This is a genomic window from Chlamydia gallinacea 08-1274/3, from assembly GCF_000471025.2.
GTDB lineage: Bacteria > Chlamydiota > Chlamydiia > Chlamydiales > Chlamydiaceae > Chlamydia > Chlamydia gallinacea.
This window is the reverse complement of sequence record NZ_CP015840.1, coordinates 980,412-1,038,082: the sequence shown is the minus strand read 5'-3', so window position 1 is coordinate 1,038,082 and position 57,671 is coordinate 980,412. Positions and strand designations below refer to the sequence as shown.

Below are 57,671 nucleotides of genomic sequence, written 5' to 3'. Positions count from 1 at the left end.
CAGTTAATGTCTTAAAAAGGCATATTCCTTGTACAAAAATACGAGTTATGTTAGATTTCGTTTCTTATCGCGGGATAGAGTAGAGGTTATCTCGTTGGGCTCATAACCCAAAGATCGGAGGTTCGAATCCTTCTCCCGCTATTTTTTCTTTTGCCATCTTGTTGCACGGCGGTATAGCTCAGGTGGTTAGAGCGGCAGAATCATAATCTGCGTGTCGTTGGTTCAAGTCCGACTACCGCTATTTTTTTGTTTTTCTTTTCATAATCATCTTTAGAGAAGCGAGTTTCACAGCTTTCGAAGATGTGTGTACTTTATTTCTTTGCTTCCCACAGCAGGGTTAATGGGCGTTGGTCAATGGTTTGTTCTTCGCTGAAGTACTGTAAAGGTCCTGGAAAGCGATAATGGTCTTCCATGAGATGCGCGTCCCCGTGGTTTAATAAGTGTTGTACAGCGGGAGCATTAGGATTTACAAAATTCGCTTTGATTACGGGGGTTGGTGTCCCACAGCGATCTTCAAGCTGCATCATTTTATATAAAGGAATACCTCCGCCGACCCAGTTGCTATAGGGTTGGGCTAGGTTATTGATTGTGATCATGTACCCTGTTTTTTTCCGTACAAGGAAAAGAGCAGACATGATGCCTAGAGCGATTCCATAATTAGAATCAAAGTTCGAAGGAAATCCTGCTCGGGATTCATATCCAAAGAAGTGATTTACAGTTTGAAAGTCCATATTGGGTTCAATTTTATGGATTTCTCTTTTTATTAATACGGCAAGGAGTTCTTCAGTAGCAATTTTCGATACGCGGACATTACCATAAGAATCCCTAGCAATTAGCAATTGTTGGGCAATTTCTGTGGGAAAGGAAGAGAAAGTTTTTAGAGATTCAGGGGAAAGATATTGATCGATATTTTCTAAAGTCAGATTGTTTTCTAAAAGGAGAATATTGAGTTCTTGAATGAGTTTTTTTGTGTCCGTAATATGTTCAATTAACCCCTCAGGGATGAGGATAGTACTATAATTTTTCCCCGATCGGTATCGATTGACTAAGCCGATAGCCATATGCTTGCATAGATTTTGCAGGGATATCTTGCGCATGGCAATATGTTCACTTATGAGGGTAATATTAGGTAGAGTTTGTAAGCCGCATTCTAAAGTTGTATGGGAAGATTGTTTTCCCATAAGCCTAACAAAGTGGTGGTATTTCTTAATAGATAGGGTATCCTTTTCTAAATTGCCGATCATTTCTGTATACGTACGACATGAGGAGTGGAAACCTAAGGGAATTTCTACCCAGGAGTTTTTAAGATCACCGTCGATAGTTTTGGGTACCCCAATAATAGGAATATGGCAATTATGTTGTAGGAAGTATTCGGCGAGCATGGCTGTATCGGTATTAGAATCATTACCTCCAATAATGAGTAGACCATCTAAGTGAAGTTTTTTTGCATTTGCTAGGATAGTACTTTTCTGCTCTTTCGTTTTGATTTTTTCTTGGCTTGAAGAGAGCATATCAAATCCCCCGACATTGTAATAATCGTAAATCACAGAAATATCGAGATCTTTATATAACCCCCGGGTAAGTCCTAAAGGACCTTGAATAAAACCAAAAAGTTTCGTTTTTGGATTAAAGGCGCGTAATCCTTCAAAAAGTCCAATAACAACATTATGTCCTCCAGGGGCTTGGCCTCCAGAGAGTAAGACACCGATTTGTAGAGCTGGAGAAGATACAGACTCTCTTTTCTTGATACAAACTTCAGGGATAGCACATAGGTGAGGCAGGTGTTCTTGAAGCCCAGAGGGGATTTGTAGAGTTTCTTCAGACTCACAAATATGTAAGGAGGTAATTTCCTTTAAAAAATTTAAGGTTTCGGGACGATAATGTAATCGCTGTAACTCGAAATAGCTTTTATTGACAGAGAGGAGTTCCATAGAGCCTATCTAAGGGAGAAGTTGTTGTTTTAACCATTCTACAAGTTCCATAATTATGGGACCAGAGTGGGGGAAAGTATGGTTGACTTGGGGATACGAGCGGATATCACATGGATGAGACGCCTGATGCATAGCTTCTTTGAATATTTTTTGATGATGAGGGGAAACAATTGTATCTTCCATTCCCTGCATATGTAGTAGAGGAAGAGATAGGGGGAATGCGGAGATTTCTTTTGTGATGTCTATTTCAATAAATTGTGTGCAGAAGATCTTACTTATAGGTAAGCCGGCGTAGAGAATATCTTCTGAAGATGAAGAATGTGTGAATAGATTGTTGTTAGAGGCGTTCATAGCTTCTTGTAGCCATAAACGCCCTTGAATTGTCGGTGCCCAAACAGCAAGGCTGTGGATAGAGGAAATATAGGGTGCTGAGAGTAAAGCCAATGTTCCTCCTAGAGAGGAACCGAAAATAGAGATTTTATTGATATCAATATTATTCAGACTATGACTGTAGGCAATAATATCTTTAACACTGGTAAGATAATCATAAAACGAAAAGTCTGTCAGAGAACCTTCAGCGTCTCCATGTCCGGGAAGATCCACACGCAAGGCTGCAATCCCGCATAATGAAAGTTTTTCTGCAAGTTCGACATGAGAACGATGAGATCCGACTTTATTAGAAGCTAATCCATGAAGGATAATGACTAGAGGATAAGGGGAGGCAGTATGTCTAGGAGTATGAAGAATTCCAAAAGTAGATACTGTGTTGAGGACATAAAGTTGTATACTTTGTCGTTGTTCATGCGTTGGGCAGGTCGTGCTCATGAAAATATGTTTCTCCTAAATTTGTTTCTTGTCTCTGAATGACTTTCACTTTTGTGTTGTACACGAGGTCCCGATTTTTAGATGAGAGCTTTTAGAGATCGAGGGAAAAATTAATAATTACAGTCAGGAATTTCCATACATATCGAACACTTTTTTTGCCATTCACTATGATTCAGTAATAACGTCAGGGGAGGGAAGTGGTCTGCATGTGTTTCTGGGGGAGTATGAATTTGTAATGGCCCTAGAAAACGGTAGGAATCTTCAAGAGCCCAGATTTTTCTGTAAAGTTTGAATTTACGGAATGCAGGGCTTCCAATATCGATTAAGCGTTTTTTGATTCGTGGCTGTAGGGTACCATCGGGTTTTTTTTGCATTGTGAACATTTTCACAATAGGGATGGCACGTAACCGCCATTTATCTACAATGTTGATAAGTGATTCTATAGCAGCAAGATATCCATTACAGCGATTATACACTAAGACTCCTGCCCCAAATCCTAGGGCATAACTATAGGTATTGTCAAATTTGGTTGGTACACAGGATCGTCCTTCATAGCCTAAAAAATGAGAAATTGCATTGAAAGGAACGTTTTTAAAATGTTTTTGCAAGTGATTGGAGATCAGATGAATCAAGAGTTTATCTACATGAATTTTCGATACGTAAACATTTCCATGGGCATCACGATCATGAAGTAATTGGTGAACAATTTCTTGAGGGAAGCTATTGAGTAACAGCTGAGATTCTTTTGATAATTGAGAAAATTTGTCTTTCCCTTCGGGAATATTTTCGATTTCTTTTACTAGATTATTGATTTCTGGAATGAATTCAATGACTCCTTCAGGAATGAGAACAACACCATAGTATTTCCCCATAGCGGCTCTATCAGCAATGATGGAGCACATTTTATGAATGATCGTTTTTAAAGGGATATTCTTTTCAGCAATTTCCTCACTGATTAGGGTGATATTGGGATGTGTTTGTAGCGTGCATTCTAAGGCGATATGTGATGCGGATCTTCCCATGAGTTTAATGAAGTGGTAATGGGCTTTGCCTGATAGAGCATCTCGAGAAATATTACTGATAATGGACGAGTAAAATTTTGTTGCTGAGTCAAATCCAAAAGTGACGTCTAAGAAGAGATGTTGCAGATCACCATCAATAGTTTTAGGCACACCCACAATACAGGTTTTGGGATATTGCTGAGAAAAGTACTCTGCAAGAATTGCAGTTGCTGTATTTGATCCATCACCACCGATGATGACGAGACCATCAAGATTTAAGTTTTTTACAGTTGCAAGAACAGCAGATTTATTTTCTTCAGTAATGATATTTGTTCTTCCTGTTCCTATGCAGTGGAATCCTCCGGAATTTCTGAAGGCTTCCATGAATTTCTCGTTGATTTCTATGGTATGGTTTTGGATTAACCCTTGGCCGTCATTAATAAATCCGATTAAAGAGCTGTCGGGATGGATTTTTTTCAGGCTATGCAGCAATCCCCAAATAACATTGTGTCCTCCAGGAGCAGGCCCTCCAGAAAGCATAACTCCTACTTTGATAGGTTTCGGAGAGGGAGGTTCTCCTGAAATAAATTTCAAGTAGGGCGTATTATAGGTATGAGGAAATAGTTGAGCTACTTTAGGATCGAATTGTGAAGAAAATCGGGAATCCTGAGCAGGGAGTAGCGCAGGGAATTTTTGTAACTCTCTAGGTAGGGGAGGTGGGTTGGGAATAACTATGCTGTCAAGGTTGCCAGGATCTAGTTGCATAGGCTCGAGGGGTCAAGTTCTTGTTTTATCATTTCTCCATGTTTTTCTTTTTTTGATAAAGAAAATATTTTAAGAAAACATGTGTGTATTAAATGAGTCCGATGAGTTTCCACCATAAACTACCCAAACCTATCCAAGTGATGATGTTAAAGACGCTCAGTATAAAACCGGATTTCCACCATTCCTTAATGGTAACAAGTTTGGAACCAAAGTAAAGGGGGGCAGGTCCGGAGCCATAGTGAGTAAGACCTCCAAACAAATTACTAGAAAAGGCAAGGGATAAAACAGCAAAAATAGGGTTTGTTCCTAAAGAAATTGCCACGGCAAGAAACACGGGATACATGGCGCCAATATGTGCTGTATTGCTGGCAAATAGGTAATGGGAATAAAAATAAATCAGGAATAAAATAGGGAAACCCATTTTCCAAGATAATCCTGCTACAGCAGTTGCGGCAGACGTTCCAATGAGGGGGATAAATCCTAGCTTATTGAGTAGTGAAGCCATCATAATGAGTGCTCCGAACCAGATAAACGTTTCCCAGGCAGTTGTATTCGCAATAACATCTTTCTGCCAATCTAAGATATTGGTAAGAATGAGTAAGGATAGTCCAATAAGAGCTGCTGTTGTTGCCGATATTCTTAAAAAATCCCCAAAGGTCCATAGAATGACAAGTAGGCTAAAAATCATAAGAATGATTTTTTCACTTTGTTTTAGGGGACCCATTTCTTTTAAACGTAGTTTTGCCGTACGAATGGCTTCCTCACAAGAACTAATTGTTGGGGGATAGAGCCTGTATAAAATAATAGGCATAAAGATAAGGCTGAGTAATCCTGGAAGAATAGCTGCTTTTGCCCATATCGACCATGTGAGAGTCACATGAATATGGCTAGCAAGGGAAGCAATTAGAGGATTCCCTGCCATAGCAGTAAGAAACATAGCACTCGTAATCACGGAACTTTGGTAGGCTACTTTAATGAGAAAGGATCCAATGAGGCTTTCTGTACCTTTTTCTGCTGTGCTTCCGAAAGATTCAGATAGTGCCATAACCACGGGGTACAGAATCCCTCCAGAACGTGCTGTGACACTAGGAATCGCAGGAGCTAATAAACAGTCCGTGATGACTAAGCCATAACTAAGCCCTAAAGGATTTTTTCCCAATACGCTGACGAAGAAATAAGCAACGCGTTCTCCTAATCCTGTTTTGATGATTCCTTTGGCTATGGAAAAGGAAAGGAAAACGAGCCAGGCTATAGGATCATGAAATCCCGATAATCCCTGTTCTAGTGTGAGTGTTTGTGTTAGAAGGAGCGTAGAAATGCCAATAATGACAATTGCCCCCATAGGAACAGGCTGTAAGATAATGCCAAGAATGGTTGTTGTAAATACGGCGAAGAGATGCCAGGCATTGGAGTTAATGGTTCCCGGATGAGGGCAAAACCATATGCCTAAAAGGACTAAAGTGAGGAATAAAAGAGATAGAAAACGTTTATGTTTGTTCACTGGACACCTGTGGGGGTTTAGGGAAGTCTTCTAACCATTTTTCCATTTCTTCTAGAGTATCATTGATAAGTTCTGGAGAGGATAATAGCTCTTGCATACAGGAGTCAATGGTTTCTTCCTGTATAACGTTCGTCACATCTTCCATACTTATAAACGTTTCATCTATGAGTCCTGCTTGAAAAGCTTTGCTAATAGGATAAAAGAGTTCCCCAGGATATAAAGCACATATTGCAGCTATTAAACTGTCCCAGGCAAAGGACGGATTTTTTTCTAATCTATAGTTTAACAATTCTCCAAAGTAATGAATCGTTGTCTCTCTTGAGATTTTTTGAGCTCCTACAAGGTGAACTAGGCTTGAGATTCCTGCTGCTTTTACATAGGGATTAATTCCTGGGGATTCGATAAGGTTTTTGATTAGAGACTCATCCTCACATACACTAGCAAGAATTCGCGATAAGTCTTCAGTAAGCACATCACCTGCAATGGCGTGGGGAGTATCATCAGTAAAGGAAAATAGCTTAATAATGAGAGGCAAAGCACGGCTTTCTCGAAATTGAGCTAATAGGTACATAGCATAGAGATGACCTTGATAACTACCGTCATTAATTAGTTCGGGAATACGCTCACTAGCTTCTTCAAGAATGTGTAATAAATAGGGAGTGATTTGTTTGTGCTTCACAATGGCCGCTTCAATAGCTTCTCTAGGAAGAATTCCTTCATCATAAGCAAGGTCTTCCAAGATATGAGAAATTTCCATCATGAATGGTGCTCCATGGCAACGGCTGTTATTTTGAGTCGTAGCACGCTCTATTTCTTCTGTCAACGATTTAACATCGCGATTGATATATTCCGTGTTTCGATGTGTTTCGAAGACAAGATATTAAATTTAGCGTAAACTGCGTATCGCTTAGTTGTATTCTTAGCATAATGCGAGGAATCTACTGCTAGTATACCTACCGCTTACAATACTACAAAGAACTTTAGGTATTAAAGTGTTTCTCTTGGGGATTTCTTTTATACTAGCACGTGGCTTGTTGCTAAATTTTCCTGGAAGTCCATAGTGTATTCTAGAGAGAATCTTGGGATCGCATCTAATAGTTCTTGAGTTTTTTTATGTTCGGGGGTTTGAAAGATTTTTTTTGTAGGAGCATATTCTACAAGCATTCCCTGGTGCATCACAGCAATGGTATCAGCTAAGTAATACGTAGCGGACATATCATGGGTAATAAAGAGTAGGGTGCTTTTACACTCTTGTTTTATTGTTTGAAATCGCTCTAGAATGAGTGAGCGGTTGAGGGTGTCTAGGGCAGACAAGGGTTCGTCACAAATGAGAAGATTAGGTTCACAGATTAATGCCTTAGCAATAGCGACACATTGCTTTTGACCTCCACTGAGTTGATGCGGCTTTAGGGGGAGGAGAGATCGGGGAAGATGCACTAAATCGAGTACTTGATAGAGCCTTTCTTTTGATCGGATTCCTAGGATATTGAGGGGTTCGAGAATCAGTTCTTCTACACACATGGTGGGGTTTAAACTAGAGGAAATGTCTTGCCAGACCATTTGCACAATCTTAGCTTTTGGCATTTTGGGATGGACATGGAAGGTGATCGTACCTGTATTAGGTTTCAGTAATCCTAAAATTGTTAAGGCTAATGATGATTTTCCTGATCCACTGGATCCTACAATAGCTAAGCATTCTCCCTTATTTAACTGAAGACAAATGTCTTTAAGAAGGACGTGTTTTCTCATGGTTAGGGAGAGATGTTCAATAGTTACTAAATGTGTCATAGGTTCGATGTGATTCCGGTGGTTAAGGATAGGACTTTTTCTTTCAAGATTGGGGATGAGGTAGCTGTTATAGGGATTTTCGCTATAGAATGGAGAAGGCGTTGGGTATAGGGATGTTGGGGTGAGGAAAAGACTTCATCTACACTTCCTGTTTCTATGAGTTGGCCATTTTTAATAATGGCCACATCATCACAAAGTTCTGTAACGAGAGCTAGATTATGTGTGACGAGTAGCATGGTGGTATTTTTTTCTTTATTTACTTTATGCAATATGCGTAATACTTGCGCTTGAGATATAGAGTCTAGAGCTGTTGTAGGTTCATCAGCAAGAATCAATTGTGGAGAACTTGCTAGGGCAATGGCAATGACAATCCGTTGTCGCATGCCTCCACTTAGTTGGAATGGATAGAGATATAAGCATTGTTTCGGGTGGGAAATGTGTACGTTAGCTAGGAGATCCAGGGCTTTGTCATATGCTTCCTGACGTGTAATTTTCTCGTGATAGAGTAGAGTTTCAATAATTTGTTCTCCAATTTGCATAGAAGGAGTGAGTGCTCCCATAGCATTTTGTAGTATAACGGCAATCTTTTTCCCACGGATTTTTTGCCTATCCTTGTGAGACAATGTGATGAGATCTTGTTTTTCAAAAAAGATATTTCCCTGAGTTATAGTACAAGTATCAGGAAGAAATCCTAAAATAGCTTTAATCAGAGTCGTTTTTCCTGAGCCATTTTCTCCAACCAAAGCTAAACTACGTTGTTGTTGAATTTTTAATGATAAGGAGTGAATCAGCTTGCGGCAGGGATGCTTTGACATGATGGTTAATTTATTAATGTGTAGTAGGGAATTAGGCATGGGAATTTTCCTCAATAAACAGGGCCTTGGCTCCCTCTCCAATCAAGTTAAAGCTTATGGAAAGGGCGATCATAAAAGCTGAAGGAATGAAAAATAACCAGGGATAGTAGTCAATAGCGCTGATTCCTTCCTTTACTAGAGTTCCTAGACTTGCTTGGGGAGGTTGGATGCCTAGCCCTAAAAAACTGATAAAGGCTTCGGTATAGATAGCTCCGGGGATAGTGAAAATTAATGTGGAAATTATAGGGGCAAAGGTATTAGGAAGCAGGTGGTTTTTCAGAATGTGCCATGTCGAGGCATTCATTGCTTTTGCAGATAAGACGAATTCTTTATTTTCTAAGAGTAAGAACTGTCCATAAATAATTTTTGCTATAGGGATCCATCCGGTTAGGGTCATAGCTAAGATCAAGGGAAAGAATCCGTGATTAAAGATCACTAGTAGAAGAATAATTACAGGAATTTTCGGAATCGAAAATAGAATTTCTGTAATGCGCATCATGAGAAAAGCCATTTTTTTTCCTGTAGCTAGGGCAAGAGTTGACCATAGGAGGCCTATGCAGACGTCAATGCATGTCGCCGTAATGGCAATGAGTAGGGATAAACGTAATCCTTGAATTGTTCTCGCTAACATACAGCGACCTAACGCATCTGTCCCAAAAGGGAAAAGTTTTGTAGGAGGAGTGAGAGTATGTTCTAGAGATGTTTTTTCGTAATTTGGGTAGAGCCAGGGTAGAAGAGTAGCACTGAGGATTAGGACTCCCAGTAGGGAGGCGCCTAGTAGGAACATGGAGTTGTTTTTTCTACGTTTCTTTAAGAAGAATGAGTTAGAAGGAATATCCATGGATTGTTTTTCTGTATCTGAGTTTTATTGTTATACTTGTGGGTTTTCTTGGGTAGGTTTTCTTTTTCTCTCTATTTTCTTATAGGTATGGCGGAGTTGAGGATCGATCATTGCTTGTAAAAGATCAAATAGTAGAGAAGATAGCATAAAAAAAGCTCCATAAAACACAGAAAGTCCTAAAGTTACAGGATAATCACGTTGTTTTATACTACAGACAAACCATTTACCTAGCCCAGGGATACAGAAGATATTTTCTATAGCAAATGTCCCTGTCATTACTGTAGTCACAAGAAAAGCAGCGTAAGAGATTGTAGGAAAGATAGCATAGGGAAGGATATGTTTTAGAATCACCTCTATAGAAGGTAAACCTTTAGCGTAGGCAAGCAAAGCGTAGTCCTTATTCAATACGGAAGATACGGAAGAACAGGTTAATTGCGTAATAAATGCCATGGGAGGAATTGCCAAAGCGAGTGAGGGGAGAATGGTATGGCTAAAACTTCCCCAGCAAGCTATGGGGAGAATCGGAATTTTTACAGCAAATAGATATTGTAACAGAGTGGCTAATACAAAAGTAGGCACTGATATTTGGAAGATTGAGGAGAGAAGGATGTAATGGCCTTGTTTTTTTTTTCGCATAGCGGCTAGGGTTCCTAAGAAAATACCTCCAAAAATGGATAGCACGAGACTTTCAATTCCTAGGATTGCCGATGCAGGGAAAGCTGTAGTAATGATACTGATCACACTACGGTCTTTATAAACTAAAGAGTTACCAAAATTTAGAGTGACTAAAGATTTTAGATAGTAAAGATATTGTTGGTATAGGGGTTGATTTAATCCGTATTGCGTTTTTAGGATGTGAAGAGTTTCTTGTGATAGAGCATTACTATTTTCATCATTAAAAGGATCCCCTGGGATGGACTTCATCACTAAAAATGTGAGGGTAAGGATTACCCACAGAGAAAGTAAATTAAATAATAGACGCTTACTTATGTAACGGAGCATAGCTTACCCTAGTGCTTTGATATGGCACGTATTCCCCAACAAAGAACCTTTATATTTTGCATAGTATATTCTTGTTGCCCCCTAGCTTCAATAGAAAATCATTCATGGATTTTTCATGAGGAATTATACCTACTTTTTTAAGTTTAAGTCACCAGATGATGTAAAGTAAATAATAAGGAGAAATTTTAAAAATTATTTTGTGATTACTAATTCTTTAATGTCCACATGTCCTAAAGGAGAGCAGTATGCTTGATGGATTTTGGGATTTGCTGCGTATACGTATTCAAAATGATATAAAGGAATTAGAGGTAGGTCTTCTTTAATGAGATTTTCTGCAGTATACTGATCGTTTTCGTTAGGGTGGGAGTGCAGTCGATTTACGATAGTGTTGTACTGTGGGTTTTCCCAGTGAGTGAGTGATGTTGTGGATACACTGGGCGTGGGGTTGCCAAGAATCGCCAAGAAAGAGGAGGGGCGGGGGTAGTTGGCAACCCACTTCCCCGTAGCAAGAGAGAAGTCTCCCCGATTGCGTTTATCTAAAAACGAGTGGTATTCCATACCTTGAATTGTAATGGAGATTCCTAGGACATGTTTAATTTGTTGTTGGATCTCTTGCACAATAGCATTTAAAGATGCAGATTCTAGGGGATAGATAATGGAGAGTTCAGAAAGTTGTTTTTGGGAAAGTTCTTGCTGAGCTTTTTTAAAATACTCTCGGGCAATACTTTCCCTCTGTTCTTGGGGCATGGCGCCTTGTATTGGTAGCGTCGATAAGGAAGGAGGAAGAAAATTTTCTGCAACTTGCCCAGAGTTAATAAACTGGAGCAAAGATGGTTTATCAATAGCATAGCTTAAGGCCTGGCGTAGGGATTTATTTTTTATCAGAGTGTTGTTGAGGTTGCAGATGAGCGCTGTAGTTCCCAATACAGGATATTTGTATAGCTTTTCTTGTGGGATACGATTTTGATCTTCTTTGGTAATAGGGGCGCTCCAAGGAGAACCCATCCAATCAATAAGTTTTTTTTGCAATAATTGCATCGCTGTATGTGTTTCAGGAACAACTTGAAAGGTAATAGTTTCTAATTGGACCGCGCTATGTTCATGGTAGCGAGAATTTTTTTTCATGATAAGTTGATTTTGTGGATGGTATGTATGAAGAACAAAGGGACCATTGGAAATATGAGGAAAAGGAGTGCCACGCGTTTTATAATAATTTCTTAAAGATATGTGTACAGGGAAAAAAAGAGGATAGGAGATGAGCTCTAGAAAATGAGGGATGGGCTGTTCTAAGGTAATCTCCAAGGTTAGATCATTAATCGCACGGATACCTAAGGCGTCGACAGGAAGTTGGTGCTTAGTAATGGCTTGAGCATTTTTAATTACTCCCATAAGAAAAACCGAGGAACCCGCTACTTCACATTGATATAGCTGTTTTATGGATTCCTCAAAATCATAAGCAGTAACAGGATCGCCATTACTCCATTGGGAAGGCTTTAAATAAAATGTATAAATAGTTTGATCATCAGAAACTGTGTAGTGTGTTGCTAGTGCCGGCTGGGGATGGTGGTTATGTTCTCTCATGAGCCCTTCATAGAGAGCTTGGGCTATAGAAATATCTTTACTTAAACAGGCGCTGCGAGGATCTAGAGACATCGGATCGTGACTAATTGCAATTGTTATCGCATTGGGGTGGAGAGAGTGTTGAGAGCATGCGAACAGCAATGGCGTAATACTAAGGAAAAGAGATGCTCGTAGGGTAAGAAGGTACAGGAAACGAGATTTTCTTTTCATAAGATGGAAACTGAGTAGTTACAATTGATGGGGTAAGAACCTTAGTAGTATACAAAGAGGTTTTCCAATCTTCAACATAAACTTAATTGCATTAATTTTATTTATTTTTATTAATTTTCTCCGGGTGGAGAGCCTTATTATTTTTATAGCTTGTTATTTTTATAGATGAATAAGTTCGTATTGCAGTTTCTTTTTTTCGTATAATTTGGATAGAAAAGTTGTTTTGCCTGTGCCTAGAATTTGATTTGAGTAGGAGGAAGGGCTGATGTTGCTAGGACTATTGTCAAGAACATGAGGAGGGCAGGCTTAGATAGGCATACTTAAGATCCACAGCTCCCGAAGCATTGTATAGAATATTTTCTATACGTAATGTTGTTAGGTAGTCATGGGTCATGTGATATATAGGTAGGATTTCTAAATTTTTTATTAGGCAGCTAGCTTCGGGGGTAAGAATGTGAGCTTGAGGATAGTAAGCAACCCCCGTTCCTGTGGCTAAGGAGAAATCGTGATTTTTACGTTTGTTTAAGAAGACATGGTAATCTAATCCTTCCAGGATAAGATCAATAGATACTATTTTCAATTGTTCTTTCAGAATTTCTGCAATGCATTGGCAGCGGAATATATTTGCTGGGTAGGTAAGTTTAAGTTTTATAGGAGATGGGTTAATAGTTTGCTTTTCAGAGAGTCTGTTCGGTTGAGATTGTCTTGTAAGGCCGTAGGCAGGCTCCTGATTGCTTTGTAGAGCATGCTGAATAATTTCTTCTCTGTTAATCGCTGAGGCAACGCGGTAACGATTATCATAATGCGATAGAAAAGGATCTTGCGTATTGATAGTTATCCAAAAAATCCCCTCCACAGGATAATAAGTATAGTGATAGGAGGAGCTGTCTTTAAGTTCTTTAGTCAGCCCTTGATGCCAGGGTTGGCCTAGCCATTGAATTTCCCCACGCTGTAATAGCAAGGATGCTGTATGGAAATCAGGAACAACGAGTAGACGAAGTGAATCAATAGCTACTTTGTCTTGATCATAGTAGTGAATATTTTTCTCTAATGCCAGAGAGTGGTTAGGGGTATGAGAAAGAAGACGGAAGGGGCCGCTGAATATATTTAGGTTATTAGGATTAAAGACAGCGAACGCTGGTGAGGATAACAGATGTAGGAGTTGGGGATTGGGAATATTTAGGGTTAATGTAATTTCTGAAGAAGAGTTTGGGTAGAAGTTTATGCCTTCAAATAGCTGATGATGTGGAGAAGATTGTTTAGCATGTTCCCAGGATTTGATAACATCATGAGCTGTGATTTTTGAACCATCACTCCAGCAGGCATTGGGTTTTAAAAAGAAGGTATAGGTAGTTGCATCAGTAGATACTCTATAGTGGCTAGCTAAAGCTAATTCTATACCAGAAGATAGAGTAGCATTTTCTCTTGTTAGTCCTTCAAATAGGAGTTTTGCTATGGAAAGATCTAAAGCGCGCTTTGCTTGATCAGGGGATAGGGAGAAAGGATCATCATAAATCGCAATCGTCAAGGCTGGTGTATTGCATGAGGATTTAGAGACACAACCTGAGTGCAGAAAGACAAAGCCAAAGAGAACAACAATCCATGGAAGAGATAGAACGTTCATGAACACTTGAGATGCAATGCGGAACATGAGCTATGCTAGGATATTTTGATAAAATATACTAGAGTTGTACTGTTTCATTGATAAAATCTACTTTTGCCTCAATGGCATAGATGAAATTTATTTGTACTTCTGCGTAGGCTGAGAAACGGTGTTGTAATGTCTTTTTCTCGGCGCCACCTTATAGCTACGGTAGGGTCTAAGTATTTTCCTCAGACGATCGCGGATGAGAAAGGGTGTCTAAAAAACTAGAAAGAATTAAGGTTGCCGCGATACTATCTGTTTTTCCTTTTCTTTGTTTACGGCTGAGTCCACAGTCGGTTTTTAGTAGGCGTTCCGCTTGTACAGAGGATAGCCGTTCATCCCAAAGGATAGTTTCTGTATATTTTTGAAGCATAGAGGCTAATTTTCGTATGTCTTCTTGTAAATAAGAGAGCTGACCTGTGTTCATAGGAATAGGGTTCCCCAAGATTACACAAGAAATTCTCTTTTCCTGTATGATCTTGTGTAAATGATTCACTGTTTCTTCTATGGTTTTCCCAGTGTTGATGAAACCTATGGGTAAGCTAATCAATAGGGGCGCAGATGCCCAAGCAAGTCCAATCCGTTTGTTGCCGTAATCAACTCCTAGAAATGTGGTGTGTTGGTGACTATGCATAGGTTGTATTCCTTGAGTGTAGGATGGCTGCTTCAATAAATCCTATGAATAGGGGATGGGGGGCAGTGAGCTTAGAAAGAAATTCGGGATGAAATTGCACGCCGATCATCCAGGGGTGGTTAGCAACTTCCACAATTTCACACAGCTTTCCGTCAGGACTATGTCCTACAATTTTTAGGCCATGTTTTTGTAGTTGTGGGATGTAGTGAGAATTCACTTCATAGCGGTGACGGTGGCGTTCTTTGATTTCGGAAGACTGATAATTTTGATAGGTTTTTGTTCCTGAAGTCAGGATGCATGGGTAGGCTCCTAGGCGCATCGTGCCTCCAGTTGCAGATAGAGAATCTTGACCATCCATGAGGCAAACCACAGGAGTTGGTGTAGATATATCCATTTCTGTAGAATTTGCATTTTCTAAATGCAGGACATGGCGCGCATACTCCACAACAAGAACTTGCATTCCTAGACAGATACCAAAATAGGGGATTCCTTGTTCTCTACACATTTGGGCTACTGCGATTTTCCCTTCCCAACCCCGGACTCCAAATCCCCCTGGAACTAGACAACCATCACATTGTTCCAAGACCTTATAAATATGGGGATTCTCGGGATCCAGAGGGAGAATTTCTGCAGAGCAGTTTAAGCTTAAAGCTGCATGGGTAATTGCTTCGAAGACAGAGCGATACGCATCTTTATGTTGTACATATTTCCCTACTAAACCAATGCGTACTTTGTTTGGGAGTGGTTGGCGTAAGCGAGAGACTAGATCTTCCCAATCCTGAAGATCTTTTTGTTGCGTATTTAGAGAAAGCTTTTCTGTAATCCATGTAGAAATTTTTTCTTTAGAGAGCATTAAAGGCATTTCGTATATTGAATGTTCAACATCAATCACATTAAATACGGCATTATGAGGAACATTACAGAAGAGACTGATTTTCTTTTTAACTTCTTCGGGTAAAGGAGATTCAGAACGACAAAGAATAGCGTCAGGAATAATGCCAATACCACGCAAACTTTGTACAGAATGTTGTGTTGGTTTTGTCTTGACTTCTCCTGCCGCCTTTAAGTAGGGGACGTAGGTCATGTGAATACTACAGCAATTTTCCGCATGGTCATAACGAAATTGGCGGATGGCTTCTAAAAAAGGTAAAGATTCTATGTCTCCTACAGTACCTCCAATTTCTACAATTAAAACATCGGGTTGACTTTCTTGGGCACACTCTAAGATAACTTCGATAATCTCATTAGTAATGTGTGGAACTACTTGGACTGTGCTTCCTAGATAGCGTCCCTCACGTTCCTTTTTAATAACTCGAGCATAGATTTGTCCTGAAGTCGCAGTGGAATACTTCGATAAATGTACTGAAGAAAAGCGGTGATAGTGACCAAGATCAAGATCCGTTTCTACACCATCATCGGTAACGTAAACCTCTCCATGTTCATAAGGATTCATGGTCCCGGGATCAACATTTAGGTAGGGATCAAGTTTTAACATAGCTACTTTAAGATTTTGTCTCTCCAGCAAGAGAGCAAGTGCAGCAGCTGTTAATCCTTTACCTAGAGAAGAAACGACTCCTCCCGTTAGAAAAATGCAATTGAATGGCATGTTAAGTATTTTTCCACCTTGTTTATGTCTTCTGGATAGTCTACTGAAGGACTTTTCGTATTCACAATACAAATGTGAATTTCTCCTCCATGTTCAAGTATACGTAGTTGCTCCAGATCCTCAGCTTGATTTAATGGCGTAGGGGCGAGTTTTATGTAGTCAAACAGAGCTTGTCTTCTAAAGGCATATACCCCCGTATGAAGATACATAGGTATTTCTTTTTTTAAACCATGAGGGATAGGACTGCGACTAAAATATAAAGCCTTTCCATTTTTATCAAAAACACATTTCACTTTATGGTTTGTTAAGATTTCTTCAGGATCTGTTGTTAGCGTTACTGGTGTTACTATAGAGATTTCAGGACAAGCATCTAGTTTGGCTATAAGAGTGTCCACAACATCGGGAGAGAGGCAGGGCTCATCCCCTTGAATATTCACGATAATTTCTGCTTCGGGTAGATGCTGAGACGTGGCCTTGGCTATGCGTTCTGTACCATTAATGCATTCGGGAGAGGTCATTACGCATTGCCCTCCAAAGCTCCATACGTGGTGGAAAATCCGCAGATCATCTGTAGCTACAATCACAGTATCTAAAAGGGTACTTCGAATTGCATTTTCGTAAACTCTTTGTATTAAAGACTTTCCTAATATAGAGGCTAGAGGTTTTCCTGGGAATCTTGTACTTTCATAGCGCGAGGGAATTACGCCAACACGTTTACCTGCAAATATTTGTTGTTTCATCGCGTATCCCTAGTCAATATTTTGTATCTTTTTGTCTCTGGTTCAAAATTATTCTCATGAATTTTATAAAACACAAGATTTTTTACATGATTTTCTTTTTTTTGTTTTATTTATAACAAAAAGTCTTGGAAGTAATATTATTAAATTAATAAACGTATTTTATTTTTTTATTTATGTTTTCAACATTAAGAAAGTTCATATTAATCACATTACTATTAGTTCATTCTGTTTATCCGACTAGACTAGTAGCTACAGAGAAAAAACAGAGCTTTTTCTCTAAGGTCAAGGGCTGGTTTTCAGAGCAAGACCAAGGAAAGATTCTAGTTTCTAAAGATAGGAATGGCTTGAAATGGAAGCGGTATGATTACACAACAAATTGTGGGTTTTCTGCTGAGTTTCCCGAATCCCCAGATCATGCAGGCCAGATTATAGAACTTCCTCAATCCGACCTTACCATACGTTATGACACTTATATAGCTGAAACGCAATCAGATAACACAGTTTATGTTGTTTCTGTTTGGGAATATCCTGAAAAGGTGGATATTAGTCGTCCCGAATTAAATCTTCAAGAAGGGTTTTCTGGTATTTTACAGGCATTGCCAGAGTCTCAAGTATTATTTATGCAAGCAAAAGAGGTACAAGGACATAAAGCGTTAGAATTTTGGATTTGTTGTGAAGACATCTATTTTCGAGGCATGTTAATTTCAGTGAATCATACACTCTATCAAGTCTTCATGGTATATAAAAATAAAAATGCTAAAGCTTTGGACAAAGAATATGACGTATTCACGAAGTCATTTAAGATTACTAAAGTAAGAGAAGCGAAAACAGCAATAGATCTAAAAAAGAAAACAGTACAACTCTAAAATGCCAAGTGAGTTGTGGGATATCTTCGAGTAATAGTGCATAGAAGGTTGGTTCTTTTCAAGACTAGTTTTCGCTACCTCTAGACTTGAAAAGAACTATCTTCACTTTTAAGTATCTTCTTTTTCCGCAAAGGAGAGAGTCTTAGGAATCTTTAGAATTCTTTGTGTGTTTTGTGTCTCTTTCTTTGTTTATCTCAGTACCTCTTTTTCTTCAGTGTAATTCTCTGCAGTTATGTTTTTTCTAAGAGAGCATTTCTATTCTGTATTCTAGGTAGGATATTTTTCCCCAAGATTCCTAAAAAGTGTGGAGTACTGCACGCAACATTTTTTTTCTTTGGCTAATACTGGGGAAGTGTAAGAGATCTGATGTTTTTAGCGTATTTAGGAACCTCTTCTCCTAGATCTGAATCTAAACTGGGTTCTTTTGTCACCCGTTTGTATATCTTGCACAGAGATCATTTTAAAGAGTATTTCCTAGAAAATCTGTTGACTACATCAGGAGTTTTATCATTCTTTGGTTGAGGTTAAATCTTTTAGACAGTAGAATGGCTCTTTGCTTTTTATGCTTGTCAAGGACAGCATTTCGGGGACTTAGCTTAGCTGGTAGAGCGTCTGATTTGCATTCAGAAGGTCAGGAGTTCGACTCTCCTAGTCTCCATAATCGCGGTTATAGCTCAGCTGGTTAGAGCGCGACACTGATAATGTCGAGGTCCCAAGTTCAAGTCTTGGTAACCGCAAGCTGTCTTCCAATTGTCGATTGTGGTTTTACATGTTGGAAGTCAAAGATCTTAGATATTCTTATTCTAATCGATTGATATTTCAAGACGCTTCTTTTACTGCTTCCCCCGGGAAAATTTCCGTTATTTTGGGTTCTTCCGGGGTGGGTAAAACGACTTTTTTTCGTTTAATTGCTAGGTTTTTATCTCCAGCAGGTGGAGAAATTTTATGGCAAGGGAAGTCGATATCTCAGAAGGATGTTGCTTATATGCAACAAAAATCTCCTTTATTGCCTTGGAGAACAATAGAAAAAAATATTTATCTCATTTCTGAATTGGGGAAACAGAAGGATTTCTCTATAGATCCAGAAAAATTCAATGAAGTTGTTGATAGCTTTCAGCTGAGAGAGTTTTTAGGGTGTTATCCTGATCAACTTTCTGAAGGACAGAAGCAGCGTGTCGCTTTAGCATGCCAGTGTATATCTTCAAAGCCCATAGTATTATTAGATGAGCCCTTCTCTTCTTTAGATGTAATAACCAAAGAACTATTATATAAGTATGTTTTATCTCTAGCTACGGAAGAAAAAAAAACCGTTATTTTGGTGACACATGATTTTAGGGATATTATTTTTTTAGGAGATGCGATTTATTTAATTAAAAACCATCGTCTTGTTCCCTTAGTCTTTGATGATTCATTACGGTCTTCGGAAAATATGCATTTGTTGATCGAACATATTCGAAAGAGCATTTTGGCATGAGCTTGGTAGGCATTTCTAGAGATATCTTTTCTCACCCATCTGTTGTTCCTCTATCATCTAAAGAACCCAGTGCTCCCGTACTGTCAACAGAAGAAAAGTTGTCTTTAGGTCAAGAAATAAGCTCTCACCATTGGAAGGGGACACCTTTGGTGGTGTTTGGCGCAATAACTCTGTTTGTTTCTCTAGTTCTTCTGTTAATTGGCGCTTTATTGTTAGGTTATCCTATTGAGGGCTTTTCATTTGTTCAGGATATTTTACTTCCCTTCCTTCTCCCAGCGATTTTAGGGATTGTAGGAGTCACAATTCCTTTATTTTTCTTTGCTTCTTTTCATCATGTGATGGCCATGGAGAAACATAAGCAATTAGCAGAAAGTAATTATAGACAAATTCTAGAGTATTGTCTGACCCAACAAAAGGAAGTGACTAAGAAAAAGATTATCGATTTTATAGAAACCCATGTTTTGCTTCCCCAGTATACACGAAGGTTTTCTTTTGTTACGTTATCTCAAACATTGGATGTTCTTTCTAGACAGCCATCCTCTCAGTACTCGGTTTATGATTCTCTGATATCTGAAAGTATTCGCGATTCCATATCAGGTATTTTTATGATGAAATATGAAAAAGATAAGCGTAAACAAAAGGAGGAAAAGGAAGAGCAATCATCAATACAACACAATGCTAATAATTCAAGGAGTCCGGGAGTTAGTATACATCCTACAATTTCTTCCCCTGTTGTATCTTCCCTATGGGTAGAATGATCAGGATAATTCCAAGGATAATGATAGGAACTAGGTAAGGAGATGTTAAGGGAATATGGAAAAAAACGGGAGAAAGTAGGATAGCTGAGCTAAAAATAAGGCAAAACCAGCGTAAATAGCGGAGACTTTCAGCGAAAGAAAGTATAGAAAGCACAGTAATAAACCAACAACACATACTGATATAATTTCTTAATGCTTCACTAAAAGCTTTTCCGTAACCAAATTTCATACATGCAATAGCTAGGAAAATAGATAAAATCTGATTGATAGGGAACGATATTCCTAGAAATGCCTGTTTACATGCTTTGCTAAAAGGAAGAACAGTACGTTCTTCCCAAAATAGAGATTCCTTATAGAATTCCGATCCAAATAGTGTTATACGGACAAGCTCAGCTTTTTTCTTAGAGAATTGAGAAAGATAAGCTAAGGTAGCTCTGAGTTCATCATAGGCAAAAACACTAGCAAGAGCTGGTTGTATAGTCAGGGTTAAACATAACCAATTTTCAGGACATAGGCGTTGTAAAAGGCTTAAAAGTAAAGTCATGATCATAGTCGTTAAAAGAGTTACTGCGACTATAATGACAATTTTGGGTCTTGTGTGCCAACGGCGCTCTCCTCCGGATAATGTCAATACAACTAAAAGGGCGTATGCTGTCATGATTGTAGGATAGATAAAGAAGGCTGGTGCATAAGAGGCTAGAGTGATTCCTAATGTCGAGGCTGTGAGATAGCGTGCTTGTAGCCAACCCAATAAGCTAAATATCAAAACAGCAGCACGACGTCCACCGGAAGAAGGATTATAAGAAGTCCCTTCAGGAAGGGTAGGTCCGACTTCTAAAGGATCAGGGCGTATCGGAGGGATACAGACAGTAGCAAAAATAGCAAAACCAAGTAAAGTATCGTTAGCAAAGACAGTAGCAGAGCAGTGTAGCAGACAGGGAAAGAGGATTTCCCAAATTCCGATAAATACTCCAAGCCATAGTACGGATCGGTGGATAAACGATAGGGACGCTAGTAGGATCAGTAACAGACCGCAGATTCTATTGGATAGAATAATGGAAGTATCGTGGTAGTTGAGAATGTGCGGAGTGCATATGAGTAATAATCCTAAAAAGGCAGGGAGAATGCTAAACTTAAAGAAGCGATAATGGAAATGCTTATAAATATTTTCTATGTTTTCTTTATCCATACGCAAAGATAAGAGGAGTTTTTCTTATCCATAGAGGGAAAAATAATAAAACTAAAAGGTTTTTATATTTTTAACATGAATCGTGTAGAAATTGCAGGAGGAGTTTTCTTATTTCCTCATCGTAAATAATGAAAAAAGACATTTCAATTTTTATTTTTTTATTTTATTTCTTATTTCTTTATGGGTAATGTAAGAAGAGAGAAAGCGTTTTGAATAAAAAAATTCTTGTTGTTGTTACCAGTGTTTTTTTTATATGTGCTTTTTGTTTAATGTTTTATAAAAAGCATACTTTGCTTCCTCCTAAGTCGCATATCCCTACCAACGTTAAGAATTTTCCTACTTTGGGAAATCCGTATGCTCCCATTAATATTACTGTATTTGAAGAGCCCTCATGTTCCGCATGTGCAGAATTTACCAGTGAAGTTTTTCCTCTTTTGAAAGAGCAGTATATAGATACTGGTAAGGTGTCTTTTACATTGATTCCTGTATGTTTCATTCGTGGATCTAAGCCTGCAGCTCAAGCTTTGCTATGTATTTATCATCATGATCCTAGTCGTCCTGATGTGAATGCCTATATGGAATATTTCCATAGGCTACTTATGTATCCTAAAGAAGAGGGTAAGCATTGGGCAACTCCTGAAGTATTAACGAAACTTGCTGAAGGGTTGAAGACTCATTCAGGAAGAGCAATTAATCCTAAAGGGTTAATGCAATGCGTAAATAATAATCAATATGATGATCAGATTAAGAAAAATAATATTTATGGATCTCAGGTATTAGGTGGGCAATTAGCAACACCCACGGCTGTTGTTGGTGATTACTTGATAGAAGATCCTACCTTTGAAGAGTTGGAGCGAGTCATTCGACAAATCTACCATTTACAGGTTGCTGAGGACGTTAATGATTAAGCTATTACGTAATTATGGTTTATATTTTTCCTGGTTAATTTGTTGCATAGGAACAATAACCAGTGTTTATTATAGTTATTTATTAAATGTAGAGCCCTGTGTTTTATGTTATTATCAAAGAATTTGTTTGTTTCCTTTGTCTATTATTTTAGGGATTGCTACGTATCGCGATGATTCTTTAGTCAAGATCTATGCTTTGCCCCTATCTCTTATAGGAATGGGGATTGCTGTTTATCAAATTTGCCTTCAAGAAATACCAGGAATGACGTTAGAAATCTGTAGCAGAGTTTCTTGTTCTACTAAGTTGTTCATTTTTGGATTTATTACTATGCCTATGGCATCTGCAATAGCATTTTGTGCAATTTCCTGCCTGCTGATTCTTTCTCAGAGCGATAGGAAATGATGTGCGTAAAGAATCTTATGCGTATTTTGAGAAGGAGGTAAATCCTTAGCTTCAAGGGGTATCTAGGTCTTTTTAATGAGATTCTTCTTAGTGAAAAGATCGACGCGCGAATTACATCTCATCATTGAGAATTTGTTTGCGAATGGTTTGCATGATCTTTTGCATATAATGCAAATTATGAATAGATGCCCAAATACCTGCGTTAGGTTCATGCACTTTGAATAAATGATGGAGATATGCCTTTGAGATATTGGAAGTGCATGTGAGGCAACTACATTCAGGGTCAATGGGTAACGGATCTTGAGCATAGGCACGGTGGCTAATTTTAATAGGTTTGGGAGAAGAGAGAATTAATCCATGGCGTGCTGCTTTCGTAGGATAAGAACTATCAAAAGAATCGATACCAAACTTCACGGTAGCTTGTATAGAGGTAAGATCTCCAATGCCTAGTAAGTGAATCGGACGATCCTTAGATAGGAAACGTGTTGTAATATCAACAATATCAATCATTTCTTTTGAGTTTCTTCCTAGGCTACCACCAATAGCAAATCCATCAAAAGCATGATCTTCAACGAATTGGCATCCAATTTTTCTTTGTTCAGGATCGGTACCTCCATGGATCACTCCATACATAGATTGATATCCAGGATTTTTCTTATGATAATCTAAAGAACGTTTTTCCCATCGATAGGTGCGAGAACATGAAGACAAGAAATAAGCTGTTTCCGTATGAAAGGGGAGGAGTTCGTCTAAAGGGATAATAATATCTGCTCCTAGGTCTTTTTGTGCTTGGATTGACACTTCGGGAGATAAGAAAAGTTTACTGCCATCACGATAGGATTTAAACCAAACGCCGTCATCAGTAATGCTTAAAATAGATGAGGTATGTTTTTTCTTCCCTTTACTTTTAATTTCTTCCTCTACAGAGCCATAAGCAAGACTGAAAATTTGGAATCCTCCGGAATCTGTAATAATCGGTGCCTGGCGATGAATGAATTTATGAAGACCTCCCATAGCAGCGATATGTTTTGTCCCTGGATGAACAAGTAAATGGTAAGTATTGCAAAATATCAAAGGAATCTGGCTATGGTCTAATACCCCTTTTAAAGCTCCATTTGTTGCTACGGGAACAAAAGCAGGGGTATCAATGACTCCATGAGCTGTTTCTATTTGGCAAACACGAGCTCGTGATTTTTTAGATTGATGAAGAATACGAAATTTTAGTGCCACGACTTTAGGAGTATGGGTTTTGAGATCTCTTAGCTTGTGTCTATATAGCTAAAAATAAAGAAATAGGGTACCTGGTATTTTCTTTGATGTAAATAGAATTTCTGGGAATAGTTTCACTATAATTATGTTTTTTATTAGGTAGGTGGAGATAATTTAAATTGCTTGGTTAGAAATTTTCCTAAGGAGACAATAGGAAGGGACAAGGTAACCACGATCATTTTCGTAATGAAGGAAAAGAGCATCACATGAGTAATATTGGCTACTAATCCATAGAGACCTAAAAGTGAAAATAGTAGGGTATCAAAAATTTGTGATAGAGTAAGGGATATAGCGGATCGTATTCCAAAGGCTTTATTTTGAAATATTTTTTTTAGATAGGTAAAGATGATCAGATCTAAAATTTGTACCAAGATTGAGGTGATTAAGGAGGCAAAGATGAGCCTTAGAGTAGGTGAAAATAAAGCAAGAAAATGCGGTTGTGAAACATCATTTATTGAAGGAGTGAGGGCTAGGTGCAGCTGGGTAATTCCTAAGAAAACTATGGAAATCATCCAAGAACCCAGCATGGCTTCATTGACTTTTGTTCTACCATAGGATTCTCTAGCATAGTTTAAGCAGGATAACATACCAATAATATATACGTCAGCAGAGGTTACTTCGAGATTACATAGAACGATTTGTTTTAATACAAATACATTCATAATTATGGATAATGTGGATAACCATGCAGTCAACCACCCCGTGCTTCTTGAAGCAAAAACAATTCCTAGAATGACAATAAGAATAGTTTGAGTAAGAAAAATAAATTCATTGCTTAACATAATGTTGCTTTCTTTTAGTTTATAAGTTTTCTCTAGGTTATTTTTTATAATTAGTCGCCAGGAGATAACAACAAAGTTATGAAATTGGCAATTTTTTCGGCTAATTTTAACAGTTTTTTAATTACTCGTAAAATTTAATCATTGTTGTTTGAAATATTAAACTATTTTCTCTAAAGAGTCGCGCTATTCAGTGGTCTCCTGGCAAAGAGCAGTATTCTTCTATAGACTCCCGGGTGCCGAAAGATTGTAAGAAACATCCTCAGATTTATATCCAGAGCTGAATAGCTACATAGATAAACGTAAACAGTTAAAAAACTAATGTGAGGAATTCTCTTGATTGCCTGAAATAGGTAAGGATTCTTGAACTTGAATACTTGAGATACTGTCGAGCTTATCTGTAAGTTCTTGTATTTTTTTGTTAGCTTCGGTTAGACGGTTTCTTAAAATTCCTGAAATTCCTTGATCTATATTGTTGATGAGAAACATTGTACCAATACTCATGAATAGAGTGCCCAATATAACAAGAACTATTGTTAGTGCGATAGTTGGTGTAGTTAACATGTTGAGACCGTTAAGGAAAAAGATTGCGGTACATATAGAAATCAAGGTAGAAAATCCGAGTACCATAACTAGGGTATCTAGAAATAGTCTATAGGTTGACCGGCGTTGAATAAAGAGCATTTCTTTTTCTGTTAGGCTTAGATATGTAGAAGAATTTGAGTTTGTAGAAAGTAATTCGGGTGCGGGATTAGTAGACATAAAACGACCTGATTTTCAATTAAAGACAGCTAGAATAAAAAAAATTTTTTAAATCGCAAGGTTATCGGTATTATTTTTTGTTTGAGTAGTGAAATACAAAGAAAGCTTGTTTTGATCTTGTGTTGATTTTGATTAGCTTAAAAGCTTAAAATGAATAACTTAGAATGAATTAGTTATATTCTCTCTATTCTTAATGCAACATAATTTACATTATCAGACCATAGAAATTTGTTGAATAGACCACATAAATCACGATGAATTCAGCAATTCATAGTCATGGATTGATTCCATCAAGTTTTTTGGGGATCTTTTAGGAAGTTGTTTTTAGTTTTTCATAAAAACAATGCCTCGAAATGAAAGAATCATTGTCAAGCCAGAGATATACGTATGTTTGCTATTGAGGTTCAATTTTTATTTTGTGAAGGTGTTACATATTCAATTTGCGGATCCTTTTGGTATTCTGAGTGAACTTGAAGGACAGAATTCCCGTTAGCTAAGAAAGAGGTATTCAAAAAGTCCTCAGCAAAGTTCTCACCGTATAGGTTTTTAGCTTCGTCAGATGAAACCGCACTCCATACTAAATAATAATACTCTTTCAAAGGAAGGATATCTTTTGAACAAAAGATATCCTCTGCAACAAAAACATAAGCAAAATTACAGGACTTTTCAGATGGATAAGAGCATACCTTAGCAGGAATAAGCTTGTAAGCAGATTCTCTTCTCCTTGCTGCAATAAAATCTTCCTCATTCATTTCTAGAACTATTGCATTGCAGCGTTGAGTTGGATTTTGCCTAAGGCTTAGGAGGCCGCGATTGTTTTCTCCATTTATGGGATGGAATTCTTTTTTCCAAAATTTTGCATCAAGATTAAAAGAACGTGTATAACCACATAGCCATACAGGAGTAGCTTTGAAATGTGTTAATGTGGAGGATGCAGAACGAGGGCTCATTAAACTTCCATAGGCAACAATAGGAATCGTGTCCCCCTGCATATGGAGATTTCTATGTATCTCTCTCCATATCTTTCGAGATTCCTTTGTATTTTTTTCTATAAATACAGAATCCTTTCTTAAAGCGAGTTTATCGATTTCATCTATAATAGCGGGATAGCTAGGAAGACAACATGATTCATCCCCATTGCGTGCAACTCGTGTTCCCCTTTTAGTTTTAGTTGTTAAATCCTGGGTGCTGGAGAAAGAACATCCTGATACAACTAAAAAAATACCCAAAGATAAAGAAAAGTAGGTAGAAAAACGCCGTTTTTTGTATTGCATGCTCTGAAAATGAATAAAGTTATGATGAATTTGCTTACAGCCTTTGCTTCTTGATGTTTTAGAGTAAGGAATCGTTGTAATCACATTCATCTCTTACGTCTCTTACACCACAACAGTGTGACCTCTTAATAATACATAACAGCAACGGGAACATTTCCTTATTAGCGTGTTAGATAGGCGTGGTGTTTGATCGTAAGATTATCCACAGAGAAAAACTTTCTTAAAAACAAAAGCATGCTCATTTTGCCATAATTTTCTATTTGATAGCAATGACATAATCTAATTATTTGCTTTTCATTTTGCAATAGAATTGCCTATTCCCCTACCAATCGAAAACACTTTGAACTGTTAAGGAAAAAGGTTGGGCATCAACGCCTTCTATTGGGGGTAAAGACTGACAACGAATGACAGAATCTCCATCAAATATTTTTTGTGTCTCTAATATACGAATAGAGTCTAGGTAATGGGTGATATTGTTAGAATTACTAGGAAAAGAAGAAAAGATAGCCCCAGGATATTTTTCGATTCGAAAAATAATTGTAGGTAGTCTAGCTACGATAACTGTATTAGGGAGGTTAAAATCTAGAACAAGATGAATTCCCCTATTCTGTAGCTCTCCCTTAGTTAGGCCAGAACGAATTTCCTTATGAAGAGACCAAATATCTTTTAGGACTCTAGGAGATAGTTTAGAAAGATAATACTCCTCGTTATGAAATAATAATAAATCTCTCAAGATTTCTTTATTTAAGAGTAAAAAAGCGCCATATTTAAAAAAAAGAATCAAACGTAAAATTATTTTTGCTAACAACAAGATAATCAAAGGAAGAAGAAGTATATAAGAAAGAATTTTCAAAATCTTTTCTTGGGTGCTAATTATGCGAAATTGTTCTAAACAAAATACTCCAGAACCTGATGCAGCTTCTTTAACTACTCGAATTTGCCGACCTTGCATATCAAAATAGTTGTCTACTTTATATGCAATTTTTTCTAATAATCCCACACCTATTCCTTGGAGTTGCATAAATGCAGAAAAACTGGGAGAAAACGTAATAGGAGCAAAGAAGTTAGACATAATTTTTCACAGTTTTAAGCAATTTGAAAAATTTATAAAAATAGGAGCAAGAGTTATAAAAATTGCAAACTATTTTTTAAAGGAGAAGTCTAAGTATAGAGGGAAATTTAAAGACTCTCTTTTTCGAAGTAAAGGAAGAGATAAACAATACGTGGATGGCGTTTTTCTTGTTAAGAAAGAAATATTTTTTTCAATTATATCTACTTAAGTTGCATTACGTTTTATTGTTACTGTAACTCTCTTCCTGCAGGAAGGATAACTCCGCCATCGTATGATTCTAACTTATTGTCTTCTTCAGTAAAGACTTCGGTGGCTATAAAGATTTTTCGATCGGAATATTGAGATTCGTTAATTTGTTTGACAACCAGAACAATATCTTTGAGGAGATCACATGTCATATCTCCTGCCTGGGAGTGTAATAGCAGACTATCGGCTATTTTATTCAGACCGTACACGCTATAGTAAACCGTGATAGTAGAAGTATTTTCTGAAGCAGGAAACATATGATTTTGGGTCGTGATTAAAGAGAATGTCGTTGTTCCCTTAGAAATATATATTTTTGAGTTTTTACTAATCTGGCCTCGTATCCATTGAGTAAAATGTTCTTGATAGTAGCCAACAGCATATTGCAGCATACTTTTAGGTATATTCCACTTAGGCTGTGAAGAGAATATATGCATAGCTTCTTGAATTAGATAACTATCATATGTTTTTGCTCTGTAGGAATTTTTAGATCTGTCAAGAAGATCCCACATCATGGCATCAGTAAGTTTATAATGTTGTACTGCTAGTTGTGGGTCATAAAGTAAAACTTGATCATTATTTGGTATTACTGAAATTGATCTTGCAACCACTCTTTCTTTCCAAAGCATTTGTAAAATTCGATGAGCAGTTCGATATTTAAACTCAATATGGCGTAAAGCAGGACCAGAAAATGTAACTAAGTTTCCTGAAGATAAAGGAAGTACTTCATGGGAGCCCATGATGGCAATGTGTTGGAATTTATCTATATTATATGCAAATTGTTTAAATTTAATTAAAAAGGCGTGAACTATAGCTTCACTGTAAGATAAATGATCCGGCCTTATTTTAGTTAAGTATAAATCCCCTGTATCTGGGTCTAGATAGTACGAATTTTTCGATCGTGTAGCTTTAGGAAGAACATAGACTGCCATATCTTTACTTATGAAAGGCATTACAACAGACTGATGCTGTTGATTGTCAGGATCTATAGTATAGGTAAATACATTGGCTCCAGGGAAACAAGGTTTTTTAGGGAACATTAACTCATACTTTTTCCTGGGGTTAGTCTCTAGCTGTAGAGTGTGGTGTGGAGAAAGAAACTCTTTTGCTAGAATTGCTAAATTGAATTTCTCTTTTCCTAAAGTTAGAATTAGGTGATCCCAAAATGATTTATGAATTAATAGTTCACCTGTACATAGAAGTGGTTCTGTATTACACGAGCTTTTTTCAAAGAAGTTGATAAATCTTAATCGAACTGTACCTACTCCCCTCTCTTGGCGAATATAAAACATCTTAAGAATGAAATCTCTATTTTGAATTCGTACTAGTCCTTGGGCGTACATGAGTTGTCTTACTAGCTCTTGAACTTCGTCAGCTATTTGATAGCGTTGAAAATTTTGTAGTGTCAATGTAGTCGGAGGTACATGGATTTCTTCATAGCATTCCCATTGTCTCTGGGGGAGGATAGTTTCTGGTTTTTCTAAGATATTGAGGGACGTAGGATTCACTCTACTATAGAATACAATATTTCCCTGATCATATTGATTTCCTCTGAAATAGAGGTATTTTGTGCTATGTGCTGGTATAGTGGCGTTGAATTGTTTTAGTGGTGTATTAAAGAATGACCACCTACGATTCTCCATGCTTGCTATAACACTACCTGATTGTAGTTCGCCTATTACTTCGAGATTGATAGAGTGTTTGTTTTCAATGCCTAGGATGTGTGCTTTGCTCGTCGGCTTACTGAGAATTACAGTGGCTGTATTATTTAAGCCGAGAACATCTTCTACTCTTTCTGGGATTAGCTTACTATTGCTGTATAAAGTCTTCCAGGCGCTAGTTTCTTGATTTAGAGTGTCGTACCACTGTTGAAGAGATGTCGTTGTTTTTTCATTAATTTCTATAATAGTATCGCCAGGAATTTCGTTGTTCCAGAATAAAGTGACAGATACCTTACTTTTCAGAGAAGAAACAATTAAGTCTATTCCTCGTCCTTTACTCGATTCAGATTGATGTATTTTTCCTTGAATGGAGCTAGCAAGTAAGGAGCATAAACTCAATTGTTGAACAGACCCTGAACTTTTTTCAAGATAAATGGTTATAGGTAAGGTTTCTTCAGGAGGTACTACTTCTTCTGAGGATGGCATGTAGGATATGATATATGAGCATCCTATTTTACCTTCAACTGTAATAGAATACAAAGAGCTGGCGTGCACAGTAACATCACTGTAAGAAGCTATTTGGTAAGTAATATGGCTACTCGCTTTCTCCAGTATAGCGAATCCATTTTGTTGGAAGATTGTCATATTTGGATTAAAAGGCCATTCTAATCGTTCTAATTTTAAGAAAATACTCTCGGGATAGCTTGGTTCTTCAGGATATTGCTTTTGCCACACTGATTGGTCGCAACTTAAGCAGCCTAAAATAGCGCGACTTCCTGTTATATAGGAGGAATCTTTTTTTATGCTTTGTAGTGTAATGCCGTCAGCTAGAGAAACTGTTAACTTACCGTTTAAGAATAGTTCGGGTTGGCTACTGTTATTAAAAAAGGTATGAATAAAGAGGCGAGGTAGCGGATCATCATCATTATTATTTTCTTCCCAACGACGAGATAAGATGAGGGAGTTTTCTTGTTCTCCTCGAAGAGGTTTTAAGTCAGTTACACCATGTTGAATTTTAAAATAATGACGAGTAGATCCCTCAGTTAGAGTGATATTTATTGTTTTATTGATTTTCGGTATGTGATATTTACATGATCCTGTTCCAGAGTAGACAGTTACTTCGCCTTGACCGAGATAGAAGTTAGTATGATGTTTTCCGCGGAGGATATCATTACCTTCATTAGATCCCAATATTGTGTTAAAGTTACTCTGTTTAATTTTAAGGATATTTAGTGTTTTATTATCTTTTACTAGTATATTGGATTGCTCTGCTTGTGTTAGGTCGAAATGAACGGAGTATGGTGGAGGAATAGCACGGAAAGAGATGATATTATTGCTAAATTCTTCTCCTGTTAAAATATAATTTCCTGCCCCACCAACTTGAACTACCACTCCACCTCTACCTCCTTGGATATTAATTTTGTAATCAGCATATGATGATGCTAGCGCAAGTCGTTCTTCAGAATCTTCATCTAAGAGACGAACAGGTAAAACAGTTACAAAGGTATCACCCCCTATAACCGTACTTTGCTTTCCTTGAGGTGTTAAAGGTGGGACATAATAGCGGGAGTCTGTTTCCATCACTGCTTCTCTCCAAACAATCTGATTGGATAGATAGATTACTTCGGTGACCGCTTTGTATTGTATTCCATATCCTAGGATGACTGTATGATAGGTTCCTTTAGGTATTTTAGGAATGTCTTGTGGCCAATAACTATTCGCATGTCCTTTAGCTAAGGCATATTGAGGGGTAATGCTGTAAGCATAGCTGAGTCTTTCTCTAATTTGTTTATCGGTTAGATTGGGATGATGTCCTATCCATCTATTAGCATTGTAGGAACGGCTTCCTGTAAGAGTGGGAGGATTTTTTCTAAGATCTAGGCAAACATTTCCTAACACAGAGTTTTCTGATAGATCTATTAATCCTCGTGAAGGGAAACTTTGAACAACATGTTTAGATCCTTGATCCAAGAATGCTTTATATTTTAACCAGGTTGTATGGCGTTCTTCATGTTTAGCTATGTTGCGAGCGATAGAAGCTGCTCCCATTCCAATAGCAGCAATAGGACCTGCTGCTAACATAAATGAGGGAGAAGCAATAGAGGATAATGTTAATCCAAGAGAAATGGTATCAAAAGCTATTTGAACACGAGCTGCCATTTGATCGCTATGAGAAGAAGCTTCCAATAATGTATTTACGCTATTGTATAGATTCCAAACTCCAGCAACAGTCTCTAGAATAGGTAATTCTAAAATTCTTGCCGCATTGGATAAAGCTTGGCCTAGAGTACCGCCTGTTTTGCTAGCAGCAGCGTGTAATTTAGCAGCTAAAGCGCTCTCTAATCTAAATCCTTGAATTCCTGCTTCGGTGATAAATTTATTTCCCATTGCTTGGATGATGGATCCTAAAGTCGATTCAGATAGAGCTTTTACATCTAAAAATAGGTTCATTTTTGCTAAGGCATCTGAAGACTTGCCTTCTTGTACCATCCGCGCATATTGGACAAGAGAGACAATGGACATGCCTAATTCCATGTCCATGACTCCTGTACTAGATAGCTCATTTAACATGCGGCTCATCTGTCTAAATGATCTAGCTAGATTTGCCCCTTGAAGGGTTATCCGACTTTTTTTTCTTTTGGACTCAATTTCAACTGTAACTAGATCGTTATCACTAATATCTACTTTTTTAACGATTCCTTCGTCATTGTCACTAATAGCTCTCATGCGTAATTGATTTTTAATGTCTTTAATCATGATTTGCAGTGTAGTTTGTACATGAGAGATTTTACTCTTAACTCCTTGTAATAAAGGAGCTATATGATTAGGGGTCTCTGTAATGAGCTTGCCTTGAATTTTTTTAGTCCCCTGTTGTACTCCATGAGTTTCCAAAAGAACTCGAATTAAATTTGCTTGTTGATGATCAAGTACGTTTCTAGAGAGATAATCATTTAAGATATCTCCGTGAATTTTTATGCGATCAAAATCCTCTGGTTGAACACGTTCGGATATTCTTTGCTGGTCAATTGTTGCTCCGATATCAAACAAGGTTTCCCAAGTTGTGAGCATATGATTGATTTTAACTTCCCCCTTGAGCATTAGTTTTTCTCGAGTTGTTAGTTGATGATCAGAAGCCAGTCCTAAGTCTGTTCCAGAAAATACAATGTTGGACAACTCTTCTGTATTTACAGAATATATCTTCAGTTCGTTTGTATATGTAGAACTAGTAATTCCATAGCGAGATCTAATTTCTGGGGAGAGATCTAGCATGCTACTAAGAAAATACATTGCTTTTTCTAGAGTTGGAAAATCAATGTGACCAAAGTTAGGATCAGTAACTCTATAGGTGCTTTCTGTATTCCCAATAACATCATTGATTTTGTGGAGGATTAAACTGTGTGCTGGCGTAGTAACCAGCACACAATTTAATTTTTTTTCATTGAATGCGGATCTCAAAGAAGACAGATCCCATGGTAAAGATGTGAATACACTTCCAGACATGAGAAGTTTGTTTCCTTGATGTTGCCACCAATCAATTAATTCAAGACTTCTGGATAAGAAATCTTGATCGTCCTGTGTTAAAGGTAACTTGCTTTTTTCCTTTTCTTGGAATAGTGAGGATAGGGTTACGAGATTTTCTTGTAGTAGTGCGTAAGACTTAGGATCGTTTGCTAGCATATAGAGAATAGAAAATCCCATGCAACGTCCTTCAGTTTCGTATAAGAAATTTTGAGGGTGAATGCTAATGGACTTTGCTCCTAGATGATTTGCTAAATCTGACCATCCACTAAGGTGAGTGTTAGAAAATTCTGACCAAGATGAGGCACTATATTTTGCGCTTTCTACAATAACAGGTATTTTAGGAGCATTATGAGGATTAGAAAATAGATCTTTGCTAAATCCAGATCCACGATAGTCATAAGGAGCTATTGTTGGAGAGAAAGTCATAGCTGTTGCTAGGGGGCGACCATATTTATTATCTTGAGTAAGAATATGGCTGACTCCTGGAAGAGCTCCGCCTATGAGATGTTTTGTAGCTTCTGCTAGATGGGTTTGCCCAGTAAGAGCTTGGTGAATTTCCGTTAGAGAAAGATAGCTTTTATTACTTGCATATTCACATAATTTTTGAAGAGGCTCACGCTGTATAAAGCAATTTATCTTATTGTTTTTGAGAATGTTTTCAGCTGATTCTATTGTTAGTGACCCTTTTTGAATTTCTGTATGCATTGCATAAAGAGCTTCTAGGTATAATCCCATGGTATAACCAGCAGGATTGAATATTCCAGGGGATAAACTAAGCAATAGTTTTTCACTCTCTTTCCCATTTTCTATGCTGTAACGCACCCCCATAGCAGTGACGTCAGATTCAATAGGAGGGATTAGTAGTTCTTCTGGCGAATATTTTTGTAATTCCTCTCGTAAGTTTTCAGCTAGATTTTGTTCTGATTGTTTGCCTTCGGGGCTGTTTTGATCCGAGGATAAAAAATCATAAACTTGGCTTAATGAAGTTTGCATTAAACCATAATCATTTTCTGAGGTTGTTTTTAAGATATCGACAAGGGCTTTAGAAGGAGCTGGGAATACACTTTCAGAAGATATAATTCCTGAGATTCCTGCTTGGGATAACATAAGCCGAGTAATGTCATTGAAATCTCTAAATATGTAGCCCGATTGTTGCATGTTTTTGAACAATGGATGGGAAGATAGGATGTCATCGATATTTTTAAATATTACGCGTTCGTTATTTTCGAATTGCTTGGTGAAAGATTGAATTTTTTCTTGTATTTTAGAAACGCGTTTTTCAAACGTTGTTGTACAGATTTCTTGGTACCATTGATTTAATCGTTTTTGTCCTTGAGAGTCTAGACTACCATCATGAGATAGGTCCCTAATTAAAGACAGTACCTTTTGCTTAAATTCGTTTTCTGGTAGTGCTAGCCACGAGCTCACACTTTGCTCTAGCTCTTTGTAGAAACTACCAGAATTGAGTTGACTTTCAATGGATGAGATTTTTTCTTGTAGCTGCTGATCCTCAGCTATCTTTGAGGTAATATCTAAAAAATCATCAAGTTCCGTGGGAGTGAGTAAATCTAGACTTTCTTTAGACTTTAGTTCTTCGTATTTAGTTAAAGTAGTGATATCCGTGAAAGAAGGGGAAGGTTTGTCCACAGAATCTAATAGGTTTGAAACAGCCAAGTGTCTTTCAGCTACGGCAAGCATGTCTTTAAGAAATAACACGCGATTACTTAACTCACTATTCCATAGTACCACTTTTGTTTGAGGATGTGCTTTTAAGTATAATTGAACCGACTTCTTTAAATCTGCTTCAAAGTTCGTCTGCCAATTTAAAAAGAAATGCACCTGATTGGAAACAGGAAATTTTGTAGTCCGGAGTAGTTCTGCTAACTGTAATTGTAAAGAAAATAGTGATTCCTTAGCTTTAGGATCATGAGGTAATTCTAATAGGGTTTGGTAAATAGATTGGTCTACTTCAGCAATTTTGGCAATGTCAGTAGCAGGTTTTGTAATAATTTGATTGAATTCTTCCAACAAGTTGGGGGGTAAATAAAATTTAGATACGTCATTCCATAGTTTAGTAAATTCTTCTGGATTAACCGTTGTGCGAGTGATTCCTTGAGTAGCTTCGTCTCTTGTTTTTTCATTAAACAGTAGATCAGTAGCACATTTTTGTTTAAAACCGCACCATGTGCTTTCGTCAGCAGGAGTGACATCGTTTACGCCAATACTTATAGGATTTAGCCAGTCAAACGTAACTTTACCTTCATCTAGTCGAACTTCATTATACGCACCTAGAAATGCTGCCTTGCCCAGCCTTCTGCCATTGTTTTCTAAGAAATCTTCTCCTATAGGCCCTAAGGAAATAAAGTATTTTCTCATTTCTTTCATGATTAAGTCGGGCCCAGAAATTGCTAGAGTACTTAAAGCTCCAGGAACAATGGAATCTTGACGAAAATCATAAAATACACTTCCCGCTAAGTATTTTTTTAGTAAATATCCCCCCACAGTTGCTTGCTGATCAATATCAGAAAGAGCTGATAAAGTTTTAGAGAATTCTCCGCTAAGAATATTTTGTCTTAAAGATTTCAGTTCTGCATACGCTTGTTGCTGAGCTATGATAACAGAATCAACAACAGCACTACCTTTATGGGACATCATAAGCCCATTTAAGCCGCGTACATTCCATTTCGTTGACCATTTATGATAACGTTGTAATATTGGCATCTGGTCTCGGATAACTGTAGGAGACATTGTTTGGAATAAGGATTTAGGAGATTGTGATTTCACAGTTTCTTGAAAGTAAGAGAATAGTTTGGTTAGATTTTCTTTATCTGTACCCTGAAGATTGGATGTATCTATCTCCCTGGATATTTGTTCCCAAGATACTGTTTGGCCTATAGCAGCCTTTAAAGCAGCATAAGAAATAATTCTCCTAATTTTTAAACTTTCAAAGAACCTATTCCCTCCGTACTCAAAAATTTTCTGAGTAGCCTGAGTAGAATATTGTGGCATCATATCTAAATCAGTATAAATTCCCCCAAATTCCTTAAGCATGTACATTCTAAGTTGATCTGATGCTGCCGCATAATTCCAACGTAGTAACATTTCTAATTCATAATTGTAGATATTTTCTGGAGACTGCATCGACTGCAGTTCTTTAATATCTTTAATCAGGACTTTATTAGATCCTAGGTCTTTATTAACTTTAGAAACTAAATCTTGGATTTTCTTTCTATTCGTGTCTATTATGTTTTTATAATCATTAATTTCTGATTCTGAAACTTTGATGACATCTTTAAGATATTCTATACGGACAGCATCGGTGATTTTATTAATTCCCTTAAGCAAACAAAAATTAAAAAAGCCATCTTGAGCTATTACCATTTCTTTTAAAAATAACGCATTGAATTGGCTTTTAACTTTTTCATTTAAACGTTGATGGGAATCAAAAAGATCCATTAATTCTTTAGAATATGCCTCTTTAGCTTGAAAATCTTTGGAGGATTCATACTTATTTTTCAAATCATCATATTTTTTAATAAATTCCTGGTCTGTTGTAGGAACTAATTCGCGTAACTTTTTTATTGCGGATGACAAAGAAATGCTCTTGAGAATAGAGCTAAATTTAGCTGCTCCATACGCATCATTGTCGACCCAGAAGAAAAATTTGTGTTCATCATAGGTCTGCAAAAAAACTTTAATGTATTCGTCAGTACCGTCTGGAGGAGAACCTGCTATCCATATGCCATGTAAAACTTTTTCTACCTCAATTTGATGAGATTTGAACTCAGATTTAATTAGGTTCATAACCTGAGTACTTTGGTGAGAAGTTGGTAGGCGAAGTCTGGTTTGGATTTTATTTAAAAATTCAGCTTGTTTAACGAGCAAATATTGTCCTTCCCGTGAATTCTTCTCTTTTAAAGCATTATATCGATTGATAGCCTTTCTTAGGTTGTTCATTGCTGTTTGACAAGTTGCATCTATCGTTACTCCTAATCGAGTAGCAATATTTTTTTCATTTAGGTCATAATCAACTAATGAGGTTTCTCCTCCATCTGATACGCGTTTTTTTCTAATAAGTTGGTTTAAAAAGACTTTTTTTTGATTAGAAACTTGAGGACTTCCTTTATTTACGGAGACAGCCGAAGAAGAATGCGAGCTAGGCATATTAATTGGAATAGTAGAAGGAAGGGAATTAGGGTTTTTAGGTGTTAGGATTTTAGCCGGTAATACGGTTAGAGAAAATACGTATGAAATGAGTCTAGCACAGTTAAATAAAAATGATGTTTTCCAGTTCCCCGTATGACTGGCTGGAGAAATACCCCCCCCCCCCCCAATGAGGTAACATTTGTCAGATTAAAAAAATCTTGCTGAATCATTCCCCCAATTTTCACCACTTCTTCAGTAGTGTTATTGCTATGGATTAACCTATCGTAGGTAGACAGAGCACTTGTATTAGTTGGCATCTGAAAATGAGTAGGGTTCTTCTCTTGAGTACTTTTGTGAATTTGATTTTCTGGCAGCTTAGAAGAATTAACTTTTTCCGAAAGGCTCATTAAGTCTTTAACCAAGGGAGCTTATGCAAAAGCAAAGCATTCTAGATAAAGGAAGATTTTTTTTTCAATTTTTTATTGTTTAGTCTAGATAAGAAGTTCATTTTTAAAGCTAAATTAGCACTAAGCATGTAAATCAACAGCATGGATTACATGCATACGCCCCCTTCTCACTGTCAGATGTACTAGGTACTTTAGATGGATAAGAAAGGATTATTTAAATTTTAAAACAAAGGGTCTCCTTGAGATAACAAAGTATCAATATAGTTAATATCGTATTCAGAGTTAATGAATTTAGGATTATCTAGCATGAATTGATGAAAAGGGATAGTAGAGTGAATTCCTCCAATATGAAACTCTTTTAACGCTCTTTTCATGATAGCTATTGCTTCTTCTCGGTTTCTACCTTTAGAAATGACTTTAGCAATCATTGAATCATAATAAGAAGGAATTGCATATCCACTATAACACGCCCCATCTACTCGTATGGATGGACCAGCAGGAGGAAGGTAATAATCTAGACGACCGGGAGAAGGAGAAAAATTATTGCTGGGATCTTCAGCGTTGATACGACACTGAATTACATGTCCAGTAAACGTAATATTTTTTTGTTTCCATGTAAGTTTTTTCCCCATGGCAACATAAATTTGTTCTTTCAGAAGATCTATACCTGTAACCTCCTCAGTGATTGTGTGCTCTACTTGAATACGGGTATTCATTTCCATAAAGTAGAACTTTTTATCTTTATCTAATAAAAACTCTACAGTACCTACGGAGTAGTAATTAGCACTTCTTGCTAAGTCTACAGCTACTTTTCCTACTTTAGCTCGCAACTCGGGAGTAAGTATAGGACTTGGAGTTTCTTCTATAAGCTTTTGTCTGCGTCGTTGTATGGTGCAGTCTCTTTCTCCAAGATGTACATAATTTCCATGTTTATCCCCAAGAATCTGGACTTCAAGGTGCCTAGGATTTTCTATAAATTTTTCTATGTATACATTGGGATTATTAAAACCCGCCTCAGCTTCTGTTTTTGCTGCTGAAAATGCTTTAAAAAATTCATCTTTTTCTTTTACGATGCGAATTCCTCGGCCTCCTCCTCCAGCAACTGCCTTGATAACAATGGGAAAACCGATTTTTTCTGCTATTTTTAATCCTTCAGCTTCATCTTTAATCACGCCTTCTGATCCTGGAATTACAGGACATTTTACTTTCTTAGCTAATTGCTTTGCAGCGATTTTATCTCCCATCATTTTAATAGAGTCCGAATTTGGACCTATAAATGTAAGGCCGCAACTTTCACATATAGAGGCGAAATTTGGATTTTCACTGAGAAAACCATATCCCGGATGGATAGCATCAGCTCCTGTAATTTCACAAGCAGCTAAGATATTAGAGATTTTTAAATAGGATCTAGCAGCTTGAGGTTCTCCTATGCACACCGCTTCATCTGCTAGTAGTACATGTAAGGCTTCTTGATCCGCTAATGAATACACTGCAACTGTTGCTAATCCTAGATCATGACACGCGCGTATAATGCGTACAGCAATTTCTCCACGATTTGCGATTAAGACTTTTTTCATTATTCATCTTTAATTATACGAAATAACTTTGATCCAAATTGTACAGGATCACCATTAGTAATTAGTACTTCAACAATGCGCCCAGATATTCCCGCTTTAACTTCATTCATGACTTTCATAGCTTCGACAATGCAGACAACGGTATCTTCAGAAACGATATCTCCCGGTTTAACGAATGCAGGAGCGTCAGGTGAAGGAGCGCTATAGAATGTCCCCACAAGAGGCGAACTAATAAAATCTCCGACGGCTTGTTGTGATTTTTCAGTTTTGTCAGAGGCTAACTCTTGACTAACGGCTTGACTGGGATCCATAGGAATTGGTCGCTCTTGCGAAAATCCGGCAAATAACCTACTGTCATAAAATACAGGTTCTTGACTTTGCCTATCGCCAGTGTCTCTTTCCAATTCAAGTTCTAGCCCTTCTCGTTTAATCACAAAACGCTTCATGTTATTGCGACCCATAGCAATCATAAGCTTTTCTATTTGCTTTAAATCCATACCTGTATTCTCTTACCTTCTCAGTCTGAAGTTAGACGCGCTGAATATATTCACATGTACGCGTGTCAATTTTAATAACATCGCCAATTTCTACAAAAGGAGGCACAGCAATTTCAATTCCTGTTTCTAATAAAGCTTTTTTTGTCCCTCCAGAAATTAACAGGGAATCTCCAGGAAAATCTGTTTTTGACACCATTAATTCTAAAAAGTGAGGCAGCTCTATGGAAAACACGGTACCATCATATACCATAGCAGAGACTATAATCCCCGCTTTGAGGAATAGAAAATTGTCTTTCATAATCTCTTTAGAGATGTATATTTTTTCATAATTTCCTAAATCTAAAAATAGACAATGGTCGTCTTCAATATATAAATATTCCAAATTTCTTGATTCAAACTGGGCTTCTTTTATTTCCTGGCCTATTTTGAAATTTCTTTCAATAATGTCTTCAGAGTCTGGAGATTTGAGAGCAGCCTTGATAAAGGACTCTCCTTTAGCACCTGTGACTTTAGAAACGGAAACAACTTTATAAAGCCCATCTTTAGTAGAAATAAACATTCCTACAGAAAGTTGGTTACTTAATACCATGATTTTCTCCTCTAAGCAGCGAAACTTTTTCTTCCATTGTTAGCCCATCGTGCTGAAATATATAAGATGCGGCTACTAAAATGTCCGCCCCTGCTTCACGACATATCTTGGCTGAATTTTCTGTGATTCCCCCATCGACTTCTATGAAACATTTACCTTCTAGGGCTGCTAATTGAATTGCTTTTTTTGTAAAACGGATTTTTTCAGAAACTTCAGGAAGAAAACTTTGACCACAAAAACCTGGATGTACAGACATAAGTAGTATAACGTCACATAGAGGCAAGAATGATGGGATAAATTCTATAGAAGTTTCTGGGGAAAAGGCAAGCCCCGCTTGTATCCCACATTTTTTAATGTAGGTTAGTAATTCTTTAAGGTTTTCTGAGGCTTCGAAGTGTACAATGATACGATCGGCTCCTGCTTTCACAAAAGCTTCAATAAAATCAAAAGGAGAGTAAATCATTGCATGAACTTCTAAAAAAATGTCTGTAGAGCGATTAATTGCTGCAATAATTCCAGGGCCGAAAGTAAAATTCGGGACAAAATGTCCATCCATAATATCAATATGAATGAAATCAGCACCTGATTGCGCAATTCTTCGAGCTTCACTACCAAGGGAAGCAAGATCCCCACCCATAATTGAAGGGGCAATGGATACCTGGCGTTGCTTTGTGTTTTTCACACTATTGCCTATCAAAATTTAAGAAAAATACTTCATAGTTTTAGAAGTTATTACACACGTACCCCATTATACATTTAGGCTATATTTAGGAAAAACTTCTAAGGGTAAATTTTGACATCTTTCGATTAAAATTCCTAGATATCTTGATGTTTTAGGGAAAGTTTTATTGTATTTTGGATGGTATTGGTCATAGGATTTTCTGTTAGCAAGATTTTAATGAGGACTTGCACATGCTTCTAGGAACGAGAATCAAAAACTTAAGAAAATATATAAAACGATTGATCTTATTGAATTGTGATAATAAGCTATTCGTCAAATTTTAAAAAAAATATTGCAGAGTGCTAATTATGACAACGATTGTAAATGTTTCTGAAAGCCAAAAACCATCATGTGTATCCCCTACCCCTTCTTCTCCAGTTGCTATAAAGCCAGAACGTGAATCTACCTTGCAAAAAGTTTCTCATGCTGTGAAGATTATTGCAGCTATCGCTCTCTTTATGGTTGGTCTTTCTGCTTTAGCATTTTGGTCATTTGGTGCTGCTGTAGCAGTAATACCTGCTATTATTATGCTTGTGGTTATGGTTGTTGCCTTTGCTCTTGTATTAATAGGTGTTCGCGATAGTGCTCCTGCAAAAGTAGCTCGTGAACTTAAAAAGCAGGTCGAAGATTTACGAGAAGAAAATCAGCGTTTTGATGTAGAAAATTCTCGTTTATCTGAACAAGTTGAATGTTTAAGCGAGATGAATAATGATCTTTCTGAGCAATTACAAGGGTTGTCAGCGCTATCGAATCAACTCCGATTATTTGGAAGCAGACTGGAAGTTCATACGGGAGATTTTTCAGCACTTGTTCTGGAGTTTAAAGAGAATTTAAAATCATTACACACTTTTGGAGCGGGCATCGGTAAGACATTTTCTTCTTTTGAAGCTATGTTGTCCTCTTTACAATCTGTTTTATCTCAAGACGGTATCAAAGAGTTGACTGAGTCAGTTGCTTCTTTAAGAACTCAGACGACCGATCTACAACAGGTTGTCGACCAGGCTAAGCAAGCTTTAGACAGCATAAGACAAGAAACGGTTCTGAAAGAACAGCAAGTTAAATTCTTACAAGAGAAACAATCTGAATTAGAAGCGTCTTGTGAAAAACTTACGGCTACTATTCAGCATCTGGAAACAGTAGCTCAGAAAATTTCCATTGAACCATTACAAAGCAGCTCTTCTGAAGAGAAACAAGTAAGCGAAGCAGCTACATCTACATCTACCCCTGAAGGAGAAACATCCGAAACTAAGGAGGGAGAGGAAGACTCGTCAGTAGTAGAGTTCGATTAACGAGCTCTATTATATGAGTTTTGGATGCACCCTACACATAGATGTGTAGTATATAATCCCTATGTATCAGAACATAGGGATTGCTTATATAACAATATCGATAATTTCCTCTTGCTTATTTTTCTTCTTCATATGAAAATTCATTAATGCCCAAATATTCCTCTAATAATAAAAAATCAGTTAAGCAAGATAGGCAACTCACTTCTTGGGAGCCTATAGCTAGAGATTATCATCAAATAGTGCAACTTAATGGACATTACTATCATAGGGAAGTCATTTTACCTAAGTTGCTCCCCCTTTTATCTTTAAATTCTCAGAGCTCTGTATTAGATATTGGTTGTGGTCAAGGAATTTTTGAAAGAGCAATTCCTAAGGAATGTAGATATTTAGGAATAGATGTCTCCCCAAGTTTAGTAGCTATCGCTACGAAGCTACGCAAATCAATAAAACACAAATTTTTGATACAAGATCTGACAAAACAATTCCATATTCGTTCTGATCTTTCTTTATTTTCTTGTGCTGTGGCTATTCTTTCTTTGCAGAATATGGAGTTTCCGGATAGGGCAATACAAAATACGGCGCAACTTCTTCAATCTCAAGGGCGTTTTTTTTTAGTGCTAAATCATCCATGTTTTCGTATACCTCGATGTTCTTCGTGGCATTATGATGAAAATAAAAAATTAATGTCGCGAAAGATTGATCGTTATCTATCCCCCATACAAATTCCTATTTTAGCACATCCCGGGAAAAAACAATCAGAAGTCTCTTTTTCTTTTCATTTTCCTTTAAGTTATTGGGTCCAAGCTTTGTCTGCATGTGGATTAGTTATTGAACATATGGAAGAGTGGGTATCGCCTAAAAAATCTTTAGGGAGTCGTGCGAAAGCAGAAAATCTTTGTCGTAAAGAATTTCCACTATTTCTCTTGATTTCATGTGTTAAAATTCATGCTTCATAATGAAGAAAAATTCGGAATTAAATAGTCATTTTTTATTAAAATAAATAAAAAATGATTTCAATGTAATTATGTTTCGAAGATTCTCGTCATTTTCAAAAAAAAAACAAAATTCGAGGTTTCGGAATAATCGCATTCTTAAATCTTTTTTACTTGCTCCCAAAGTCTTATTAAGAAATGAAACAGCTAAAGAAGCCTGTGTTTTAAGTTACTACGGGTTATTCGGATGTATTCCCATACTCGTATTTTTTTTAAGACTATCGCAGTCACTATTTTTAGATGTAGATTGGAAAGAATGGCTGTTAATCAAATTTCCGGATTATAAAGAACCTATTTTAGCTATTGTTGATGCTGCACATCGTTCTCCAACAAATAATGTAAGCGTAGTTCTTGTTGGGAGCTTCTTTGTATTTTGTTGGGCAGGGATTCTGATGTTGGTATCTTTAGAGGATAGCTTAAATAAGATTTTCCGTATGGGGTGGACTCCCATATCTCTACATAGACTAATAACGTATTTTGTAATCACTCTTATTAGTCCAATGGTGTTTATTATTGTTTCTGGTTTTTGGGTATATGTTACGCAAATCATGCCAATACAGTATCCCCGATTGTTGTCTCTTAGTCACTTGATGGCGGTAATCTATTTTCTATCTTTGTGTATTCCCTACTTGGGTATTTACGCAGTTTTATTTTGCTGTTACTCCTTCTTACCTCGTGTTTCTGTAAAAAAAAACGCAGCACTTACAGCTTCTTTAGTAGCAGGGACTTTGTGGATAATTTTTCAGAAGATTTTCTTTTGTTTACAGTATTACCTATTTAATTATAGCTTTACCTATGGAGCACTGGTTGCTCTTCCCTCCTTTCTTTTACTTTTATATTTTTATGCGTGTCTTTACTTATTTGGAGGCGTGTTAACTTTTTTAATTCAGAATCAAGGGTATAGCTTCATCCTTTCCACGGATAAGTATCTACCTAACTGTTATACGAAGTTAGTCATTAGTATTTATATTCTTGCAGAGATATCAAGGGATTTTGATGAAGGATATCCCTCACCTACTTTAGAAAGCTTAGCCAAAAATTCTAACGTCCCTATCGGTGAACTTGCTCAATGTTTAGAGATTTTAGAAAGTGAGGGCTTAGTCTTATCTTATAAGGAAACGTATAAGCCATCTTACTATATTTCCGAATTAACAATTCAAGATATTCTTGAGAAGTTGTTACATCTGCATACCTTTAGTTATGTCCAAGCAGAAGTTGCTTTGCGTTTAGTACAGACTTGTTTTCATGAGCTGTTAGATCAAGCGAAACATAGTGTTTATAATTTAACTCTTAAAGACATTGCTAGGAAGTTATGATGAAACGTATGGCGTGGTTTAATACTCTAGGAATACTGTTGGGCTTAGGGGTATTTGTATTTTTTCTGCCAGCCCTGCTATCTAAAGGATCAGGAAAATATCTTTTGCTATCTGTCATCCATAAGGAAACAGGATTATCATGCACAATTGAAGATTTGCATTTATCTTGGTTTGGGCCTCAGAAGGCAAAAAAAATCAAGGTTATAGGGAAGGATCGTCAAGGAGAATTATTTTCAGCAGAAACCTTATATATCGAAGGATCTTTACTTCGTCTTCTTTTGTATCAAAGAATTAAAGCTATTACTCTGTCTGGATGGTCATTACAAATTGATGAAAGTCTCACGATAGATCACCCTTCCCTAGGGAATCTTGACCCAGGCACTATTTTTGCTCTCTTAGCAAAGAGTAGTTCTTCAGTAATTTCGGAACATGGCTCGATTGCTATGAAAACGATTAACAAGGATACTCTTGTTTTTTCGGGGTTTTATTTTGAGAAAACACCGGACAAATTCTTGGTTAAAGGGATAGCTACAGAAGGAAATATTACAGGAAGAATTTTTATTGAAAGTACCCTCTCTCCTGAAGTAAATATTTCTGCTCAGTTAGAGTCTGTCCCCGCTTCTTTTGTTAGGTTGTTTGTTTCTGATCCTAAGTGGGACCATGTTTTTTCTAATGAGAGTATCCTTGATGCTCAAGTATCTGCAGCTAATGTGCATGGAAAAATTCTCATGACTGCTGAAGTCCAGGGAAGCCAAATGCAAGCTAAATTACAGGGATATATTCATCGATCTTCCTTTTATATTGTTGAAGGAAGTCCATCATTTGTAGAAGTTCAACCACAATTGGCTTCATTTTTATGTTCTGAATTACTCCCTCTAGCCAAAACAATTTCTAGCCAAAAGATCAGAGCTCATGTTTCTCAAGCAGTAGTTCCTCTAGATGTGTTTCAGTGGAAACATAGTGAAATCTCCCTAAACACCTATCTACATTCTCTTACTTTTTCTCCTGAAGATCCTAATTTGTCTATAGAACTAAAAAATTCTGAAATATCCATCAAGAAAACGATGCGGTATACCCGAATTCAGGGTTCTACATTAGCTGTCTTTGGAGGAGCAGCGCAATCATATATTCATGGGAGTATGACTATAGATAATAAGAAAAATCGTACAGAGTTTCTTTTGCAGCAGCCTAATCTACCTCATACCTATTTAAGAGCATTATTTCCACGTCCGTTTATTATTAATATTCCTTTAGAGAGTCCTTATTACTCTTTAGAAGTGCGGGGAGAGTATAAACACTCTCAACTTCTAGCTACTGTAGATTTAGACAATTCTTTGATGAAACTTCGGTGTATGTTGTCTGGAACTCTACAATCTTTGTTATTCCAGGGAGATGCAACGTATCATTTTGAAGAAAGGTTAAGAAAAAGCTTCTCTCAATACTTTTCTCATGCTGAAGTGAATTTTTCAGGGAAAGTACAGGTCGTTCCTACACATATTTATTTCCCTAAATTTTCCATGAAAATGACTGCAGGAGAAAATGAAGTTTTTCTTCATGGGAAATTTGGAAAGGTTAATGAACCTATAAAACCAGAAACATGTTCCACTTTGGTTCATGGAAAAGTTGTGTCCTTACCTTTGAGTATGATTTCTCCTAGGCTTATACCTTTAAACCTCACTAAAGCTAGCTTTTCTTTTCATACGGATGGGTGTAAGGCGTTAACTAAGGGAAATATTCAAATGATGGTTGAGGATATGGAATCACCGGATTTGCCCTCTACACGGATTTTAATCCCCGACTTTATTATCTCGATTCTAGATCCACAAAAACCTATAGATAGTAAAAATATTAAGATACAAGGTTCCGGAGAGGTTATAGATTTCCCTATCGATAGATTGTTAAAAATACAGCAAAAAGAAGGAAAACTATCCACGTATGTTGGTCCTATAGGGAATATGAATTTTTCTTTACGCTATGATCCACAAGAAGAAGACAGATTCATTTTTGATTCTTCTTTAAAGACAGAGGCTGTTTCTGGAGAAGTTACTTTTATTATGGACCAATCTCTAATGCTGTCACAAAAAACAAAGGGTAGTTTACAATGGGAAATTACCCCTGAACGCTATGCTAGCTTCTTCTCAAATTCTTTTTGTTTCCCTTCATGCACATTGCATAGGACTGCTATTGCAAGAATGGACATTTCGAAACTCTCTTGCGCGGAACAGCAAACAGGATTGTCCTGCTTATCTCTACTTACTGAAGGAGGATTTGAAGGAACATTATCGACGAATCCCCTAATATTTTATGATCATATTTCTAAAGAAACGTTTATTATTAATAACTTAACAGGGTCAATTTCTTCAAATAATCTTGATACGAAGATTCAGTACGATCTTCAAGGAAGTTGCCTAGCTCCTAGTCAGGATACTAATAAAATTTCTGCTGAGTTTCTCATTCGAGGATCTGTAGAGAATATTCTTAATCCTTCACGAAGAGAATTCGTTCAAACGGCAGAGTGGAAAGATATCCCCTCATCATTTATTACAGGAATTTTTCCTATTTCTCCAGAAGTTAAAATAAAAATTTCTTCTCTAGCAGGGCCTAGAATTCGTGTAGAAATGTTTCATCATCTCACTCGTGGTGAAGGGCCCTTTACTGTAAAAGTGGATTCTGCAAACCTTCAAGCATACATCCCCCTGATTATTCAAGAGAAAGCCATTCTTTTAGAAGATGATCTCAAAGCAACGTTACAGATTAATGAAGCAATTAATCGTGCATTCTTTCAAGAGTTCAATCCCCTAATTGCTGGAGGTGCATACTCAAAACATCCTGTTGTACTTCAAGTAAGCAAAGAAAACTTTTATCTCCCAATAGCACCATACTCTTTTGAAGAATTTCATATTCAATCTGCTATCGTAGATTTTGGTAAGATTTCTGTTGCAAATACAGGAACGATGTATGATCTATTCCAATTTCTTGATATTGAAGAGAATAAACAGTTTGTAGAATCATGGTTTACCCCTATCTTTTTCTCAGTACAAAAAGGCAGTATCATTTGTAAGCGTTTTGATGCTCTGATTGATAATCGGATTCGCCTTGCCTTATGGGGGAAAACAAATATTCTTAAAGACAGGATTTCCATGACTTTGGGTATTGATCCTGAAGTTATTAAAAAATATTTTCATAATACTTCATTGAAAACAAAGAACTTTTTCTTAATTAAAATTCGAGGATCGATTTCATCTCCTGAAGTTGATTGGTCATCCGCTTACTCGCGAATTGCTTTACTAAAAAGTTATATGATTACCAGCCCCTTTAATACTCTTGCAGACAAACTATTTTCTTCTTTAGGGGATTCTACTCCCCCGCAAACTGTGTCTCCTTTGCCATGGGAAAACACAAAAGAGTTTTCTCAACAATAAGACGTTTCTCAAATAAATAGATGATTTTTTAATAAATTATTTTTTATTTAATTAATTAATATTTTAGTTTTTAAAAAAGAAAAATTAATTTTTTTATTAAGTAAAAATAAATTATGAGAAAAAGAAATTCTTTCTTCAATCCTGTAGAGAAAAGAAAGCCAGAACCCATAACTTCTATAATGCAAAAGACCGTTGCTATTATTCAAAAAATTGCAGAAGTACATGATGCAGAAAATTGCAATGCAAAGAAGATTCTTAATGAGTATTCTAGTGAATATGATAGATTCTATTCTCTAGGATGGAATCCTGCATTAAAAAATTCATTACCCGTAGATATTCTTAAAGAGGGATTTGTAGGATTTACTTGGAGATCACAGCAAGAGGCAGTTTCGGGGAAATTTCCTATGTCGTCTCTACATTATGCGCAGGCACAGGAAAAAAGCTCTTGTTTTTCTTTAGAAGACGATATTCTCTATGGACAATATTCTGGAATCTATATTTGGGATTGTACATTGAAAGCGGTCATTCCTTCAATTCTTGGGTGTAAGCATCCTAAAGTACAGTTAAAAATACGTTATGATTATTCTCCTTGGAATACACAAAAACAATTAAGAGAAACAACAAGTACGTTAATTCTCCCCCTGGTGCACTTAGGCACTCTTTTAATCAATCAACATAAGTATGATATTGTTGAACTTCCTCCAGGACAGGCAAAAATATTTATCGTTCCTGAAAGTTGCAGAGGAATTGCTCTACATATGGAAAATCATCAACAAGTCGAAGGGATACCCCAGGATCTCTATGTTATGCAGGCATTCTATTCTTGTGATTGGAGAAAATTATATTAGGAGAAACGGTTGCGTTGCTGCAGCCGTTTAAGATAATAACATTGAATTTAAGTAAAGACTTATTGGGTGCTCTGAAGACAAATCTCCATCTCGTTTATCATAAATACTTGTAACTTTTCCCTGATCTATAAGATACACACGATCTAAGCATTCTTGAATGAAAGGCACATCGTGTGTGGAAATAGCTAGAGTAAGGTTCTGGTCTTTTAAAGATTCTAAAAGACATCGAAATGACCGGGTAGAAAAAGGATCCAAAGCCGAAGTGGGCTCATCAAATAATAAAATGCGCTTATCCATACATAAAGAACGGACGATAGCTACACGTTGTTTTTGCCCTCCCGATAGCTGATGAGGGTAATGTTTGGCAAGATTTTCAATATCCAACTGCTTGAGGAGATTGTAGGCGCGTTCTTTAGCTTCTTCCAGACTTTTGTGTTTGATAATGATTTGAGGATGGATGCAGTTATTTAGCACAGTCATGTGAGGAAATAGCTCGGGGTGTTGAAAAACAAGAGCGGGTGGTTCTCCAGAAATAGTCATGTCTCCTTCCGTAGGAGGAAGAAGACCAACAAGAGCACGCAATATTGTAGTTTTCCCTGAACCGCTTCTGCCAATAAATAAAGTAATGCGTCCAGCTTCTAATGAAAAGGATACCCCAGAGAGAATCTGCTTATTGTTAATGGAATAGGTAAGATCTTGTACTTTGACGGTCATGTTTCTTCTCTCTTTCTTTCAAGTAATCTGGCAAAATAAGAAAGTAATGATGTCATTATTAGATACAATCCTGCGCAGATACTATACATTTCCATAGGATTGAGCTCTCTAGAAACGATGTCTTTACTTACTTTCGTAAGCTCAGGAACTCCTACGACCATTAAGATGCTGCTTTCTTTAATTAAGGCAATGAACTCATTTGTTAAGGAGGGAAGAATATTTCTAAATACCTGAGGATAAATAATATAAAGAAAAATTTGTGATTTTTTATATCCCAAAACTTTAGCAGACTCCCATTGCCCTATGGATAAAGAATTAATCCCTCCACGGATAATTTCTGCAAGATATGCTGAGGAGTTAATACTTAAAGAAATTATCCCTGATGCCAGGGGAGATAAATTTACACGGATTACTGTTGGAAGGCCAAAATAACAAATGAGAATTTGAATGAATAGAGGGGTGCCCCGGATGATAGTCACATATAGGCTCCCTAAAGAACGTAAGACACGACAAGAAAAGTACTGAGAGGTTAATGAGCCAATGATGATACCAAGAAATAGGCCAAAGATTATAGATATGCCGCTAATAAATACTGTGTATTCACATCCACGAAGAAGTACTCTTGCTGTAGCAACCCAGTTTTCCATATTTTAGCGGAGCATGCTTATTTAACTAAAAAAGTAGCGATCATGCAATTAATTATAAAAACTAGCAAGAAATTTTCTTTTAAAATGACAAATTAATTCCTCTAATAAAGGGACGCAAGAGTAAGTTTTTATCTTTAGCAAAATTATTTTTTTAGTTTAATTTATTTAGTTTTCTTTCTAAGGAGCCCAGTGATGCCTCGTTGTTTTTCTACTAGGAAATAACAAAAACTAAATCATGAAAAATAAAGAGAACAGACTGTGCCATTTAAGGAATTTCTTTTTTTCTTCAGGAAGTTTTTCTTGATGATTTTAAGAATTCTCCTTTACCCTATGACAGGTATTTTTTGCTTGTTTGGTTTTATAATGCTCACTTTAGGCTTGGAAAGCTCTTGTGATGAAACATCCTGCTCTATCATAGATGGAGAGACAAAAATCTTAGCTAATATCATTGCTTCACAAGAGGAACATGCATCTTATGGAGGTGTTGTTCCTGAAATTGCCTCGCGAGCCCATCTTCAAGCATTTCCTCGTGTTGTTCGCATTGCCATGGAAGAATCCCAAGTGTCATGGACTGATGTGGATTTATTGGCTGTAACAACAACACCAGGATTGATTGGTTCTCTATCTATAGGTGTAAATTTTGCTAAGGGGCTGGCCTTAGGAGCGAATAAGCCTTTAATTGGAGTGAACCACGTAGAAGCGCATTTATATGCTGTCTATATGGAATCAGCTCAAGTAGAATTTCCTGCTTTAGGATTAGTAGTTTCTGGAGCACATACTGCAATGTTTTTCATGGAAGATCCTTTAACCTACCGTCTCATTGGGAAGACACGAGATGACGCTCTAGGGGAAACCTTTGATAAAGTAGCACGGTTTTTAGGTCTCCCTTATCCCGGAGGGGCATTAATAGAAAAATTAGCGCGCCATGGATCGGAAACCGCTTATGCATTTTCTCCTGCCCATGTTGAAGGGTATGATCTCTCTTTTAGTGGATTAAAAACGGCCGTTCTTTATGCAATTAAGGGAAAGAATAGTTCTTCTCGGACACCTCTGCCTGAGCTATCTCAAGAGCAAAAAAGCGATATAGCAGCTTCGTTTCAACGCACTGCATTTACAACTATTGCACAAAAACTTCCGACTATTATAAAAACATTTTCGTGTAGATCCCTCCTTCTTGGAGGGGGAGTTGCAAATAACTCATTTTTCCGGGAATTATTGTCCGCAACTCTGGATGTGCCGGTATATTTTCCTTCTCCACAACTATGCACTGATAACGCTGCGATGATTGCAGGATTAGGGAGAGAGCTTTTTCTCGCAAATAAAACAAGGCTGGAAGTTTCTCCATGCGCAAGATACCATTGGGAGTCAGTTTTGGATTCCTCCTTATTGCATCCGTAGTTTTAATAGGATGCTCTCAATTTCGTCATTCCCAAGGACAGATCTGTATTAATATGCGAGACGATCCTCGTTCTCTTGACCCTCGTGAAGTGCGTTTGCTTTCCAATATTAATTTAATTAGGCATATCTACGAAGGCTTAGTTCAGGAAAATACACATACAGGGGAAATTGAACCAGCTCTTGCAGAACATTACTTTATTTCTGAGGACGGTATGCAGTATACCTTCCAGCTAAGACAGGCGTATTGGAGTAATGGGGATCCCTTAACAGCTACGGATTTTATTGATTCTTGGAAACAAGTTGTGACTCACGAAGTAGGCGGGGTCTATCATTTTGCCTTTGATCCTATTAAGAATGCGAAAAAAGTTTCTCAACAAAATTGTTCTCTGAGTGAAGTAGGGTTTTATGCGAAAGATGAAAGGACTCTAGTTATTGATCTTGAGTCCCCTACGTCGCATTTTTTAAAGCTCTTGTCTTTGCCAATTTTCTTTCCCGTACATAAAAAACAACGAGAAGGTATAACCACTAAGCCTATAACGAACGGTGCATTTTACCCTAAAAAAATGAAGGCTAAACAATGGATACACCTAGAGAAAAATCCCTATTATTACAATCAAGAACAGGTAAATACGCACTCTATTATTGTACACTTTATTCCTGACGCAAATACGGCTGCTCTTTTATTTAATCAAGGGAAACTACATTGGCAAGGCCCCCCCTGGGGAGAGCGTATTCCTACAGAGGCATTAGCTTATTTACAATCTCAAGGACACCTCCATACATTTGAAGTTGCAGGGACTTCTTGGATTACTTTTAATATAAATAAATTTCCTTTCAACCATGCGAAACTAAGAAAAGCTATGTCTTTAGCTTTGGATAAGGAAGCTCTTGTAGCAGCAGCCTTTCTAGATAGGGTGCAGCCCGCAAGCCATTTATTACCAACGAATATTCACAAATATCCTCCTTCAGATCTTCTATCTAAAGAACATAACAAGTGTCTAGCGAAAAAATTATTTGTAGAAGCTATGCAAGAGTTGGGTATGAGTATCAAAGATATTGAAAATCACGCTCTAGTTTTTCCTTCAGGCTCAGCGTCGCATGCGCTTCTTGTTCAGTTAGTACGAGAACAATGGAAAGAAACCCTAGGATTTACTATTCCTATCCTAGGGAAGGAATTTTCCTTACTGCAAAAAGAGTTAACTTCCGGACAGTTTTCTTTAGCTACTGGAGAATGGTTCGCAGATTTTTCTGATCCTATGGCCTTTCTCTCGATTTTCGGTACTTCAGGAGTCCTTCCCTACAGGATTCCACACAAAGATTTTCTTTCCTTATTAGCAACCATCGAACATGAACGTGAACCTCAAAGACGTTTGGAGCTTATCTCTCAAGCAGCATTATATTTGGAAAGCCTACATATTATTGAACCTATTTATCATGATGCTTTTCATGTGGCACTAAATAAAAAATTTTCTAATCTAACTCTCTCTCCCACAGGAATTGTGGATTTTCGTCATACAAATGCCCCTTAGTTAGTAAAGAAAATTTTTACTCTATTTAACTACGCAATGTACTCTCCTTTCTTATGGAAAATTTAGGTTAGGACTTGCTAGACAATCTCAGGGATACTTCTCTATTTTTTAATGTAGGCTGTCTAGAGAAATAATTTGGTTTCCTCATAGTGACTTTTATTCTTTTTTGTTATTCTACATATTTTTATTTGTATTAAGGTCTAGCAACCATGGAAACGGTAAGTAGTCCACGTCCTGAGGAAGGGAAAATAGCACTTCAATCTCCCCCATGTGTTATGGTCATTTTTGGGGCTACCGGGGATCTTACTTCTCGTAAGCTTTTTCCCGCTCTATATCACTTGGTTAAAGAGGGTAAACTCTCAGAAAATTTTGTTTGTGTTGGATTCGCAAGAAGAAAAAAGAGCCATGAACAGTTCCGTGAAGAAATGAAACAGGCCATCCAAAATTTTTCTTCTAATGAAGAATTGGATATCCGTGTTTGGGAAAAGTTCGAGTCACGAGTATTTTATCATGAATCCAACTTCTCTTCTGATGAAGGCTATGGAACATTAAAGGAAAGACTTGAGGATATTGATAGGACCCACGGAACTCTAGGAAACCGTTTATTCTATCTATCTACACCTCCAGAATATTTCCCAGAAATTATTCAAAATATTAATAAGCATCGTCTTTTTTATCATAATCAAAGTAAAGACTCCCCGTGGTCTCGAGTAATTATAGAAAAACCTTTTGGAGTTGATCTCCAGAGTGCTCAAGAATTACAAAAGTACATAGATGAAAATCTTCATGAAGATGCTATTTATCGTATAGATCATTACTTAGGGAAGGAAACTGTACAAAATATCCTTACTATACGTTTTGCAAATACCTTGTTTGAATCCTGCTGGAATTCTCAATATATTGATCATGTGCAAATTAGTGTTAGCGAATCTATAGGCATAGGCACACGAGGTAATCTTTTTGAGAAATCAGGAATGCTTCGGGATATGGTGCAGAACCATATGATGCAGTTACTCTGCTTATTAACCATGGAACCTCCCACATCATTTAATTCTGAGGAAATTAAAAAAGAAAAAATTAATATTATTAAAAAAATACGTCCGCTTGTTCCAGAAGATATAGTTCGTGGTCAATATGGCCCTGGGGAAGTGCAAAATGTGTCTGTCCTTGGTTATCGCGAAGAGGAAAATGTTGCTGAAGATTCTATGGTAGAAACTTATGTAGCATTAAAAATGTTTATAGATAATCCTCGTTGGTTAGGTGTACCTTTTTACTTACGTGCAGGAAAACGCCTTACTAAACGATCCACGGATATTTCTGTAATTTTTAAAAAGTCGTATTACAATTTATTTACTCGCGAATCGTGTTCTGCGTGTCCTATAGAAAATGATCTGTTAATTATTCGTATTCAACCTGATGAAGGCGTTGCTTTGAAATTTAATTGTAAGGTTCCGGGAACAAATAATATTGTTCGTCCCGTAAGCATGGATTTTCGCTATGACAGCTATTTTAAGACGAAAACACCAGAAGCATATGAACGATTACTCTTTGATTGTATTTTGGGCGATCGAACGCTCTTTACCTCTAGTAACGAAGTCGTAGCTTCTTGGGAACTATTCACCCCTGTTTTAAAACATTGGGAAAAAGAAGGGCACATAACAGGCCTCTTTCCTAACTATGCAGCGGGATCCTCTGGGCCCAAACAAGCCGAAGATCTCTTGTTAGCAGATGGAAAATCTTGGCGCCCTCTGTAAATAGAAAGGGAGTAAAGATATTATATGGCCACACTGATCAACTTTAATAATGAGCATAAACTTCTCTTAACTAAAAAAAGAGAATTATTTATTGATTTAGCTAGTCGGGATTGGATAGCAACTGCAAATAAAGCTATCCAAAACAATAACGCTTTTTTTGTTGCCCTTTCCGGAGGATCCACTCCTCTAGCAATTTTTAAGAGCTTAGTAGAAAATAAATCAAAAATTTTAGATTCCTCAAAAATATTTTTATTTTGGGGAGACGAAAGAAATGTCCCCCCTACATCTGTAGATAGTAATTATGGGCAGGCAATGAGTTTACTCAAGGAATTAAACATTCCCGAGGAACAAGTTTTTCGTATGCCAATTGAGGACCCACAGGGAGCAGAAAAATATCAAGAGATTATTGAAAAACTAGTTCCCCAGTCTAGTTTTGATATGATTATGCTTGGGATCGGAGAAGATGGACACACACTATCCTTATTTCCTAATACTCAAGCTATTCGAGAAACTACCCGTCTTGTAGTGTTTAATGATGTTCCTCAACTACACACGCGAAGAATGACACTCACCTTCCGAGCTGTACATAAAGCAAAGCATGTTGTGGTTTATGTACAGGGGGAAAGCAAAAAGAAAATTATTAAAAATTTATTTTCTTTACCAAGAAGTGTTTCTTCTCCTTACCCTATAGAGATGATAGGCAAAGAGCAGACCTCCCTATTTTGGATCCTATCTCCTGATGCTTATGAAGCAAGTGATTTCAATGCTATTTCTTCTATATATAAATTAGATATTCTCTAAGAAGTACTCTTACTTAACGTGTGAGCTGCTTAGCTGAACATACATTGCGATAACCCAAACTTATATGTTAGGGAGCACGATAGCATGTGTTGGCAATTTCCTGACTTATCACGCTTCTTTGATAGTCTCCCGGTTTCTTAACAATCTGGTCACTTACCATAGTGCAAAGAATAGCTTGTTGTAATGTAACTGTAGCTTGGCTTTGTTTTCGATGTTCATATACAGAAGCAGCTATAAAACCTAGACATCCAAATAATAGTAGACATCCTCCTGAAACCCCGCAACCAATAATTGCAGAAGTAATTGCAGCGGAGGTTGCAGAAGAGCAAAAGGCTAATATAACTCCGGCGGCTAGTGCAAATAATGCTATGCAAACAATAAGAGAAGTTAATAAAAATGCAATGCGAGTAGCTCTATATTTTATGTACGTATTTTTCATTTGCTTATTAGCTTCTATAGAAGTGCGTATAGCAGCTCTCTGAAGTGGTTGGAGGTTATTCGCATTGATAGATTCTAGAAGTTGAAGTTGTTTATTTTCACGATTGCATGCCCAGATCACTTGAGATGCTCGGTGGATTTTAATTGCCCCAGTAACAACAGAAACAAAAGAAGGACCAAATATAATGAGAACAAGAGATAGGAAAATAGAGAGAGCAATACCTATAAAAAGGTCGTCCAATTTCTTCCCTCTTTCAGAATTTGGTGGGTTAAGCATATTACAAAGGTATTTTATCCAAAGAACTCTTTCAATGAGACGAGATGTCAAATCAATACCGGTAACAGTCGCAACTGCTACTCCAGCAGATTTCAAAGAACGTAATAAGTTAATCCCAACACCTGATGACTTAGCTAGATCATTCATTGTTGTTGACGAAGGGAGAGAGCGACTAGACAGATAGGTCTTAACACCATCATGAGAAAGACATAGAAAACCGTATTTTTCGGTAATATTCAGAGCGTGTTCAGAAAGCCGGTCATTATTAGAAATAATCATTGATTGTAGCGGCATAATTACGGCCCTAAAAATTAACTTTGTTCATCTCCTAAATCATTTCTTTACCAAGAAATTGTCCTAGAGCAGTAGTATAGCGGAGCTTCGAAGAACACCACACAAGAGTCTAAAAAACTCAAGTTCTCCTCTTTATTTGCTTGAGTAACAATGATTAAACCAGAAATCATACTACCTATTATAGGGATAAGGACAAAATGAGACCAGGAAGTTTCTAAGTTTAACCCACTAAAACTTTTGCTAATCGATGCTTCCAAAGGATGAAAGAGAAGAGAAAAAATATAGCATAAAGATTTAAATATAAGTTTTATAAGGAGTATGATTTGGGAGACTACGCTGACAATGGCGGTGACAACAGGATAGATTACTGCATCGGTAACTAGGGCTGCAACTTTTTTATAGGTAGAGCAATCCGCTAAGTCCTGACAACCAAAGGATAAAAAACACGCCACAAACTTTGCCTATCATAGTTTAAGTTATTTAATTTTGTGAATTATCTTCTTCCCTCTCTTATAGCTTCTTCATAGCTTGGAGGAAGCTCTCTATCTGTATAAGGCGGCGGAGGTGGTAGCGGTAAGATTCCAGAGAGATCCTGTGGATACGATGGTTCCTCAGGTCCTAGAGCTGCCTCTTCTGAGAAGGTTTGTCTGTTTAGTAATGAGCTATAAGGATCCAAACAGTTCTTTGCTACTGATCTGGACAAACTAGTATTTGGGACACCGCTCTCATGAATTTGTTCACTAATATGTAGAGAAAGTAACGAACGATTAATCGAGGATATTGCCCGGCGAGTACAAGTATGTGTTATAGAGTAAAACACAAAGTATATCATACCTAAAACACAGCTAATTATTCCGGAAACAAAGATAATTTCTAGAGAAGGATTAGTGAAGAAAGGATAGAGAATAGCT

45 protein-coding genes and 4 tRNA genes (1 of these 49 only partly in view) are annotated in these 57,671 nt (G+C 37.2%); 18 read left to right on the top strand and 31 right to left on the bottom strand.

Annotated features, from left to right (window positions below):
* Positions 1–68 precede the first annotated feature (68 nt).
* Positions 69–141: transfer RNA gene (locus M787_RS04670), tRNA-Met, on the top strand.
* Positions 142–167: 26 nt separating this feature from the next.
* A tRNA-Met gene (locus tag M787_RS04665) sits at positions 168–241 on the top strand.
* Between the two features lie 70 nt (positions 242–311).
* Here M787_RS04665 and M787_RS04660 read toward each other — a convergent pair.
* The 14 genes from M787_RS04660 to kdsB form a co-directional block, all read right to left on the bottom strand.
* Complete coding sequence (locus M787_RS04660) at positions 312–1,931, bottom strand: diphosphate--fructose-6-phosphate 1-phosphotransferase (RefSeq protein WP_021828417.1); 1,620 nt, start codon at positions 1,929–1,931, stop codon at positions 312–314.
* Between the two features lie 9 nt (positions 1,932–1,940).
* Positions 1,941–2,756 carry an alpha/beta hydrolase family protein gene (locus M787_RS04655; RefSeq protein WP_021828416.1) on the bottom strand — a complete coding sequence of 272 codons (816 nt, stop codon included), beginning with the start codon at positions 2,754–2,756 and terminating at the stop codon, positions 1,941–1,943.
* Between the two features lie 110 nt (positions 2,757–2,866).
* The gene (locus M787_RS04650) at positions 2,867–4,522 is read right to left on the bottom strand and encodes a diphosphate--fructose-6-phosphate 1-phosphotransferase (RefSeq protein WP_021828415.1); all 1,656 of its coding nucleotides are present in this window, start codon (positions 4,520–4,522) and stop codon (positions 2,867–2,869) included.
* Between the two features lie 88 nt (positions 4,523–4,610).
* Positions 4,611–6,023, bottom strand: coding sequence for an anion permease (locus M787_RS04645; RefSeq protein WP_021828414.1), 1,413 nt, complete (start codon positions 6,021–6,023; stop codon positions 4,611–4,613).
* Complete coding sequence (locus M787_RS04640) at positions 6,010–6,780, bottom strand: DUF1186 domain-containing protein (protein ID WP_021828413.1); 771 nt, start codon at positions 6,778–6,780, stop codon at positions 6,010–6,012. Before M787_RS04640 ends, M787_RS04645 begins: the two co-directional genes overlap by 14 nt.
* Before the next feature lie 257 nt (positions 6,781–7,037).
* Positions 7,038–7,811, bottom strand: a complete 774-nt coding sequence (locus tag M787_RS04635; protein ID WP_021828412.1) for an ABC transporter ATP-binding protein — start codon at positions 7,809–7,811, stop codon at positions 7,038–7,040.
* Positions 7,808–8,665: an ABC transporter ATP-binding protein gene (locus tag M787_RS04630; protein ID WP_021828411.1), complete on the bottom strand. Its 858-nt coding sequence runs from the start codon at positions 8,663–8,665 to the stop codon at positions 7,808–7,810. Before M787_RS04630 ends, M787_RS04635 begins: the two co-directional genes overlap by 4 nt.
* The gene (locus M787_RS04625; protein ID WP_021828410.1) at positions 8,658–9,506 is read right to left on the bottom strand and encodes an ABC transporter permease; all 849 of its coding nucleotides are present in this window, start codon (positions 9,504–9,506) and stop codon (positions 8,658–8,660) included. The genes M787_RS04630 and M787_RS04625 overlap by 8 nt, the downstream gene beginning before the upstream one ends.
* Positions 9,507–9,536: 30 nt before the next feature.
* Positions 9,537–10,508 carry an ABC transporter permease gene (locus M787_RS04620; protein ID WP_021828409.1) on the bottom strand — a complete coding sequence of 324 codons (972 nt, stop codon included), beginning with the start codon at positions 10,506–10,508 and terminating at the stop codon, positions 9,537–9,539.
* A gap of 192 nt (positions 10,509–10,700) precedes the next feature.
* The gene (locus M787_RS04615; protein WP_034734431.1) at positions 10,701–12,299 is read right to left on the bottom strand and encodes a peptide ABC transporter substrate-binding protein; all 1,599 of its coding nucleotides are present in this window, start codon (positions 12,297–12,299) and stop codon (positions 10,701–10,703) included.
* Between the two features lie 283 nt (positions 12,300–12,582).
* Positions 12,583–13,950: an ABC transporter substrate-binding protein gene (locus tag M787_RS04610; RefSeq protein ID WP_021828407.1), complete on the bottom strand. Its 1,368-nt coding sequence runs from the start codon at positions 13,948–13,950 to the stop codon at positions 12,583–12,585.
* 169 nt (positions 13,951–14,119) lie between these two features.
* Positions 14,120–14,578: a Holliday junction resolvase RuvX gene (ruvX, locus tag M787_RS04605; protein ID WP_021828406.1), complete on the bottom strand. Its 459-nt coding sequence runs from the start codon at positions 14,576–14,578 to the stop codon at positions 14,120–14,122.
* Complete coding sequence (locus M787_RS04600; RefSeq protein WP_021828405.1) at positions 14,571–16,184, bottom strand: CTP synthase; 1,614 nt, start codon at positions 16,182–16,184, stop codon at positions 14,571–14,573. The genes ruvX and M787_RS04600 overlap by 8 nt, the downstream gene beginning before the upstream one ends.
* Positions 16,160–16,912, bottom strand: coding sequence for a 3-deoxy-manno-octulosonate cytidylyltransferase (gene kdsB / locus M787_RS04595; protein ID WP_420795483.1), 753 nt, complete (start codon positions 16,910–16,912; stop codon positions 16,160–16,162). The genes M787_RS04600 and kdsB overlap by 25 nt, the downstream gene beginning before the upstream one ends.
* Positions 16,913–17,097: 185 nt before the next feature.
* On the opposite strand from kdsB, the gene M787_RS04590 reads away from it, so the two are divergent.
* The 5 genes from M787_RS04590 to M787_RS04570 all read left to right on the top strand — a co-directional run bounded on the left by M787_RS04590 (position 17,098) and on the right by M787_RS04570 (position 20,022).
* Positions 17,098–17,790, top strand: coding sequence for a hypothetical protein (locus M787_RS04590; protein ID WP_021828403.1), 693 nt, complete (start codon positions 17,098–17,100; stop codon positions 17,788–17,790).
* Positions 17,791–18,375: 585 nt separating this feature from the next.
* Positions 18,376–18,448 (top strand) — tRNA-Ala (locus M787_RS04585).
* A 5-nt stretch (positions 18,449–18,453) separates the two neighbouring features.
* A tRNA-Ile gene (locus M787_RS04580) sits at positions 18,454–18,527 on the top strand.
* A gap of 32 nt (positions 18,528–18,559) precedes the next feature.
* Complete coding sequence (locus tag M787_RS04575; protein ID WP_021828401.1) at positions 18,560–19,264, top strand: ABC transporter ATP-binding protein; 705 nt, start codon at positions 18,560–18,562, stop codon at positions 19,262–19,264.
* Positions 19,261–20,022: a hypothetical protein gene (locus M787_RS04570; protein WP_021828400.1), complete on the top strand. Its 762-nt coding sequence runs from the start codon at positions 19,261–19,263 to the stop codon at positions 20,020–20,022. Before M787_RS04575 ends, M787_RS04570 begins: the two co-directional genes overlap by 4 nt.
* Here M787_RS04570 and M787_RS04565 read toward each other — a convergent pair.
* Positions 19,979–21,211, bottom strand: a complete 1,233-nt coding sequence (locus M787_RS04565; protein ID WP_021828399.1) for an SPW repeat domain-containing protein — start codon at positions 21,209–21,211, stop codon at positions 19,979–19,981. The two genes, M787_RS04570 and M787_RS04565, sit on opposite strands and share 44 nt — an antisense overlap.
* Before the next feature lie 269 nt (positions 21,212–21,480).
* On the opposite strand from M787_RS04565, the gene M787_RS04560 reads away from it, so the two are divergent.
* Entirely contained in the window at positions 21,481–22,119 is a 639-nt protein-coding gene (locus M787_RS04560) for a thioredoxin domain-containing protein (protein ID WP_179945618.1), read from the top strand.
* A complete protein-coding gene (locus M787_RS04555; RefSeq protein ID WP_021828397.1) occupies positions 22,112–22,522 on the top strand; it encodes a disulfide formation protein in 411 nt (136 codons plus the stop codon). The genes M787_RS04560 and M787_RS04555 overlap by 8 nt, the downstream gene beginning before the upstream one ends.
* Positions 22,523–22,633: 111 nt before the next feature.
* Here the strand turns inward: M787_RS04555 and tgt are convergent, their stop codons facing one another.
* The 11 genes from tgt to rpe all read right to left on the bottom strand — a co-directional run bounded on the left by tgt (position 22,634) and on the right by rpe (position 40,957).
* Positions 22,634–23,752: a tRNA guanosine(34) transglycosylase Tgt gene (tgt, locus tag M787_RS04550; RefSeq protein ID WP_021828396.1), complete on the bottom strand. Its 1,119-nt coding sequence runs from the start codon at positions 23,750–23,752 to the stop codon at positions 22,634–22,636.
* Between the two features lie 134 nt (positions 23,753–23,886).
* Complete coding sequence (locus M787_RS04545) at positions 23,887–24,573, bottom strand: queuosine precursor transporter (protein ID WP_021828395.1); 687 nt, start codon at positions 24,571–24,573, stop codon at positions 23,887–23,889.
* A gap of 315 nt (positions 24,574–24,888) precedes the next feature.
* Positions 24,889–25,332 carry a hypothetical protein gene (locus M787_RS04540; RefSeq protein ID WP_021828394.1) on the bottom strand — a complete coding sequence of 148 codons (444 nt, stop codon included), beginning with the start codon at positions 25,330–25,332 and terminating at the stop codon, positions 24,889–24,891.
* A 404-nt stretch (positions 25,333–25,736) separates the two neighbouring features.
* The gene (locus tag M787_RS04535; RefSeq protein ID WP_021828393.1) at positions 25,737–26,696 is read right to left on the bottom strand and encodes a gamma-glutamylcyclotransferase family protein; all 960 of its coding nucleotides are present in this window, start codon (positions 26,694–26,696) and stop codon (positions 25,737–25,739) included.
* A 232-nt stretch (positions 26,697–26,928) separates the two neighbouring features.
* Complete coding sequence (locus tag M787_RS04530) at positions 26,929–27,678, bottom strand: DUF648 domain-containing protein (RefSeq protein WP_021828392.1); 750 nt, start codon at positions 27,676–27,678, stop codon at positions 26,929–26,931.
* Between the two features lie 227 nt (positions 27,679–27,905).
* Complete coding sequence (locus tag M787_RS04525) at positions 27,906–37,421, bottom strand: LifA/Efa1-related large cytotoxin (protein WP_238582558.1); 9,516 nt, start codon at positions 37,419–37,421, stop codon at positions 27,906–27,908.
* Positions 37,337–37,657, bottom strand: coding sequence for a hypothetical protein (locus tag M787_RS04520; protein ID WP_021828390.1), 321 nt, complete (start codon positions 37,655–37,657; stop codon positions 37,337–37,339). The genes M787_RS04525 and M787_RS04520 overlap by 85 nt, the downstream gene beginning before the upstream one ends.
* Before the next feature lie 221 nt (positions 37,658–37,878).
* On the bottom strand, positions 37,879–39,234 hold the full coding sequence (gene accC / locus M787_RS04515; protein WP_021828389.1) for an acetyl-CoA carboxylase biotin carboxylase subunit: 1,356 nt from the start codon (positions 39,232–39,234) through the stop codon (positions 37,879–37,881).
* A complete protein-coding gene (gene accB / locus M787_RS04510; protein WP_021828388.1) occupies positions 39,234–39,731 on the bottom strand; it encodes an acetyl-CoA carboxylase biotin carboxyl carrier protein in 498 nt (165 codons plus the stop codon). Before accB ends, accC begins: the two co-directional genes overlap by 1 nt.
* 31 nt (positions 39,732–39,762) lie before the next feature.
* Positions 39,763–40,320, bottom strand: a complete 558-nt coding sequence (locus M787_RS04505) for an elongation factor P (protein WP_021828387.1) — start codon at positions 40,318–40,320, stop codon at positions 39,763–39,765.
* A complete protein-coding gene (gene rpe, locus M787_RS04500) occupies positions 40,307–40,957 on the bottom strand; it encodes a ribulose-phosphate 3-epimerase (protein ID WP_051273843.1) in 651 nt (216 codons plus the stop codon). The genes M787_RS04505 and rpe overlap by 14 nt, the downstream gene beginning before the upstream one ends.
* Before the next feature lie 392 nt (positions 40,958–41,349).
* On the opposite strand from rpe, the gene M787_RS04495 reads away from it, so the two are divergent.
* The 5 genes from M787_RS04495 (at position 41,350) to M787_RS04475 (ending at position 48,908) form a co-directional block, all read left to right on the top strand.
* Entirely contained in the window at positions 41,350–42,330 is a 981-nt protein-coding gene (locus tag M787_RS04495) for a coiled-coil domain-containing protein (protein ID WP_021828385.1), read from the top strand.
* Positions 42,331–42,476: 146 nt separating this feature from the next.
* Positions 42,477–43,286 (top strand): class I SAM-dependent methyltransferase, encoded by an 810-nt coding sequence (locus M787_RS04490; RefSeq protein ID WP_021828384.1) that lies wholly within the window; start codon positions 42,477–42,479, stop codon positions 43,284–43,286.
* 68 nt (positions 43,287–43,354) lie between these two features.
* Positions 43,355–44,638, top strand: a complete 1,284-nt coding sequence (locus tag M787_RS04485) for a YihY/virulence factor BrkB family protein (protein ID WP_021828383.1) — start codon at positions 43,355–43,357, stop codon at positions 44,636–44,638.
* Complete coding sequence (locus M787_RS04480) at positions 44,638–48,060, top strand: AsmA family protein (protein WP_021828382.1); 3,423 nt, start codon at positions 44,638–44,640, stop codon at positions 48,058–48,060. The genes M787_RS04485 and M787_RS04480 overlap by 1 nt, the downstream gene beginning before the upstream one ends.
* Before the next feature lie 113 nt (positions 48,061–48,173).
* The gene (locus M787_RS04475) at positions 48,174–48,908 is read left to right on the top strand and encodes a hypothetical protein (RefSeq protein ID WP_021828381.1); all 735 of its coding nucleotides are present in this window, start codon (positions 48,174–48,176) and stop codon (positions 48,906–48,908) included.
* 27 nt (positions 48,909–48,935) lie between these two features.
* Here M787_RS04475 and M787_RS04470 read toward each other — a convergent pair whose 3' ends face one another.
* Both M787_RS04470 and M787_RS04465 read right to left on the bottom strand, forming a co-directional pair.
* A complete protein-coding gene (locus tag M787_RS04470) occupies positions 48,936–49,622 on the bottom strand; it encodes an ATP-binding cassette domain-containing protein (RefSeq protein WP_021828380.1) in 687 nt (228 codons plus the stop codon).
* Positions 49,619–50,269, bottom strand: coding sequence for an amino acid ABC transporter permease (locus tag M787_RS04465; protein ID WP_021828379.1), 651 nt, complete (start codon positions 50,267–50,269; stop codon positions 49,619–49,621). The genes M787_RS04470 and M787_RS04465 overlap by 4 nt, the downstream gene beginning before the upstream one ends.
* A gap of 363 nt (positions 50,270–50,632) precedes the next feature.
* Here M787_RS04465 and tsaD point away from each other — a divergent pair, with 363 nt between their 5' ends.
* The 4 genes from tsaD to pgl all read left to right on the top strand — a co-directional run bounded on the left by tsaD (position 50,633) and on the right by pgl (position 55,751).
* Positions 50,633–51,667 carry a tRNA (adenosine(37)-N6)-threonylcarbamoyltransferase complex transferase subunit TsaD gene (gene tsaD / locus M787_RS04460; RefSeq protein ID WP_021828378.1) on the top strand — a complete coding sequence of 345 codons (1,035 nt, stop codon included), beginning with the start codon at positions 50,633–50,635 and terminating at the stop codon, positions 51,665–51,667.
* Complete coding sequence (locus M787_RS04455) at positions 51,613–53,196, top strand: peptide ABC transporter substrate-binding protein (protein ID WP_021828377.1); 1,584 nt, start codon at positions 51,613–51,615, stop codon at positions 53,194–53,196. The genes tsaD and M787_RS04455 overlap by 55 nt, the downstream gene beginning before the upstream one ends.
* 209 nt (positions 53,197–53,405) lie before the next feature.
* Positions 53,406–54,950, top strand: coding sequence for a glucose-6-phosphate dehydrogenase (gene zwf / locus M787_RS04450; RefSeq protein ID WP_021828376.1), 1,545 nt, complete (start codon positions 53,406–53,408; stop codon positions 54,948–54,950).
* A 24-nt stretch (positions 54,951–54,974) separates the two neighbouring features.
* Positions 54,975–55,751: a 6-phosphogluconolactonase gene (gene pgl / locus M787_RS04445; protein WP_021828375.1), complete on the top strand. Its 777-nt coding sequence runs from the start codon at positions 54,975–54,977 to the stop codon at positions 55,749–55,751.
* Positions 55,752–55,818: 67 nt separating this feature from the next.
* Here the strand turns inward: pgl and garD (M787_RS04440) are convergent, their stop codons facing one another.
* The 3 genes in view from garD (M787_RS04440) to garD (M787_RS04430) are tightly spaced (at most 47 nt apart) and all read right to left on the bottom strand, a layout consistent with a single transcriptional unit that may run on beyond the window.
* On the bottom strand, positions 55,819–56,760 hold the full coding sequence (gene garD / locus M787_RS04440) for an inclusion membrane protein GarD (RefSeq protein WP_021828374.1): 942 nt from the start codon (positions 56,758–56,760) through the stop codon (positions 55,819–55,821).
* Positions 56,761–56,807: 47 nt separating this feature from the next.
* Positions 56,808–57,212, bottom strand: coding sequence for a hypothetical protein (locus tag M787_RS04435; protein ID WP_021828373.1), 405 nt, complete (start codon positions 57,210–57,212; stop codon positions 56,808–56,810).
* Between the two features lie 41 nt (positions 57,213–57,253).
* Positions 57,254–57,671, bottom strand: the 3' end of a protein-coding gene (garD, locus tag M787_RS04430; RefSeq protein ID WP_051273838.1) for an inclusion membrane protein GarD. It continues 782 nt past the right edge of the window; 418 of the gene's 1,200 nt are visible here — the last part of the coding sequence; its start codon lies beyond the right edge, outside the window — the gene reads right to left on this strand; it ends in the stop codon at positions 57,254–57,256.

Excerpts from the sequence above, each read along its gene's own strand:
- M787_RS04660 (WP_021828417.1), bottom strand. The coding sequence starts at position 1,931 with ATGGAACTCCTCTCTGTCAATAAAAGCTATTTCGAGTTACAGCGATTA.
- M787_RS04655 (WP_021828416.1), bottom strand. The coding sequence starts at position 2,756 with ATGAGCACGACCTGCCCAACGCATGAACAACGACAAAGTATACAACTT.
- M787_RS04650 (WP_021828415.1), bottom strand. The coding sequence starts at position 4,522 with ATGCAACTAGATCCTGGCAACCTTGACAGCATAGTTATTCCCAACCCA.
- M787_RS04640 (WP_021828413.1), bottom strand. The coding sequence starts at position 6,780 with ATGGAAATTTCTCATATCTTGGAAGACCTTGCTTATGATGAAGGAATT.
- M787_RS04635 (WP_021828412.1), bottom strand. The coding sequence starts at position 7,811 with ATGACACATTTAGTAACTATTGAACATCTCTCCCTAACCATGAGAAAA.
- M787_RS04630 (WP_021828411.1), bottom strand. The coding sequence starts at position 8,665 with ATGCCTAATTCCCTACTACACATTAATAAATTAACCATCATGTCAAAG.
- M787_RS04625 (WP_021828410.1), bottom strand. The coding sequence starts at position 9,506 with ATGGATATTCCTTCTAACTCATTCTTCTTAAAGAAACGTAGAAAAAAC.
- M787_RS04620 (WP_021828409.1), bottom strand. The coding sequence starts at position 10,508 with ATGCTCCGTTACATAAGTAAGCGTCTATTATTTAATTTACTTTCTCTG.
- M787_RS04615 (WP_034734431.1), bottom strand. The coding sequence starts at position 12,299 with ATGAAAAGAAAATCTCGTTTCCTGTACCTTCTTACCCTACGAGCATCT.
- M787_RS04610 (WP_021828407.1), bottom strand. The coding sequence starts at position 13,950 with ATGTTCCGCATTGCATCTCAAGTGTTCATGAACGTTCTATCTCTTCCA.
- ruvX (WP_021828406.1), bottom strand. The coding sequence starts at position 14,578 with ATGCATAGTCACCAACACACCACATTTCTAGGAGTTGATTACGGCAAC.
- M787_RS04600 (WP_021828405.1), bottom strand. The coding sequence starts at position 16,184 with ATGCCATTCAATTGCATTTTTCTAACGGGAGGAGTCGTTTCTTCTCTA.
- M787_RS04590 (WP_021828403.1), top strand. The coding sequence starts at position 17,098 with ATGTTTTCAACATTAAGAAAGTTCATATTAATCACATTACTATTAGTT.
- M787_RS04575 (WP_021828401.1), top strand. The coding sequence starts at position 18,560 with ATGTTGGAAGTCAAAGATCTTAGATATTCTTATTCTAATCGATTGATA.
- M787_RS04570 (WP_021828400.1), top strand. The coding sequence starts at position 19,261 with ATGAGCTTGGTAGGCATTTCTAGAGATATCTTTTCTCACCCATCTGTT.
- M787_RS04565 (WP_021828399.1), bottom strand. The coding sequence starts at position 21,211 with ATGGATAAAGAAAACATAGAAAATATTTATAAGCATTTCCATTATCGC.
- M787_RS04560 (WP_179945618.1), top strand. The coding sequence starts at position 21,481 with ATGTTTTATAAAAAGCATACTTTGCTTCCTCCTAAGTCGCATATCCCT.
- M787_RS04555 (WP_021828397.1), top strand. The coding sequence starts at position 22,112 with ATGATTAAGCTATTACGTAATTATGGTTTATATTTTTCCTGGTTAATT.
- M787_RS04545 (WP_021828395.1), bottom strand. The coding sequence starts at position 24,573 with ATGTTAAGCAATGAATTTATTTTTCTTACTCAAACTATTCTTATTGTC.
- M787_RS04540 (WP_021828394.1), bottom strand. The coding sequence starts at position 25,332 with ATGTCTACTAATCCCGCACCCGAATTACTTTCTACAAACTCAAATTCT.
- M787_RS04535 (WP_021828393.1), bottom strand. The coding sequence starts at position 26,696 with ATGAATGTGATTACAACGATTCCTTACTCTAAAACATCAAGAAGCAAA.
- M787_RS04530 (WP_021828392.1), bottom strand. The coding sequence starts at position 27,678 with ATGTCTAACTTCTTTGCTCCTATTACGTTTTCTCCCAGTTTTTCTGCA.
- M787_RS04520 (WP_021828390.1), bottom strand. The coding sequence starts at position 37,657 with ATGAGCCTTTCGGAAAAAGTTAATTCTTCTAAGCTGCCAGAAAATCAA.
- accC (WP_021828389.1), bottom strand. The coding sequence starts at position 39,234 with ATGAAAAAAGTCTTAATCGCAAATCGTGGAGAAATTGCTGTACGCATT.
- accB (WP_021828388.1), bottom strand. The coding sequence starts at position 39,731 with ATGGATTTAAAGCAAATAGAAAAGCTTATGATTGCTATGGGTCGCAAT.
- M787_RS04505 (WP_021828387.1), bottom strand. The coding sequence starts at position 40,320 with ATGGTATTAAGTAACCAACTTTCTGTAGGAATGTTTATTTCTACTAAA.
- rpe (WP_051273843.1), bottom strand. The coding sequence starts at position 40,957 with ATGGGTGGGGATCTTGCTTCCCTTGGTAGTGAAGCTCGAAGAATTGCG.
- M787_RS04495 (WP_021828385.1), top strand. The coding sequence starts at position 41,350 with ATGACAACGATTGTAAATGTTTCTGAAAGCCAAAAACCATCATGTGTA.
- M787_RS04490 (WP_021828384.1), top strand. The coding sequence starts at position 42,477 with ATGCCCAAATATTCCTCTAATAATAAAAAATCAGTTAAGCAAGATAGG.
- M787_RS04485 (WP_021828383.1), top strand. The coding sequence starts at position 43,355 with ATGTTTCGAAGATTCTCGTCATTTTCAAAAAAAAAACAAAATTCGAGG.
- M787_RS04480 (WP_021828382.1), top strand. The coding sequence starts at position 44,638 with ATGAAACGTATGGCGTGGTTTAATACTCTAGGAATACTGTTGGGCTTA.
- M787_RS04475 (WP_021828381.1), top strand. The coding sequence starts at position 48,174 with ATGAGAAAAAGAAATTCTTTCTTCAATCCTGTAGAGAAAAGAAAGCCA.
- M787_RS04470 (WP_021828380.1), bottom strand. The coding sequence starts at position 49,622 with ATGACCGTCAAAGTACAAGATCTTACCTATTCCATTAACAATAAGCAG.
- M787_RS04465 (WP_021828379.1), bottom strand. The coding sequence starts at position 50,269 with ATGGAAAACTGGGTTGCTACAGCAAGAGTACTTCTTCGTGGATGTGAA.
- tsaD (WP_021828378.1), top strand. The coding sequence starts at position 50,633 with ATGCTCACTTTAGGCTTGGAAAGCTCTTGTGATGAAACATCCTGCTCT.
- M787_RS04455 (WP_021828377.1), top strand. The coding sequence starts at position 51,613 with ATGCGCAAGATACCATTGGGAGTCAGTTTTGGATTCCTCCTTATTGCA.
- zwf (WP_021828376.1), top strand. The coding sequence starts at position 53,406 with ATGGAAACGGTAAGTAGTCCACGTCCTGAGGAAGGGAAAATAGCACTT.
- pgl (WP_021828375.1), top strand. The coding sequence starts at position 54,975 with ATGGCCACACTGATCAACTTTAATAATGAGCATAAACTTCTCTTAACT.
- garD (WP_021828374.1), bottom strand. The coding sequence starts at position 56,760 with ATGCCGCTACAATCAATGATTATTTCTAATAATGACCGGCTTTCTGAA.